Here is a 57,671-nt window from a genome sequence, read left to right as displayed (position 1 = left end):
TTGTAGATGTGGGCGGTGGAAGTACCGAATTCACCTTATTCTCTGATGGAAAAATGATTAATTCAAGATCGTTTAAAGCAGGAACAGTTCGTTTGTTAAATGATATGGTGTGCGATGTTGTTTGGGATGAAATCGAAAAGTGGATTAAAACCAATACCGCAGGTTACGAAGAAGTAACACTGATTGGCTCTGGTGGAAACATCAATAAATTGTTTAAGATGTCTGGAAAACAGCAGGAAAAACCGCTCTCCTACATTTATATCAATTCACAATACGCCTTTTTAAACTCATTGACATACGAACAAAGAATCGCAGAACTAGGTTTAAACTCTGACCGCGCCGACGTAATTATTCATGCAACAAGAATTTATCTGAATGCAATGAAATGGAGTGGGGCACGCCAGATTTATGTTCCAAAAATCGGTCTTTCTGATGGTATCGTCAAAGCAATGTATTACGGTAAAATTTAGTAAAAATAGTCACAGATTTCACAGATTCAAATATTGGAATCTGTGAAAATCTTTTAATCTGTGGCAAAAAATATGCACTCTAATTTACACAAGTTAATATGTTTCACTACGAATAAAAAAGTAGTGAAAATTAGTAAAATTCGTGGCAAACCTTTTAAATTAACATAGAATGAATAAAACCAGACTTGAAGCTTTTAGTGATGGAGTTTTGGCAATTATAATCACGATTATGATTTTGGAAATCAAAGTACCACACGGAGAAGAATTTTCCGATTTAAAACCCTTGATTCCAAAATTTCTAAGTTATATTCTGAGTTTTATTTACGTTGGAATTTATTGGAATAATCACCATTATTTAATTCATAGCTTAACCAAAATCAACGGAAAAATTCTGTGGGCAAATTTGCACTTGCTTTTTTGGTTGTCCTTAATTCCTGTTGCTACAGGTTGGATGGGTGAACACAATTTTGCAAAAGCGTCCATGACTTTGTATGGCGCTGTTTTACTGTTGTGTTCAATATCTTATTTTATCTTACAGCACGCCATTATTGTCAACGAAGGAGAAAACTCATTATTAGCAAAAGTTATTGGCAGGGATTTAAAAGGACATGCTTCTTCTATTTTATATGTAGTTGGAATATTTACTTCATTTTATAATGAATGGATTTCTGGTGCGGCTTATTTTATCGTGGCAATGTTATGGCTTATTCCGGATAAAAGGATCGAAAGGGTTTTTACTTCAAAAGATTAATTCATGAAAACTCTTTTTCAGTCAATTCAGGCTTTTTCAGTCGATGATTTAAATCAACTTGATAATTTTATTACTTTTCGAACTCTTAAAAAGGGAGAATTGTTATTGGCAGAAAATCAGGTTTGCAATGAAATTGTTTTTATAAAAAAAGGAATTTTGCGTTCGTATTTTTTCAATCATCAGGGCGATGAAATTACTAATTGTTTTGCTTTTGAGAACGAGTTTATGGCTTCATTTTCCAGTTTTATAACCCGTGAAATAGCTCAGGAAAATATTCAGGCTCTGGTCGATACAGAATTACAGGTATTAAATCGGGATAGCTTGGAAAAGCTTTATAAAACAGGAATTCATTGGCGGGAAATTGGACGTAAGTTGACAGAAATGGAATATGTAACGCTTCAAAAAAGAATGATTTCTTTTCAAAAATTATCTGGAAAACAACGTTATGAAGAATTGTATCAAAACCATCAAAAATACATTCAGTTGATTCCGCTTCAATATCTGGCTTCTTATTTAGGTGTTACTCCAAGACATTTAAGCAGAATTCGAAAAGCTATTTTATAGGACATTTGTCCAGTGTTCTTTTTCATGCTAATAGTATTTTTGTAAAAAATGTAAATATGAAAAAAGTACTGATTATAAACGGGCATCCAAATTCGGAAAGTTTCAATTTTGCTATCGCAGATTCTTATCAAAAAGGCGCGATTGCTTCTGGTGTAGAAGTAGATACTATTACAATTGCCAATTTAGATTTTAGTCCAAATTTGAAATTTGGTTACCAAAAAAGAACTGAATTAGAACCTGATTTATTAGCGTCCTGGGAGAAAATACAGAAAGCAGATCATTTAGTCTGGATTCATCCTGTATGGTGGGGAGGACTTCCGGCAATTACAAAAGGATTTATCGATCGTTTATTTTTACCGGGAATGGCATTTCAATATCGGGAGAATTCCGTTTGGTGGGATAAATTACTAAAAGGAAAAACAGCTCATATTATTACGACTCTAGATCAGCCAAGCTGGTATTACAGAATTTTTTATGCGAGGCCAAGCGTTAATCAATTAAAGAAATCAACTTTGGAATTCTGCGGAGTTAAGCCAGTAAAAGTTAGTTACATCGGGATTATCAAAGGATCTAATGACTCCCAAAGAAAAAAATGGCTTGATAAAGTTTATGATTTTGGATTAAGAAATAAATAAATGTTTGTCACGAATTAGACTAATTTGCTCGAATTATTTATTTTTTGACGAAGAGAAATTAGTGAGAATTAGTGGAATTCGTGAAATACAAAAACATTAAGTATGTAAATCCAATCCAAAGGTTGTACGTAAAAGTTCAATATTTGGGTTGATTTCTAATAAACGGTTATAACGATCCTGATCATTAAAACTTCTTTTGGTTTCTATCGCCTCATTCACAATAATTTCAATTGTAATATCGTGGTTGTGCAAATGTCCTCTCAAGTGTCCTAAAATACCATTAATCTGACCTTCAAAATCTAATTTAGAACCTTCGTTTGGTAATTCAAGAGTAATTGCGGTGCCGTTTAATTTTGGGTCGTTAATCAGTAATAACGATTCCATTATTTTGAAACCTTTTTCACCAAGACGTTGTGCATATTTATTCCATTGTACCAACATTTCTGTTTCTGTAAACTCTTCCGTAGGTAAAACAGAAGTAGGCTTTACATACGATTTATTGCTTTCTTCCATTTCTTTTTTCGCACGAATACTAGCGAGAGAAAAAGCAGAAACCTTTTTAGGTTGATTTTCAGTTGAAGAAGTTTGGTTTTCAACAGCAGGAGAAACAGGATTTTCAGCTTTTGGAGTTGAAACTATTTCTTCTTTTTGTTGATTTAAAGCTTCAGAAGAGTTATTTGAATTTTCAGTTTGACCTTCGACTTTCGGCTTTTGACTTTTGACTTCAACTATAGAATAACCTCCATTTTTAAAATAAGTAGGGGGAATTATGAATTGCTCAACTTTTTTTTTTCTCCATCAAAGTTGATAGAGGCTAATTGCATCAAACATAATTCAACCAAAAGACGTTGGTTTTGACTCAGTTTGTATTTTAAATCGCAATCATTGGCAATGTCGATTCCTTTCAATAAAAAGTCCTGAGAGCATTTTTGAGCCTGCACGCCGTACATTTGTTGTGCTTGTTCCCCAACTTCAAGTAAACTCAAAGTGGCAGGCGTTTTGCTTACCAATAAATCTCTAAAGTGCGAAGCCAGACCTGCAATAAAATGGTGCCCGTCAAAACCTTTTGCCAGAATATCATTGTAAGCTAATAAAAGCTCCGGAATCTTATTTTCTAAAAGTAAATCGGTAATGCTGATGTAAGTTTCGTAATCTAAAACGTTTAGGTTTTCAGTTACAGCCTGACGTGTTAAGTTAGTTCCGCAGTACGAAACAACACGGTCAAAAATAGATAAAGCATCACGCATCGCACCATCCGCTTTTTGAGCGATAATGTGCAAAGCATCGTCTTCAAAATTGATTCCCTGACTTGTAGCAACTTCAGCTAAATGTTCTTTAGCATCTTTTACCGTAATTCTTTTGAAATCAAATATCTGACAACGTGATAAAATCGTTGGAATAATTTTGTGTTTCTCTGTTGTTGCTAAAATAAAAATAGCATGTTTTGGCGGCTCTTCTAATGTCTTTAAAAAAGCATTAAAAGCTGCCGAAGACAACATATGAACCTCGTCAATAATATAGACTTTGTATTGCCCGGTTTGTGGCGGGATTCGAACCTGATCAATCAGACTTCGAATATCATCAACTGAGTTGTTAGAAGCCGCATCTAACTCAAAAACGTTAAAAGCAAAATCTTCATTTGGATCGTCATATCCTGGCTGGTTTATCTTACGGGCCAAAATACGCGCGCAAGTTGTTTTTCCAACACCACGCGGTCCGGTGAACAAAAGGGCAGAGGCAAGGTGATTGCTTTCAATAGCATTTAACAAAGTGTTTGTAATGGCTTTCTGACCTACAACATCCTTAAAGGTTTGTGGGCGATATTTACGAGCCGATACTACAAATTGTTCCATATTCTTTTTTATTCGATAGCAAATATAGGGTATAATTTAATGATTTGAAAATTTAAAAAATGAAAGATTTTAAGTGTTTTGAATATCAGAAAGTAAGGTCTTGTTATTTAAAATTTAAATTAAAAAATAACAATATTACTCTTGTCAAATGGATTTCAAATTACTTAGAAGCATCTTTTTTTTCTTTAAAATTATTCTTTCTAAGATTCATTCCGTAAGTATAATTAGTAGAAAGAATTACATCATTGCAGTCAAAATGTTTTATAACGCCATTTTCTTGCAGTGCTACTACCCAACACGTATTTTGATGCATTCCGTAATCAATAAGAAAAATTGCCTGACCGGTTCCTAGTGGTGTTTCCACTAATATAGAAGGTTTTAATTGATGTATCATGATTTCTAAATTTTTTATAAAAATAATTTGATTAGAAATCAGATAGTTATATCATTGTAGAAATAGTTTACAGAATTAAAGGAAAAAAGAGTTATGTGTTTTGTAATCAGAAAATTGAATAATTAAAATACCACATAAAAACGATTAAGAGGAAAGATTTGGAGGGTAATATTTTGCAATACAATTTTTGTAATAAAAAATGTACTATTTTTATGCGTACAAGACTGATTTATCTTCCTCGACTTTCTTTATGAAATACTTATAGGCAAAAGACCATTGAAATAGTAGAAAATAAAATCATTTATGAAGCCAATTATGGATGGTTTAAAGATGGAAAGAGAGAAATTGAAATTACGAATCCGAATTATTCATATAAATCAGTAGGTTATGAAGAAGAAAATGAAGGTGTATTGATTATTTCTTCTGAACAGTCTCAAATGGAATCTGTTGTAAAAATGCCAATGAATGATTTAGAATCATTGTTGTTTATTTTGGAGACTACCAAAATTTAAAAAATCTCTGTAAATGGATTAATCTTTATATTTTAATATTCTCTATTCATGAAAAACAAAATTAAATTTGAGCTCTTAACTTCTGAATTATTCATTTTAGGAATATTTACTGTATTAGTAAATGATTTTTACTTAAAGTACGAATTTTCAAATATCATTACCGGAAAATTAAGCGACTTTGGCGGACTCTTCATATTTCCGTTTTTTCTTGCGGTATTCTTTCCGAACCAAATTGTGAAAATTTATTTTTCAACGGGGTTCTTTTTTATTTTTTGGAAATTTCAAATTTCAGATGGATTTATTAACTGGATTTCACAAAGCCTGAATCTTGCTTTTTATAGAACAGTAGACAGTTCAGATTTAATAGCTTTATCTGTTTTGCCTTTATCTTATCAGTATTTTAAAAAGAAATATGAAGAAAATAAAAAATCATTCTTTTTAGTGAATTCCTTAATTGGGAGTTTATGCGTTTTTACAATTTTGGCAGACAGCCAACCCAGACAAGAAATTGCCGTTAAAATAAAATCAAAACAAATCTATCAAATGCCTATGAGCAAGGCAGATTTGTATAAAAAATTGAATATAAATAATATTGGGGGAGAAATTGAAGAATTAGAAGGTGCTATTAATTTTTCGTTTGACATACCAGAATATAATGCAATAGCAACTGCAATTACCAGAATAACTGAAGACTCAAAAGGAAATGTATTTATAAAAGTTGATAGCATAACAGATATTACAGTTAGGGGAAAGTTAATTCTTGGAATTAAAAATAGTGACTTGGAAGGTGCTAAAAAAATGACTAAAAATCGATTGGAATCATTATTTAAACAAAATTGTATTGATGAACTCTTGCGTAAAGGATTTTTAAAAAGTGATACGTTCTGGGCAGACACAAAATATTAATAACTTTTAATCGTCAGTTTTTATGAAAAAATATCTATTATTTATTACAATTGTTCTTTGCTCTTTTCAACTTCAAGCTCAAACATCTCAGGATTTGCTTGATATCAAACGTGTTGCTTTGGCTTATATCGAGTCACAACATACTCCAAATCCAAAATTGATGGAAAGTGCCTTGCACCCTCGTTTGGTAAAAAGATCAGTTTTTAGAAATAAGACTGCCCAAAAAGATTTTGTATCAGAATATTTTGCAGAGAATATGATTATTCTTGCGGAAACCTATAATGTAAAAGGTGATAAGTTTCCTAAAAATCCAAGAAAAGAAGTGAAATTATTGGATGTTTCTGCAAAAATAGCATCAGTTAAATTAATAGCAGATGCCTGGATCGATTATATGCATATTGTAAAGGAAAACGGAGAATGGAAAATAATAAATGTACTTTGGCAATATAATGATGTGAAGCAGCATGAATAGGATTTCTTTATAAATTTGTTGTAAAACAAAATAATTATTAAAATGAAAACTCCAAACCCAATCATAACCGTCAACGAAACCGAAGGCCAAAAACTTAAAATAGCCGGAGGCAATTACCGTATTATAATTTCAGGAAAACAAACCAATGGAGGATATGCCGTAATCGAAATGGCGGTTCCTCCGGGTGCGGGGCCTAATCCACATTCGCATGCTGATTTTACAGAAACCTTTTTTGTTTTGGAAGGCGAAGTTTCTTTTAAATCGGAATTAGGAAGTTATGTTGCGAAAAAAGGTTCTTTTGTGAATATTCCAAAAGGCGGAATTGTACACGGTTTTAAAAACCTTTCTAACGAACCGGCTAAACTCTTGTGCACCGTAACACCAGCCGGTTTAGATGATTTATTTGAAGAAATAGCAGAATACCTTGAAACTTCTTCAAACACAGAAAGTGAAACAAAAGAAAAATTAAATTCCCTCTTCGAAAAATACGGACAGCAAATGTTTCCTCCTGATTATTTAGACTAATATTTAGTTTACAGTCGCAGTCTCAGTCGCAGTATTCAGTCACAGTCACAGTTTACAGTATTCACAGTATTCGGTCTTTGTATTTAGCGTCGCGGAGTGAAAACTGTTAATGGCACCCCAACTGTAAACTGTGACTGAATACTGTGACTGAATACTGCGACTGAATACTGCCACTGAATACTGCCACTGAATACTTTAAAAAAACTGGAAATAATATAAATTTAGTAACATAATTATGTAAGATGTTGATTTTTAATTTTTTAACTTTAAGAGTTAATAAACTAAAAAGATATCATTATGAAAATTAAATCAATTTTATTAGGGATGAGCTTTGCTTTTCTGTTGGTTGCCTGTGGTCCAAAAGACGCAGATATTGAAAAAGAAATAGACGCAAAAATCAGTGGATTGGCGGGAGTCGATGTTACGGTTGTAAAAGGTGTTGCTACTATTTCGGGTACTTGTCAGGATGATGGTGTTAAACAAAACGCAGAAAGTATTGTAAAAGGAGTTAAAGGGGTAAAATCAGTGGTGAATAACTGCGAAATTATAGCTCCGGAACCTGTAGCGGCTGAAGCTGCGCCGGTTGAAATTAATCCGGATACTGTTTTAACCACTTCGGTAAATGAGGTAGTGAAAGCTTATAGTGGTGTTAGCGCTACTGTTGCTAGTGGTGTAGTTACACTTACAGGAGAAATTAAAAGAAGCCAATTAGCACCTTTAATTCAAAGTGTGCAGGAATTGAAACCTAAAAAAGTAGAAAACAAATTAACTATTAAATAATGATGTTATGAGTTTACAAGAGAAATATAAAGAGTTGACAGATTTAGCTTCTACTTTGGGTGTAGCAAATTTACAAGTTAGAGAACAGGATAATGTATTGTATATTGATGGTACAGCAAAATCTGCAGCTGATAAAGAGAAACTTTGGGATAGTTACGGAACATTAGACCCTGATTACAGATCGGCCGATGTGGTGATGAATATCGAAGTGGCGGAAGGAACAACTACTGAATACACAGTTAAAAGTGGCGATTCGTTATCCAAAATAGGGAAAGATCATGGCGTCTCCTGGCAAACTATTTTCGAAGCCAATAAAGATGTAATTAAAAATCCAGATCTGATTCAGCCGGGTTGGAAATTGAAGATACCAACGGCGTAATTTATTTGCGGGTTGTTTTGAAAGTCTGTCATTTTTATGATGGACTTTTTTTTGTTTTAACCATTTTATTTAACCGCAAAGAGCGCAAGGGGTTTATGCGAAGTTCGTTAAGTTTTTTCTCATTTTATGTCATTGCGAGGAACGAAGCAATCACATTTGCCAGAGCAAATTTGCTTTTTGAAGTGTGGTTGCTTCGTTCCTCGAAATGACAGGATTGTGGTTACTTTGTTAAAACAAAACTTATTTTGAAACTGAGTGCCCTAGCCCTGATAGGAGCGGTATCCTTTTATGGCGGGGTTCGCCATGAAAGATACAAGCAGATAGCAGGAAATAGCTCCTTCTAAACATCACCTTCCCTTTATGCTCAGATCAAATAAAAATTTTGCGGTTTCCTGATCGGAGTCGGCGGAGAAACCTGCTACATAAACGCCCTTTTTGCCCGAATTTGATTTAATACCGTATACAACTGCCTCATCGCCTGGATCTGAATCCCCTTCGTATCGATACACATGTACAATTTCAAATTTTTCAGGATTTTTTTTAATCGCGTCAGCATTCCGATTAAAATCACATGTAAATCCTTTTTCATGAAGTTGGTCCAAAGCTTTTGAAACAGTTGCGTAGTGATACATTCTTGTCATGATAATTGATTTAAAAATTAAGGATTTTAAAGGTAACCAATTTAAAATTAAATTGTTATGAAAAATTTGTAAAAATCGGAAATTTAAATGACTGATTCTTCGTTGATAAATCGCTACTTTTGCACCGCAGACCGCCTTATCGTCGCTCAATTCGTTGGGGGGAGGAAAGTCCGGACACCACAGAGAAGCATAGCGGGTAACACCCGTCGGTGTTAGCAATAACGCAAGGACAAGTGCAACAGAAAGTATGTACAGGTAATGCTGTAGTGAAACCAGGTAAACTCTATGCGGTGAAATACCAAGTATATCAGCATTTAAGGGCTTCTCGTCCGTTGTTGAAGGGTAGGTAGCTCGAGTCCAGTAGTAATGCTGGATCTAGATAAATGATAAGGCCCTGATTTATCAGGGACAGAATCCGGCTTATAGGTCTGCATTTTTTATATATTTGTGAAAGCGCTAAATCAAATTCATGAATATCCCTACTCCAAACTCTTCTCCGAAAACTAAGAAAAGCACTTTTCATTCTATAATTACCAATCTTACTTTTTGGGTTTTAATTGCCATTATTGCTGGTGTTTTGCTCGGACATTTTTCTCCTGAAAACGGTGTGAAAATGGAAATCGTTGGAAAAACATTTGTCGATATCATCAAACTATTTATTGGTCCAATTATATTCCTGACGATTGTCTTGGGAATTTCCGGAATGGGAAACCTGAAAAAAGTAGGCCGAATTGGAATAAAAGCTTTGTTTTATTTTGAAGTGGTTTCGACGATTTCACTGGCTATTGGAGTGGGCGTTGCCTATTTCTTTCAACCTGGTAAAATTGATAAATCAGGTTTGGCTCTGCAGGATGCGAGTAAGTATACAAATCACGCTGCAGAGAACTTTTCATGGCTGCAGTTTTTTCTTTCTAATTTTACATTGCAGGTTTTATTGGCTGCGATAGTTTGCGGAATTGCCTTGAACTTTTATCAAAAAAGAGAGCAGACCATTCTGGTTTTAGAACGTTTCTCAAAAGTAGTTTTTACGGGATTGAAATATGTTATGTATTTGGCTCCAATTGGTGCGTTTGGAGGAATGGCTTATACAATTGGTAAATTCGGATTAGAGACATTAATTCCATTAGGAAAATTGATGCTTTGCGTTTATCTGACTATGGCTTTGTTTGTGTTCATGGTTTTGGGAACTATTTTGAGGTATTATAAAATCAATATTCTATCCATTCTAAAATACATTAAAGAAGAACTTTTATTGGTTCTTGGAACATCTTCTTCTGAAGCCGCTTTGCCAAGTATTATGGTAAAATTAGAACAAATGGGTTGCAGTAAATCGGTAGTGGGTTTGGTGATTCCGACGGGTTATTCTTTTAATCTGGATGGAACTTCGATTTATTTGTCGATGTCGGTTATCTTTCTGGCTCAATTGTATGATGTGCATTTGAGTTTTGCTGAAATTCTGAGTGTTATCGGGATTCTGATGATTACTTCAAAAGGCGCAGCGGGCGTAACTGGAAGCGGATTTATTGTTTTGGCTTCAACGTTAACAGCCATTCATAAAATTCCGGTTGAAGGTTTAGCCTTCTTATTGGGCGTTGATAAATTTATGAGTGAAGCAAGAGCGATTACAAACTTAATTGGAAATTCAGTTGCAACAATTATAATTTCGAAAACAGAGCACGATTTTACGGAGTTGAATTTGGAACCTGTTGTTGAGGAATAATGTATATTTTGCCACGAAGGCACAAAGACGCTAAGTTTTTATTTCATTGCGAGGAACGAAACAATCACATTTGATGGATCAATTATTAGTGGGGTTGCTTAGTTCCTCGCAATGACATACATTGTGCGTAGGTCAGTTGGAATTTAGACCCGAGCGATAGCGAACGGGCGAAGCAATTTTTTTAATTGGAATTTTATGATAAGAATAGGAATTTTAGGACTTGGTGGAGTAGGCGGATATTTCGGTGGACTTTTGGCGAAAGCCTATTATAATTCAACAGAGATTGAAGTAGTTTTTATTGCCAGAGGAGCAACAAAAGAAGCCATTGCTGAGAGCGGTTTGAAAATTATTAATGATGATTCTGAAATCGTTGCCTATCCAAAATTAGTTTCAAATAATCCGGATGAAATAGGTGTTTTAGATTATTTAATTTGCGCTACCAAAACCTATGATATTGAAGAAAGTTTACTTTCATTTCAAAAAAGCATTACTTCAAAAACTGTAATTCTACCTTTATACAATGGTGTTGATGCCCCGGAACGTATCGAGAAAATATTTCCTGAAAATGATATTTTGCAAGGTTGTGTTTATATTGTTTCAATGATTGCTTCGCCGGGGACCATTCGCAGATTAGGTTTTTACGAAAAGCTATTTTTTGGTTCAAAAACAACTTCAATTGCTAAATTAGAGGCATTGCAAAACATTCTTCAAAAAGCTAAAATCGAAAGTTATTTGGTTGAAAATATTGAAGAAACGGTTTGGGAAAAATTTATTTTTATTTCAGCTCTGGCTTCGGCAACTTCTTATCTCAACGAGAATATTGGTGAAATTTTAAAGAAAAAGAAATCAATGAAAGTGTATGTGGAATTGCTCCACGAAATTGAAGTGGTTGCAAAAGCAAAAGGATTGCAATTGCCAAAAGATATTGTTAATCAAACCGTGATTAAGCTCGAAAAATCACCAAAGGAAGCGACTTCATCGATGCATAGAGATTTACTGGCAAATCGAAATACAGAAGTAACTTCGTTGACACAATTTGTAGTCAACGAAGGTTTAAAATATAGTGTTGCAACTCCTCTCTACGAAAAGATCGCAAATGCATTATCGTAAATTATACCGTCTATGATTCGTCTTTTGTAGTACGAACTAAACTTATTCCGGAAGTAAAGAAAACGATTCCAAGGATTCCGTAAATAATAAGTGATTTAACATCTCGGGTTTCGCCGGATGTACCAGCAAAAATGACTGCTGTGTAAATAAGGCCCACAATTCCAAGAATGGTAAGCAATCCTCCAAATAATCTTTTTAGGTTCATGATTTTGATTTTTAATGTTTATCAAATTTACCTTCTAAAAACTTTATGGCTGTTATACAATTACTTAGGAAGCTTATATGATTTGCAGTACGGTTTATTATGAATTTTATGTAAGAATTGTTTTTGTTTTTGATTGCTTGTATGGTTTAAATGCTATTTTTGTCACAACCATTTAAAAACCAACAATGAAAAAAAATTATCTGTTTCTATTTCTTTCCGTACTTTTTTTTAATGCTGTAAATGCACAAGATGATGCTCCGATTTCGGTAGTAAAAAATCAATTTAAAATCAATCCTTTATTATCGCCAGGTTTTGTTTATGAACATGGTTTTTCAGCTAAGAATACGCTTTACTCTGAAATAAGTACAATTATTGGTTATAGACATGATGGTTTTTACAACGAATCGACCTGGTTTTTTGTGCCAAGAATTAATGAGCAATTTCGTCATTATTATAATTTAGAAAAAAGAGCTGCTAAAGGAAAAAGAACAGCAAATAACTCGGGTAACTTTGTTGCGTTATCTGCTGAATATCAGTTTGAATCGATTTCGACAAACAAATTGTTTACTGAGTACGTGCCTTCATTTACTGTTGGACCAGTTTGGGGAATCCAAAGAACTTATAAAGGGAAATTTAATATTGATTTAAATATTGGCGCTGGCGTAAATATTGATAAATACGATACTGAATTTACTCCAATTGCTAATTTTAGCTTAGGTTGGGTAATCGGAAATTAATTTTTATAAATAAAATAGAAAAGCCTTGATAAATCAGGGCTTTTCTATTTTAAATTCCAAACCAATATTGCGAACACTTTCAATCTTGATTTTTGGATCTGAATTAAAATATTTTCTAAGCCTGCTGATAAAAACATCCATACTTCGGCCTGAGAAATAATCGTCTTTTTTCCAGACAGACATTAAAATTTGATCTCGCTTTAATAACTGGTTATGGTTTAGATATAGATATTCAATAAGAGAAGCTTCCATTTCTGTAAGTTGCTGGACGTGATTTTTATTGTTGAGAGTTAATCTTTCATTATCAAAAACATAAGATCCAATTTCGATTATATTATTTCCTTCCAGAGTTCTCTTTTGTTCGATTCTTTTAAGAATATTTTGCAAACGCAGGACGAGTTCATCGACTTCAAAAGGTTTTACGATATAGTCATCTGCACCTAATTTTAATCCAATGATTTTGTCTTCTTTTAACTTTCTTGCCGTCAGAAAAATAAACGGAATTTCAGGGTTGATTGTAATGATTTTTTCGGCCAATGAAAATCCGTCCATTTTAGGCATCATTACATCAAAAATACAAATATCAAAAGTTTGGGTTTTAAAATAGTCCAACGCTATTTCTCCATTTTCTGCCCAGATTACTTCGAATTGATGCAGTTCTAAATATTGTTTTAAAATGGCAGCAAAATCAAAATCGTCTTCAGCTAAAAGTAGTCTTTTCAAAATACGGTAATTAAACTTTTAATAAAATAGTAAACTCGGTTCCTTTTCCTAAATCACTAACAACTTTAACAGAGCCCTGATGCGCCTTTATAATTTGATCTACATAATATAGACCTAAACCTAAGCCTTTTGTGTTATGCAGGTTTCCTTGTTGTACGCGATAGAACTTGTCAAAAAGCAGAGATTGTTTGTTCTTTTCAATACCGATTCCGTCATCTTCGATACTGATCGAAAATTGATTTTCTACGATTCTGGTTTTTATGGTAATGGTTTTTGAACCATATTTTACAGCATTTTCCAGAACATTTAAAAAAGCAGTTGTCAAATGAAATTTATCTAAAATCAAAATGGTTTTCTGAGTTTGGAAATCGGTTTTAAGATTAATTTTTGGAAATGTAATTTTAAAATCATTTACAATGGAAAGCAGAAAATCTTCGGTTTCTATTTTTTCTTTCTGTAATTCAATTTCGTTTTCTGCCAATGAATTTGCCATTACCTGATCAATCAGATTCTGTAAACGATTGTTCTGACGCGAAATCGTATTCACAATCATATTGAAATTTTCATCGTTTTCACGAATGTTTTTCTGTTCTAAAATTTTGGTAGAAATACCTAGAGTTGCCAACGGTGTTTTAAGTTCGTGTGTAATATTATTGATGAAATCAGTTTTAACATCACTCACTTTTTTCTGTTTGATTAAAGCTTTAATGGCAATTACAAACAGTGTAATTAGCGTTAAGATAGAAAGTAAGGATAAAATCAGAATGAATGTCATTCTTCTTAAAATAATCATTTCCCAATCGATCACAGAAACATACATCGAATCTTCTGTCAATAATTTATAATCCTGATTTTCAAAAGTTCCGTTGGTTGTTCCAACATAATTCCGAACCAGAAAGGCATTATTTAAAGAGGCCAAATTGCCGTATAATTTGTTACTGATAAAAGGTTTTTCAGAGAAAATAGTATCTGCTTTTTTAGCGTTTTGATACAGAATATATTTGTTCAGCACGATGGCAAAATCGATTTTTAGATTGGGTAAATCTCTCTCCAGTTTTCGTTTGATTTTCTGCGTTAACGCATCGCTAAATTCACTTTCAAGAATGGCTCTCTTAATGTCAGTTTTATTCGTTTTTCCCTGAAGATAGTTTTCTGATAATGATTTGTATAGTGCTTCTTTTTTAGCTACAAGAACTGAGTCGATATCACTGTAATTATTAGAAATCTGAGCGATTTCATTTTTAATTTCCGTATGAAACTGGGCCACTTTATAATCATAAGTGGTTTTTACCAAATAGCATTGCACCGTCGACAAAACGATTAGCGCGACAACTGAAAATGCTATTAGTAAATTGATTCTTTGTTTCATTGTTTTATTAGCCCGTGGATGAAACGGATTATTTTATTTTTCGCGCAGATTTAAAAATGATTTTAGCAGATCAAAATTGATCTTTTTAAATCTGCTTCAATCTGCGTAATCTGCGTGAAATTAACACGCGCTGTCCACTAAAATCTGCGGGCAAATTTTCTCATCCCAAAAATAAAGCTTTTATGATACAATTTCAGCATTAACCCCGCATTAACCTTCAATTAACCTTCGCAATCTGTTTTTAGAAGCATTTTTGCATTCAATCTAAACCAAATCTTTTTAAAATGAATGTGTATTTGCCTCTAAAACTTTTTATAATCCTGTTGTTGTTTTGTTTTTCCCTGTTAGGAAACGCACAGAATAAAATACCAAAAGATAGTATTTCGAACAACCTAAACGAAGTTGTTGTCACTCAAAATAAAAAATCATTTTCAAACCAAAATGGGAATATTAAGTTGGATGTTTCTAATTCTATTTACAATTCAATTCCCAACACAGTCGATTTGTTGTCTAAAATACCAACGGTTCAGGTTAGTACTGACAGGGAAAGTATTTCGGTTGTGGGTAAAGGAAATCCACTGATTTATATTGACAATCAAAAAGTCGGTATGAACGATTTAAATGCTTTGGCTGTCGCCGATATTAAAACCATAGAAATCATTCAGAATCCGTCTTCGAAATACGAAGCTGAAGGTCGGGTCGTCATTTTGATTACCCGAAAGTTTAGCAAAAAAGACAGTTTTAGAACAGAGATTTCTGAGGTTGCTTCGTTTAAGAAAAATTACAATAATTATCTGGGTTTTAATTCGAATTTTAAAAAAAATAAACTGGAGCTGAAAGCTAACTTTAACTATAATTTGCTGAAGCCGTGGGAAGGCCATAGTATTGATTATCAAATAAAAAATGCTGATATTGCTTCTAAATATGATGTAACGGCTGACAGTAAACAAAAAAGACAATTTGTTTTTGGAAGCGGTTTGTTTTACAAAATAAATGAAGGCGATTATTTTTCATTTAATGTAAGTGGTAAGCTGCAGACGGACATTTTTCCTATCAATACCCTAACACAAAATAAAAACCAGGAGATTGTAAATAATGTTGTGACGTATAGTGATAATGACGGTAAAAAAGACTTTGTGAATTCTTCTTTAAATTATAATAAAAAGATAAGTTCAATTGATACACAGGTTTTTACTGGTTTGCAATATTCGAATTTTGATCAGACTTCATGGAGTGAGGTTCAGAATAATTTTAATGAAACTCAATTTGAATTGGCTCAGATTCGGGATCAAAGGTTTAAAGTCAATGTTTTTTCTGGCAGAATTGACATTGAGAAAAAGCTTAAAAATGAAATGAAATTTGAAATAGGTGGACTGTATTCAGCCGCTGATTCAAAATCTGATTTTGATATTTTTTATTATGAAACCCGTACAAATGAAATAAGTCATTATGATTTTAAAGAAAAGAATGTAGCCGGATACAGTCAGCTTTCCGGAAAAATTAAGAAGATGGATTTCTCAGTTGGAGTTCGGGTTGAAAATACGAATATAAACGGAAAGTTTAAAACAGATTTATTACCGTTGATTGCTAAAAATTATACTAATTTTTTTCCGAAAGCACAGTTTTCATTCCCTATTGACAGCACAAAAAGTGTGAGTTTTAATTATGCTAAAAGTATTTCGAGACCTAATTATTCGTCATTAAGTCAGGGTGCAACCTATATAAATCCCTATTTTTTGTATTCAAGAAACATTAATTTGGGGCCAACAATTATTGATGAAATTTCGACTACTTTCCAATATCATGATAAATCGGTTAAATTGAGTTTTACGCGCGCTAAAGATCCTGTTCACAATAGCTTTTCGTTTGATGATCAAAAAAATATAATGACTTTTCAGGATATAAATTTTGATAAAAGTTCTGGATTTGGTGCCGAATTTACATTGCCGTTTACCTATAAATTTTGGACAACTACCAATTCTTTGGTTTTTCTTTTAGAAAAAATTGAAGATCAATCTGCAGCGTTCCTGGCGTCAAAACCATATTGCTATTATAATTCCAATAACGAATTTAAACTTCCAAAAGACTATTCTTTTGTTTTGAATTTTTGGGGATTAACGAAACAATATACAGGAGTTTTTGAAACAGCTCCGATGTTTGTAGTAGATATGGCGGTTTCAAAAACCTTCTCTAAAAATTGGAATTGTACTTTAAGCTGTAATAATGTTTTTAAAAATAATATTCAGACAGAACAATTTACTATTAATAGTATTACTTCTAAGGCAAGATATGTCGTCGATAATCATGAGATTTCAATAGCAATACGATATTCTTTTGGAAAGGTAAAAGAAACGGAATTCAAAGAGAAAAATATCGATGAAAATTCAAATAGAATTAGATAAAAAGAAAAATCCCTTGAATTTCAAGGGATTTTTGATGTTTTAAAAGGAAATTATCCTTCGTCTTCTTCTGTTACTTTTTTTAATGAATCGTCTGGTAATTCTTCATCATCGTCTGTGGAGTTTAATTCGAAGAAACTAAAAAACGAACCGCCATAATTTTTCTGAAAAGAGAAATTACTCAAATGCTCCATTTTAGTATATTTCGAATGTTCGATAATCATCATGCCGTCTTCGTGCAATAAATCTCTTTCAAAAACCGTCAGCACAATTTTTTCAAATGCAGCCTGATCTAATCCGTAAGGCGGATCGGCAAAAATGATATCATACGAGGTTTTACAGTTTTCTAAAAATTTATAAACATCACTTTTGGTTGCAGCGATATCAAAATCATATTCTGATGAAACTTGTTTGATGAATTTAACGCAGCCAAAATCTCCATCAACAGAGGTGATTGGTGCGCTTCCGCGCGAAGCGAATTCAAAGCTAATGTTGCCAGTTCCAGAAAATAAATCTAAAACTTTTAAACTGTCAAAACTAAAATGATTGTTCAAAACATTAAATAATGCTTCTTTACTCATGTCAGTTGTAGGTCTTACAGGAAGGTTTTTTGGCGGAAAAATGCGGCGTCCTTTGTATTTTCCAGAAATGATTCTCATGATTGAAATAAGATATAATGTTTTTGATTTTGTGCAGTAGAAAAATTATTTTTCTCTTGTAATGTGCTTACATCTAAGAAGGAAACATTACGAATGTATTTATACGCAATGGCATAAAAAGGGTCGTTTTTTTCTATGGTACCTAACAATTCGAGCGGGAAAATCTCAGGATTTAAATTCGATTGTTCTGCCGTAAAAAGTAAATAATAGATAAAATCTTCGGGTGTTTGATATTCAAAAGAATTAAATAATAATAGTTTTTGATTCTGAACAACAATAATTTCAAAATGCTCCGGATTAAAATTAACGATTATTTTTTTGTCGTCATTATTTCTTGAAGCGTCAAGAATTTTTTCGACTAAAATACTGTTAACATGTTTGTAATCAAAAGATCCGACATTGTCAATCAGGAAATTATTGATGTTGATATACGGGATATAAACTGAATTCATTTCGTAATTTGAAATGGTGTCGAAAGTAAAAAAATCACTTTCAAAAACTTTTGTATTGTATTGTAAATAGCTGCCCAGATAATTTTCATCAAAAAGAGCAGTTGGAACAAAAGTGGAAAGATTGTTATTATGAATGACCATTATTTCATCATAAGTGTCTTTTAGCTCCGGATACTTTTTGAAAGCATCACTAAAGGACTGTTCAATTTTAGTCGCCTTTTGGGTAGGATCAAAATGAATTTCGTTAAACGAAGTAATGGTATTATTTAAGGTGTCAAAACAACAAAAAGAAAATCCGGTCAGGGAAACCTGAATAGAAAGTTTTTTATAATTTTTGGATGTAATATTAGTATTTTGAAATGTCATAATTTGATTTTCAATTCATTACCTGTTATAGTGTCAAGAAAGAATTTAATTCGAACACAAACTTACAAATAAAATAAATAACAATATCAATGTCAATCTCAATGTCAATGGGAAAATTCAAAACTCGATTTGAAAAAATGCTAAGTAAAGGAATTAATTTTAAGTTAATTAAACATTTTTAAATTGATATTATTTGTTTAACATTAATGTTAGCATTGTTTGTAGACTAGTGGATTGATATTTAAAGTGATTTTTGGAGATTGATATTGCCATTGATATTGTAATTGATTTTTGATATTGTCATTGAATTTGCCATTTAAAAAACCGTACTTTGTAGTTCAATTTTACCCTATGAATTCAGCATTGTTTTACGGCATTTTACAAAGAAAATTTCCTTTTGCACCAACTCAGAAACAGGATATATTTTTTCAAAAAATTGCCATCTTTTTAACCGAACCAACAAATGATACCATTTTTGTACTGAAAGGATATGCCGGAACGGGAAAAACAACAGTGATTTCAACTATTGTAAATAATCTGGGAGAAATTAATAAGAAGTATGTCTTGCTGGCACCAACGGGTCGTGCGGCAAAAGTAATTGCCAATTATTCGAATACGCCGGCTTTTACAATTCATAAAAAAATCTATTTTCCTAAAAAATCTTCTGGCGGCGGCGTGGCTTTCACCAAGCAGGTCAATAAACATAAAAACACGATTTTTATCGTCGATGAGGCCTCGATGATTTCAGACAGCAATTCCGATTCGAAATTGTACGATAACGGATCACTTCTGGATGATTTGATTCAGTATGTTTATTCCGGAACCAATTGCAAAATGATTCTTTTGGGAGATACTGCCCAGTTGCCTCCGGTGAATTTAGATATTAGTCCCGCGCTTGACACACATACTTTGGGTGCGCATTACGATAAAGAAATTGAACATATAGAATTGGACGAAGTAATGCGCCAGGAAGAAAATTCGGGAATTTTATACAACGCAACTGAATTACGTGAATTACTGAAAGATAGTTTTATTACCGAATTTAAATTCAACGTTAAAAAGTTCAAAGACATTGTTCGTTTAACGGATGGATATGATATTCAGGATGCCATAAATACAGCGTACAGTAATTATAGTATTGAAGATACTGCCTTTATTGTTCGTTCGAATAAAAGAGCCAATCAATACAACGAACAAATCAGAACCCGAATTTTGTTTAAAGAAAGCGAACTTTCGGTAGGTGATTTTTTAATGGTGGTAAAGAATAATTATTTCTGGCTAAAAGAAACCGATGAAGCCGGATTTATTGCCAATGGAGATATTATTGAAGTTTTGGAGATGTTTGGACTTAGAGAATTATACGGATTTACTTTTGCTAAGGTAAAAATCAGAATGGTCGATTATCCGAACCAAAAACCTTTTGAAACGGTTTTATTATTGGATACAATTAAAAGCGAATCTCCGTCATTAACCTACGAAGAATCGAACCGTTTGTATGAGGAAGTAATGAAAGATTATGAAGACGAAAGTACGAAATACAAAAAGTTCCAGAAAGTAAAAGAAAACGAATATTTTAATGGTTTGCAGGTAAAGTTTTCCTATGCTATAACCTGTCATAAATCGCAGGGAGGGCAGTGGGACACGGTTTTCATCGAACAGCCGTATTTACCAAACGGAATCGATCGCGATTATATTCGATGGTTGTACACCGCTATGACGCGTGCCAAAAATAAATTATATTTGATAGGATTTAAAGACGAGAGTTTTGTGGAATAAAACACTAATTTCACAGATTTTCACGAATTGTTTTAAGTTTAGAATTTGTGTAAATTAGTGCAATTCGTGTTTAATATTAATACTAAAATGACAACACTAAACGACTTACATTCGATTTCATCAACGTTTTCGAATACAGATAAAATGCCTGTTTTGTTTTTAGGACACGGTAGTCCAATGAACGCTATTGAAGAAAATCAGTTTGTGGCTGGTTTTCGCAATCTGGCTAAAACCTTGCCGCAGCCAAATGCGATTTTGTGTATTTCGGCGCATTGGTTTACGAATGGAACAAAAGTCACTTCGATGCAAATGCCAAGAACGATTCATGATTTTGGAGGTTTTCCGCAGGCACTTTTTGATGTTCAATATCCTGCAAAAGGAAGTCCGGAATTGGCTGTAGAAACTAAGAAAATATTAGAACCTGTACATGTTGATTTAGATGAACATTGGGGTTTAGATCACGGTGCCTGGAGCGTAATAAAACATTTATATCCAGAAGCAAATGTTCCCGTAATTCAGTTGAGTATTGATTATACAAAATCAGGACAATATCATTTTGAGTTGGCTCAGAAATTACAAGCATTACGCCATAAAGGTGTTTTGATCATTGGCAGCGGAAACATTGTTCATAATCTTCGTTTAGTTGATTTTAGAAATTTTGATAAAGACAATTATGGTTTCGATTGGGCTATTGAAGCCAGAGAAACAGTAAATAATTATTTATTGGATGGAAATTTCCAGCCTTTAATAGATTTCGAAAAAATGAGCAAAGCCGTGCAGATTGCAATTCCAACACCGGATCATTATTTGCCTTTGTTGTATACTCTGGGTTTAAAAGAAAAGTCAGAAGAATTGAACTTGTTTAATGATAAATTATTGGCGGGTTCGTTGAGTATGACATCGGTTAAAATTATGTAAGGCATTTTGTGAAAATATCATACTTTAAAGGAATTGATAAAATAAAATAAAATAATAACTAATTAAAATATTAATCTTGAGAATTGAACAATTAACCTTTACCAGATTCATAGCTGCTCTTTTTATTGTTATATTTCATTATGGCAGAGATTGTTTTTTATTTAATAATGATTATGTGTCATTTATATTTAGACAAGCAAATATTGGCGTTAGTTACTTCTTTATCTTATCTGGTTTTGTTATGATTGTAGCTTATCATAAGAATAGCAAAATAATATTTGCTAAGTATATAAAAAATAGATTAGCACGGATTTATCCAGTATATCTACTCGCTATTTTTCTTGTTTTGTTTAGTAAATTGTTTAAAGACATAAAATTTGCAGATTTTTTTTTAAATATTTTAATGATGCAGTCTTGGATTCATGAAAAAGCACTAACAATTAATTATCCGGGATGGTCATTATCAGTAGAACTTTTCTTTTACCTTTCTTTTCCTTTTTTATTTAATTTTATTTATAAAAAAAATACATTAAAAAGTATTGCGTTTTGGATTATATTATTTTGGTTATTAAGTCAGATTGTTTTTTATTTAATAGTAAATAAAGTTTTTATAACCACTCGAATATATAGTGTTCAGGATATATATTATAATCCGTTGATGCATCTTAACGAATTTTTAATTGGAAATTTAGCTGGTTTATATTTTATGTCTGACTTAAGTGAAAAAAGAAAAAATTATTCAGTACATATTTTATTTATGCTTTTGGTTTTAGTTTTAATTTTAAAATTTCCTTTAGGATTGAATTATCATAATGGACTGCTTGCATTAATATTTGTTCCGTTAATAGTTTTAATTTCATTAAGTACAGATAAGTTAACTTACTTATTTAGGAAAAATTTTTTTGTGTTTTTAGGAGAAATAAGTTTTAGTATATATATATTACAATATCCTGTTTGGAGTTTATGTTCAGATTATAGATTGAATAAGTATTTTGGAATAGATAAAGAATCTGATATTAGTTTATCATTTTTTCTTAGACTAGGAATTCTTATTATACTATCGTCTATAAGTTATTTATACTTTGAAAAACCAATTAGAAATAAAATTAGTAAGGGGATTAATAATTAAGATTTTAGTAATTTGGTCTTTTGTAAAATTATAAAAAATGAAAATAATAGCTGTAATTCCGGCGCGATATGCATCAACACGTTTTCCTGCAAAACTAATGCAGGATTTGGGTGGTAAAACTGTAATTCTACGAACATACGAAGCCTCTGTGGCAACAAATTTATTTGATGATGTATTTGTAGTAACTGATTCTGATTTGATCTTTAATGAAATTGTTTCGAATGGTGGAAAAGCCATTATGAGCATCAAAGAACACGAATCAGGAAGTGACCGAATTGCGGAAGCTATATTTAGTCTTGATGTTGATATTGTAGTGAATGTTCAGGGTGATGAGCCTTTTACTGAAGCTGGGCCTTTAGAGCAGGTTTTATCTGTTTTTAAGAATGATGAAGATCAAAAGATTGATTTAGCTTCTTTAATGCGTGAAATCACAGCTGAAGACGAAATTAATAATCCGAATAATGTGAAGGTTGTTGTAGATCAATCGCAGTTTGCGTTGTATTTTTCACGTTCTGTAATTCCGTATCCGAGAGATAAGGATGTTGGCGTTCGTTATTTCCAGCATATTGGAATTTATGCATTCAGAAAACAGGCTTTGTTAGACTTTTATAGCTTGCCAATGAAATCTTTGGAAGCTTCTGAGAAACTAGAGCAATTACGTTATTTAGAATTCGGAAAACGTATTAAAATGGTTGAAACAACTCATGTTGGAATTGGAATTGATACAGCTGAGGATTTAGAAAAGGCCAGAGCTATTTTGGCTTCGAAATAAATTGCGAAATGGCACGCGGATGAAACGGATTCGCTAAAGCGAAAGCGCGGATAAAAACGGATTTTTGTCATTGCGAAGAACGAATTGTATCGTTTCAGCAAGTGAGATTGCTTCGTTCCTCGCAATGACACAGATTATGAATAACAAAAAAGCTCCAAATATTGGAGCTTTTTTGTTATCTGAAAAAATCTAAAATCTAAAATCTAAAATTAGTATAAATCCGGGAATTTAGAAGGATTAACTTCATGCATCATAGTGTATACTTTCTCAAAAATATCTTCTGCAGAAGGTTTAGAGAAATAGTCGCCATCAGTTCCGTAAGCCGGTCTGTGGGCTTTTGCAGCCAATGTTTGTGGTTTGCTGTCTAAGTGAACATAAGCATCTTGTTCTTCCAAAATTTGTTGTAAAATAAAGGCAGAAGCTCCACCAGGAACATCTTCGTCGATTACTAACAAACGATTTGTTTTCGCGATACTTTTTACAATATCCTTATTAATGTCGAATGGAAGTAAAGACTGAATGTCAATAACCTCGCAATCAATTCCTAAATCTAATAATTCGGTTGCTGCTTGTTCTACTAATCTTAAAGTTGAACCGTATGAAACTAAAGTAATATCAGAACCTTCTTTTAATGTTTCAACGACACCAATTGGCGTTTTGAATTCACCAAAATTCAAAGGTGTTTTTTCTTTTAAGCGGTATCCATTCAAACATTCAATTACCAAAGCCGGTTCATCAGTCTCTAAAAGAGCGTTATAGAATCCTGCAGCCTGCGTCATGTTTCTTGGAACCAAAACGTGAATTCCGCGAATAGCGTTGATGATCATTCCCATTGGAGAACCAGAATGCCAGATACCTTCCAAACGGTGTCCACGGGTTCTGATGATTAATGGTGCTTTTTGTTTTCCAACCGTTCTGTATTGTAATGTCGCCAAATCATCGCTCATGATCTGGATCGCATATAATAAATAATCTAAATACTGAATTTCAGCAATTGGACGTAGACCTCTCAAAGCCATTCCGATACCCTGACCAATGATAGTTGCTTCGCGAATTCCAACATCGGCAACACGAAGTTCTCCGTATTTTTCCTGCATACCTTCTAAACCTTGGTTTACATCACCAATGTTTCCTACATCTTCACCAAAAATTAGTGTTTCAGGATATTTGGTAAACAAAGCGTCGAAGTTATCACGAAGGATCATTCGGCCATCTGAATCCGGTTTTGCATTATCTGCATATTCCGGAAGCACTTTTTCTACAGAGAATACATTCAAATCTGAATCAGAATGCAAATGACTGCTGAATCTTGGTTGTGTTTTTGAAATGTAATCCGTAATCCAATTCGATAATAAAACCTTACTGTTGGGTATTTCTACAAAACGTAATATTTTGCGCGCTATAACCAACATTTCCTTTTTTAAAGGCGATTTAATAGCGCTTAATTCTGAAATATATTTTCTAATTCTTTCTTTATGATTGATGCTTGCTTCTGCAATTTGCTCCAATAATGCCAAAAGATTTTTTTGATCTTCGATAATTGGGTTGATGAAAGAGTTCCAAGCCTCTTTTTTAGCTTCAAGAATTTCTTTTTTCAATTCAAAATCAATTTCTGAAAGTTCTTCAGGAGATGCAATATTGATGGCAATCATCCATAAACGCATCTGACGAATACAATCGAAATCTCTTTCCCAAGCAAGTCTTTCTCCATTTTTATAACGTTCGTGAGAACCTGAAGTCGAATGTCCTTGTGGTTGTGTTAATTCGTTTACGTGAATTAAAACCGGAATATGTTCTTCGCGGGCAATAGCACCGGCTCTTTCGTAAGTTGAAACCAGTTCAGCATAATCCCAGCCTTTTACTCTGAAAATTTCATAACCTTTAGAATCTTCATCGCGTTGATATCCTTTAAGAATTTCAGAGATGTTTTCTTTAGTTGTTTGATGTTTGGCGTGAACCGAAATTCCGTACTCATCATCCCAAACGCTCATTACCATCGGAACTTGTAAAACTCCGGCAGCGTTTATTGTTTCAAAAAATAAACCTTCAGAAGTACTGGCGTTACCAATAGTTCCCCAGGCTACTTCGTTTCCGTCTACAGAAAATTTGTCTTTGATTTTGATGCCATCAACATTTCTGTAAATTTTAGAAGCCTGAGCCAATCCCAATAGTCTTGGCATTTGTCCGGCTGTAGGTGATATATCTGCGCTTGAATTTTTTTGTTTTGTTAGGTCTTTCCAGGATCCGTCTTCGTTTAAACTGTGCGTTACAAAGTGTCCGCCCATTTGTCTTCCGGCTGACATCGGATCAAAATCTAAATCGGTATGTCCGTATAAACCTGCGAAAAACTGTTTTGGAGTTAATTCGCCAATTGCCATCATAAAAGTCTGATCGCGGTAATATCCTGAACGGAAATCCCCATTTTTGAAGGCTTTTGCCATCGCAAGCTGTGGAACTTCTTTTCCGTCGCCAAATATTCCAAATTTGGCTTTTCCGGTTAATACTTCTTTACGACCTAAAAGGCTACATTCACGGCTGGTTACTGCAATTCTGTAGTCGTTTAATACCTCAGTTTTGAAATCCTCAAATGTTAATGTAGTATTGTTTTTTTCTGTAATCATAATCTGGAATGGTCATGTTGAGATTGCGAAATTACTTAAAAACAATCAATAATCATAATTCTTTAAAATAAATATAATTTAATTATTTGTATTTAAAATCAAAAAACTACGTATTTTATTTATGTTATTTTAAATAAAAAACATAATTTAATAATAATAATGCATCTTTTTGATTAAAATTTATTCAATTAAAACCATTTTCGAGTAAAAAGATTGACTAATGTTTTAGGGGATAATGTTATAACAAATCTTATTTTTTCGTTATATTTTGTTTGAGCGATTTCCCATCCATTATTTGAATAAACCGGAAAATAAAGTTCAAAATAGTCAGGAACCAGATTTAATCGGACTCCGGTATCGTAAACAAAATCGGCACTTTGATGTTTGCTTTTCATAAAACCAATATCACCATACATTTCAATCCAGTTCCAAACAGCGTAACTCGCGTTTAAAGTCGTCATCCATTGATTGGCAAACGATGGCTCAATTTTGGATTTAAAACCACCTTCGGCCATCACAAATTGCTGACTAAAAAAACCGGTACTTTCAGATCGTCCGTAAAAATTATAATCAAACATATAATCCGTTGGCCGGTCTAAACCAAAGCTGAAATAATCTGAATTTGAGGTGTTATAAAGGAAAGTTCCCGCGTATAATCTCAAATTTAATTTATGATTGTTTTCAAATAGTCTCCTGTATTCTACTTCTCCTGAAAGTTTTCCAAAGTCTCCGGAAAACTGAATGTCATTCATAAAACTAAAATGATTGATTAATTCGGTTTTCGTATTCGAATAACGGGCATTGAAAATAGCATAATTGGGTTTTGAATTATCTGTAATATATTCGCTTGCCTCACGATTTACAATTACTTCACGCAACAAAAAAAGTTGCTTTCTGTTGTCTCTGAAGTTTTTCTCGCGAATTCGGAACTGAACCATCGGATTCAATTTCAAATAAGTCGCATCAGGGGCATAATGAAAATAATTCTGACTAATTGAATAACGTATATTATAGAGTGTACTGTTGCGGTAATATTCACTCCATGAAAATGCCGAAGAGCCGGAAATTGTTCCTGCATTAATAGAATATGCCGGATTAATATCAAACGTAAATGGTTTATCTAATATCGTTTTGTTATTAAAACGAATCCCGGGCGTTAAACCGTCATATAGGTTATACGTTAAAGTCGGAATATATAAGATCTGGTTGTAATACGGATCTTCAAGATCTTTTGCAAAATTGAATTTAATAGGGCGATTGGTTATTACAACATTTTTTAACGATTTCCAGTTGTTTCTCTGATTGTATTCCGGTACTTCATTATCATAATTGATGACAATTTTGTCCGCATTTTTTCGATCAAAATTATAAATCGAATCGTTCTTTTTTGGTTCAATCCATGTTTTAAAAACGACTTCATTTTTCCTGATTCCGTAAATCGGAATTGGAGCATAAATTCCTGTTTTGTTTTTTATCTGAAATTGAACACTGTCTTTGGTTCTCGAAACATTGGTGAATTTATAGTCGATAATTTGGCGTGAATCAATAATAGTTTCAAAAAACCAATTTATTTTTTTTGGACTGTTTTTAGTTAATATATCTTCAAAATCATAGCGGTTTGTCTGCTCTTTTTTATTCAGATTATAAAATTCCTGAACACTTTCGGGTACAATATTGTGATTCAGATAGTCATCCAAATAACTCAAACTTAAACCCGCACGGTATTTACTGGCAATTTGCTCATTGAATTTAATCAAGGTATTTTTAGGATCACCCAATGGCTGATCAAGGTTTTTTCTTGCCATCAGCATATAATAATAGCTGTATTGCTCGTTGAAAGTTAGATTGGTAATGTTATAACTTTTAAAGAGTTTCATATCTGAAAGTTTCCCTAACATTTTTTGATCCAAATGATGTTCTTCCATGTATTTCATCATGGCGTAAATCTGAATGCCATCATAAACCCAATTATCTCTTCGCGGATCAAGACGTAAGCTATTCTTCAGATAATTGTTTAGATACGTTTTTAAAAAAGTAATCTCAAATATAAAATCATCTGTAAACGGACTAATAAACGACGGCAACTGATTTAATCCATAAAAAGGATTTCGATCATAATCAGCCTGAGAGACCGTGATTTTTTTGTGTGGATATTTTCCAATAAATTCATTCGCAAAACCTGCAACTCTATTGATGATAATCGCTCTCTGAATTTCGTTGAGTTTTTTCGTTTTTAAATCTGAAAGCACTTCGATTTCGCCATTACTATAACTTCTAAAACTATTTTGTCTTTCAATAAATAGATTAAAATCGGTTCTGTTATTTCCCGAAAAGGAGTAAGTGATGTAAGATGAGTTAGAATTATCTTTTGAAACCGAATCCAAATCGGTGGTAATCGAGTAATTATTTGGAATTCTTATTTCAACTTCATAATCTGTAGCGGCATTAGCAATATCATCAAGATTAAAATTATTGTTTTTTACAAAATGATGGCTTTCAAATCGGGCAGGAGCGATAAACCAATTTTTCAGGTTCATCCCGCCATTTTGATCAAAGCCGTAATGCGTAAATTTAGCACTTGGAATCTTCGAAATATAAGTCAGATGCAAATCGATTTTCTCACCTGGATATAATTTTTTGTTCAGTTTGATAACAACAAAATCGGGATTTTTATCCGTTCTCTGCCATTCCAAAGCTAAATTGTCTGAATCAGTCAAATTCAAAATGGTCGTATTTCCTCTTTCTTCAGGTTTAGCGACATGAAACCCTCTGTAAAATTCGTCTGAAAAACGTTTGGCTAAAGGTGTATTTTTATCTGAAAAAGCATTGTTCCAATCATTCAGAACGATTGAAGTCAAAGAATCATTTGAGGTATTGTAAAAAGTAATATCCTGTCTTACGTTCAGTGTTTTAAGTTCGAGATTAACTGCCACATCCATCTTAGACTGATGTTGTGCGTATTGTTTTAACGAACTGAATAAAACAAAAAGGAGGAATATAAATTTATTAAATGATTTCAAGGATGGCTTAGAAATTAAGAGATATACTTAAGTTACGAGCTTAAAGTTGTTTTGGTTTTTGTAAAAATAGCATAAAAAAAGCTGTTTAAAAAACAGCTTTCAATTTTTATAAAAAGTTACGGAAATTTAACCATATAAGTGATATAAGTAATTATAAGTTTGAGTTTAAATCGCACCCAACTTATATGAGCTCATATAAGTTTAATCAAGTCTGAATTAAGACTAAAAGATATTAAATGACTTATGTTACTTAAATGTTGGAAAATAAATTAAAAATTTGGACTCAAATCGTATTTTTTGTAGAATTTATCCAAAACATCAACTACTTCATCTTCAGTATCAACTACTTTAAATAAGTTTAAATCGTCTGGGCTTACAGTATGCATTTTTTCAACCAAAACCGTTTTAACCCATTCGATTAAGCCTGACCAGAATTCAACTCCTACTAATATGATTGGGAATTTTCCAATTTTCTTAGTCTGAATTAAAGTAATCGCTTCAAACATTTCGTCCAAAGTTCCAAAACCTCCAGGCATAACAACGAATCCCTGAGAGTATTTTACAAACATTACTTTTCTGACAAAGAAATAGTCAAAATTCAGGTTTTTATCGTGGTCGATATAAGGGTTAAAATGCTGTTCAAAAGGCAATTCAATATTCAAACCAACCGAAGTTCCGCCACCTAAGTGTGCACCTTTATTTCCGGCTTCCATAATCCCGGGTCCACCACCTGTAATCACGCCATATCCGGCCTTACTAATTTTATAAGCAATTTTCTCTGCCAATAAATAGTATTTATCATCTGGTTTTGTTCTCGCCGATCCAAAAATTGATACACACGGACCAATACGTCCCATGCTTTCGTAACCGTTTACAAATTCGGACATGATTTTAAAAATCGCCCAGCTGTCATTAGTTCTAATTTCATTCCACGTTTTTTGTTTCAAACGGTCCTGAATTACTTTATCCTCATCATTATCAAAATCTTCTAATCTCATTTTAGGTATTTTAATTATTTATACTTTTATTTTTAGCTGTGTGGTTTTAAATGTAGTCAGAAGAAGGAGCTGTTTCCTGCTGTCCACTATATCTTTTATGGTGAACCCCACCATAAAAGGATGCCGTTCCCATCAGGGCTAGGACACTCGTGTTCATAAGAACTTTTGGTTTTATAAAAAGAAAAATTCGTTACTAATACGTTTGTTCTTCAATTGATTTAGTAATATGGCTTTTAACTTTTCCAGTATGTTCTGTTGTCTTAGATTCTATAAGCATAATTAGACATTCCTCAACAGATGAAACTCTGTGATTTATTCCTTTTTTTACAACGAATAATTCGCCTTTCTTCATAATGAATGATGGCTCGTTTTCAATTTCCATTAAAAGTTCACCTTCGACTATATAAAATAATTCGTCTTCATTTTCGTGATTATGCCACGGTATTTCCTGACCTTTTATTTTAGCCACCTTAATATATTGATCGTTTACTTCATCAATTATTTTTGGTGAAAAATATTGGTCTACGTTACTGAACTTGTCTTTTAGATTCATAGATCCTATGATTTAGTCTTCACCGAAATGGAAAATTTTTTCAAAAACGGCTAGCTAAATTAAGTCTTTTTTTCAGAATTGTCACAAGAATGTGTATTTATTAATTTAAATGTAACATTTGTAAGTAGATTGGTTTTAGTTTGTGATTCATTATCAAATACTTGAATCCTAATCCTGAAAAGAAGCAATAGTTGATTTTAGAAATTTAAGTTATTTAATATCTTGAATTACAAACAAGCGATAAGTATCACAATAAGTAATTTTAGGAATATTGTTTCTTTTTCCAGGAATCAGCACCTGATCGTAAGATAATATAATTCTGTCGATCTCGTCTTTAATTATTTTATTTGGAGCGATTGAGTTTGCTTTAAATATTTTGCCAGTAGCATCTATGGAGAATCGGGGTCTAATGTGTATTTCTCCTTTTAAATCTTGTTCAGAAATAGTTTTAAGCGAAATATTAGCTAAAATATATTTAAACAATTGATCATATAGACATTTGTTTAATTCCCAATTGTATTGCGTATTTTCACAACCTTTCAAAATTGGAAGTTGATCCACTACGGCAAATTCACTAGCCTTAATTATGGTAGTTTTATTTTCTCTGGCAAACAATTGAAGACTAATTTTTCCAGTTTTTGCATTTTCGCCAAGTGATAATTTTTCTAAAGGATATTTTTTAAAAAGCCTTATAACTTCTTTATCTAACTCTTTATTTCCGGTATTCAAACGAAAATTAGTGGCTTTATTTTTTTTGTTTATTTCGAAAGTCAATCGAATAGTGTGATTGTAAACTTTATTTGAGATATGGCTATAATAAGGAGAAGATTTAATTTCGCTGAAATCAATTTTTCTAAGCAATCCTTTTTCTAAATAAATTTTAAAATAATTAGATAAATCGCTATTTTCATTAGGTTTTGATAAAGATTGAAATATATTGTTTTCGGCTACGTATTCGTCTTCAATTTCTTGTTTAGTATAATACGGATTATCAATTTCGTCCTGATTTATATCTTTAATTCTCTCATGAACCACCTTATTTAAACTGTCTCTTTGGTTTTGTGCATAACTGGTAAATGAGAATAATAATATTGTAAGGAATAAAAAAATAGACTTCATATTTTATATTTTTAAGACTAAAATATAAAATAATTAGTATTAAAATCTAACAATAATATAAATCTTTGTCAAAGTTTCAACTTCGACAAAGATGGTTTTATTCCAATTCCTTTTTCAAAAACTTAGCCGTATAGCTTTTTTTATTTTTCGCCACTTCTTCAGGAGTTCCTTTAGCTATCAATTGACCACCGCCTTTTCCGCCTTCAGGGCCAATGTCTATAATATAATCGGCTAGTTTGATAACGTCCATATTGTGTTCGATAACCAGAATTGTATTTCCTTTATCAACTAGTTTATTGATCACGTCCATTAAAACACGGATGTCTTCAAAATGCAATCCTGTCGTTGGTTCATCTAGTATATAAAACGTATTTCCGGTATCTTTTTTAGACAATTCTCCAGCTAGTTTAATGCGCTGTGCTTCACCACCAGAAAGCGTTGTACTCTGTTGTCCAAGTGTAATATAGCCTAAACCAACATCCTGAATTGTTTTTACTTTTCTGTAAATCTTCGGGATATTTTCAAAAAACGGAACGGCTTCATCGACCGTCATATTCAAAACATCCGAAATTGATTTTCCTTTGTATCGAATTTCAAGAGTTTCTCTGTTAAAGCGTTTTCCCTGACAAGTTTCACATTCTACATAAACATCTGGTAAAAAGTTCATTTCGATTGTTCTAACTCCTGAACCTTCACAGGTTTCGCAACGTCCGCCTTTTACATTAAAACTAAAACGTCCGGCTTTATAACCACGAATCATACTTTCAGAAGTCATTGTAAACAGGTTTCTGATTTCAGTAAAGACCTCCGTATAAGTCGCCGGATTCGAACGCGGTGTTCTTCCAATTGGACTTTGATCGATATCAATTACTTTGTCAATATGTTCTAAACCTTCTATTTTTTTGTAAGGTTGTGGTTTTTTCACACCATTAAAATAATAGGCATTCAAAATAGGGTAAAGCGTCTCGTTTATTAAAGTCGATTTTCCACTTCCTGAAACTCCCGTCACACAAATCAATTGTCCTAAAGGTAATTCGATTGAAACATTTTTTAGGTTGTTTCCTGTCGCTCCGGTTAGTTTTAAAAACTTACCATTTCCTTTACGACGCTCTTTCGGAATCTCCAGTTTCATGGTACCGTTCAAATATTGAGCGGTAATCGTATTTGATTTTAAAGTTTCAGCCGGTGTTCCGATACTGATAATTTCTCCACCATATTTTCCAGCTTTCGGACCTATATCTATAACGTAATCGGCACGTTCGATCATGTCTTTGTCGTGTTCAACGACAATAACAGAATTTCCAATGTCACGCAGTTGTTCTAAAGAGTGAATCAGTTTTTCATTGTCTCTCTGGTGCAAACCAATACTTGGCTCATCCAAAATATATAAAACTCCAACCAACTGCGAACCAATTTGGGTTGCCAAACGAATACGTTGTGCCTCTCCGCCTGAAAGTGATTTTGAACTTCGGCTTAAAGCCAAATAATCTAAACCAACATTCATTAAAAAGTTCAGACGATCTTTGATTTCTTTAACGACTTCAGAAGCGATCAAAAGTTGTTTGTCTGATAAATGCTGATTTAAATCCTGAAACCAAATGGTTAAATCAGAAATATCCATATCACACAATTCCACTATATTTTTTCCGTTTATTTTAAAAAATAAAGCTTCTTTTTTCAATCGGGAACCATCGCAAACAGGACAATTTACTTCGTCCATAAAATCTTTTGCCCAACGTTTTATAGTCGTTGAAGAAGTTTCATCAAATTGATTTTTGATGAAATGAGATATCCCTTCAAAATCAATTTTATAATCGCGGGTAACGCCCAAATCTTTTGAATTGACAACAAATTTATCTTTTCCGCCATGTAAAATCATGGTCATGGCTTCTTCAGGAATCTTCTCAATCGGATCTGTTATTTTGAATCCAAATTTTTCTCCAATAACTTCCAGTTGTTTAAAAATCCATGACGATTTATATTCGCCAAGCGGAGCAAACCCGCCACTTTTGATAGACAATTTAGGATTTGGAATTATCTTTTTGATATTAATTTCATGAACTGTTCCCAGTCCGTTACAATGCGGACAGGCCCCTTTTGGAGAGTTGAAAGAAAATAAATTCGGCTCCGGATTTTGATAGGATATTCCCGTTGAAGGGCACATTAAATTTCTACTGAAATAACGCACCTCATTAGTGTCCTGATCTAAAATCATTAAGACATTTTCTCCATGATGCATGGCAGTATTAATGCTTTCAGACAACCGTTTTTGATTGTCTTCTGTATCTTCAATCAACATTCTGTCGACAACAATTTCGATGTCGTGTGTTTTATAACGATCCAGTTTCATACCTGAAACCAAATCCTGAACTTCGCCATTTACACGAACTTTTAGGAAACCTTGCTTTGTGATTTGTTGGAATAATTCGGCATAATGTCCTTTACGGGCTTTAATTACAGGAGCCAAAATATTGATGCGTTTTCCATTAAAATCCTGAATAATCAAATTTTTAATTTGTTCATCAGAATAGGAAACCATTTTCTCGCCGGTGTTGTAACTGTAAGCGTCTGCACCACGGGCATATAAAAGTCGAAGGAAATCATATATTTCAGTAATAGTTCCAACAGTCGAGCGTGGACTTTTACTAGTTGTTTTTTGTTCAATTGCAATAACTGGCGAAAGGCCATCGATTTTATCAACATCCGGACGTTCTAAACCGCCAAGAAACTGTCTGGCATAGGCCGAAAAAGTTTCTACATAGCGACGTTGTCCTTCGGCATAAATGGTATCGAAAGCTAAAGATGATTTTCCCGACCCTGATAAACCGGTAATTACAACCAATTTTTCACGCGGAATTGAAATGTCTATATTTTTTAGATTATGAACTCTTGCACCAAGAACTTCAATAGTATTGTCTTTTTCTAACATAATTTTGAGCAAAACGCAAAGTTACCACTTTGATTTATTCTTTTTATACTAGAGTACAAAACTTTATGTTACAATTAGTAACAAAAAACGCTGACTAAAATGGTCAGCGTTTTGATAATTATCTTGAAAACAATTTCATTTAGAATTTTTTACTCTATAAGATTTACAATTAATTATTATTTAATATCTGCAGAAGAATTAAATGTATTGTATGCTGAAGCATATAGCATAAGATGGTGTAGATTCTGCGTCATCTTTTGACTTGGTTCGATTTTTTTGTTGAATATGAAATTGTAAAATGACTTTCTCGTAGAATATAAATTCAGTTCGCTTAGAACTGATTCAAATTTTTCTGAAAATATTTGATTATGTTTATTTAAAACTCTTGTTATTTCAATAATTCTGAAACCTTCGGCATTGACCTCTGGAGCCGTGTCTTTCATTTTTTTTATTGCGTTATTAATTTGTTTTGAAGCCTTGGTAATTTTCTTCCTATTTTCATTTACTTCAATATTTAAATCTATAAGTGCTGAAACACTGGCTATTACAGTTTCAATTGCAACAATTCCTAATTCAGCATAAAGATCTCCTTTTGTTACTTTTTTATTATTTTTATATCTTTTTTCCAATCGTATGAAAGAATTATCGATTGAAGTTAAAATATTCATGCCTGCCTCATCAATTTTTCCTTGAAAATTTACAGAAAATTCCTGAGGGTTTGAACTAAAAGAATTATAGTCAAAATGAGAAATATAATCATTTTTCCCGTGCATCTTTTTATCGTTGGATATTTCTTTTATTTTGGATAATAGATTTTTAAAAACGGCTAAATTTTTTATGACTTCTTCTCGTTCTTCTTGTAATAAATGAAAAGCAGCTTCTCGATCTTTGATTAAGATGTAATAATTAGACTCTATTTCTCTAAAAAAATTTTCTAAACTTTTTAAGTCTCTTTCATCTTGTTGGAGTCGGTTGTAATTTCCTAAAGTAACTATATTTTTGACCCAGCTCATGATACTAATTCTTTAACTATGTTAGTATTTCTTGTTAATTCGTCTTGCACATTTTCAATACTGTAACTTCGTTGTTTAACATTTTTAGAATTTACTAATGTTAAAAATTTTTCATTTTTATTAAAAACAACAAATGGCAATGCAAAAAAATCAATAATTATGAGAGAACATATAAAGTAAAAGACTTTTAAGCCTAAGTTGTTTTCTAAAATAGTAATGAGCCACAAATCAAAATTATTGTAATGAAAGCGGAAAGCAAATGAATTAATTATCATAAATATAAATACAGCAACGCTATATATAATATACATAAAGTTCCTTCCTGTAAACAAGTATTGTCCGCCAAAGAAACCTCCAAAAAATAAACTTTGATAAGCATGTGATAATTTTCTATTTCTGTATCTTTTCTCTTTTTTTCTAGTGAAAAGATTTCCTGCAAAAAAGTATAAAAAACCAAATAATACTAACCAGCTATATTTAGAAAAAAAGCCTGCTTCTTCATTTCTTAAAATTGCGATTTTACGGTAATCATTGTTTGCATTTGCCAAATTCTTTACGATAAGGTATGTTTCAGCACGTTTCTCGATTATTGAAATATTGTTTGGATTCTGGAGTAAATATTTGGTGTAATATCTTATTGCTTTATTGTACTCTTTTAAATTTAAATTGCAATCCCCAATAAAAGTTAAAATTTCAGGGTTTTTAATTTTGTTCTCTAATGAAGAAAAATTGTCTAAAGCTTTTTTATAATTTTTAATTTCAAAATAAATTTTGGCCTTTTGGTAAGTAACATTAGATTTATTCGTTTTAGAATCCAATTTTGAGTACTTTTCATAATCATTTACGCTTAAATTTAAATCCGCATTTAAAGCATAAGTATTAGCTCTTTTAAAATAATACTCAGATTTTTTTGGAAATTTTTTTATGCAAACAGTGTAATCTTCAATTGCTTGATTGAAATTTGCTTCTTTTAAATTATAATCTCCTCTAACATTTCGCGCCACAACATCTCTCGAATAGTTTTCTAAGTATTTATCAATATCATCTTTAAAATCGCTCATTTCATTCAAACCCTGATTAGCAATTGCACGGCCAAAATACGCTTTAGATTTATCTCCTTCTAATTCAATTACTTCATCAAAATCTTCGTACGCATTTTTATGTTTATTCAATTTTAAATATGAATTTCCTCTTAACATTAATGCTGTACTTAATGTATCTGTAATTTTTATGGCTTCGGACGAAACATTTACTGCATTTTGAAATCTACTATTTTTGAATTCATTCGAGGCTTGAAAAATTAGATTATTGTAATTTTTTATCTGTTCTTGATAACTAATTTTTTCTTTGCATCCTGTTAATGAAAGAATTGTGGCTATAATTATTATATGTTTTTTCATAACTAAAAATCCAACTCAAGCGGCGTGTTTTTATCGGTCAAAACTTTCTTAAAGAGATCAAAATTTTCCAATGGATTTTTCGAAACAAAATCGCTCACCCCTTTTAATCCTTCTAAAATTAATTTTTCATTATTTTCCTTTAAACCCTTATCAATAATTTCAAAATGTTTATCTATAATTTGGCTTCTTTCAGCAAACACATTATTTATGATACTTTGTTTTAGCTTAAATTCTGATAAAATTGTTGTTAATTCATTTTTTAATTTTAAATTTTCATTATCTAATCTTTTCGACTCTACATATATATTACCCATGTCATTTGCTAACCTCGATATTTTTTGAATATTATCGCTTAAGTCTTGCGTTTTCTGCAAATATTTGTCAGATGCTTGCTCTATTTTGTCGTATAAAATTTCGACCTCTTGAACTTGTATATTTGTGTTTTTTTCCATTTTAGAATAGTTTTATAAAGTTTTAACTATTAGATTAATATTTAAGAAAAAACTACAACGCAGGCGCATGTTTCCCTTTTCCATTTCCATTTGGATGTCTGGAACATGAGTTTCCGGTTAAAGTTGAAATTGATGCAGATGAAGTACCGCAGTATTTGCAATTGTACTTTGCTTTTTCTGATCCTTCGTAAAGTTTGTGTTTTCCTTTATTTGGACCAAGAGGATGACGAGAACATGAATTTGCAGTCAGACTTGAAATACTTGAACTTTTTGTTCCGCAACATTCGCAGTAAAAATTAGACATATTTTAAATTTTGAGAGGTTATTTTCCAAAAATAAACCATCACTGAATCCTCAATGATTTTACCTTATAAACACCAATAAATTTTACATGAAACCATCTTTTTGGCTTATAGACAGAAAAAGCACTTGTCAAATGTTAACAAGTGCTTTTTAATAAAGATTAAAAGATATTAAACCAGTAGCAAAATAGTTACTGTTGTGCCCTGGTTTTCAGTAAATGCAATTTCGATAGAATTGTTTTTTGAATCTTGCAATAAGGATAGTCGCTCTTTGGTAAGTTGAATACCTTTCGATTGGTGTAGTTTGCTTTTTTTAGTAGCATTTAAACTCATGCCGTTGTCTATGATTTTACATTCTAAAATAGTTTCGGAAATCATTTTAAATGAAATTATCAATTTTGGAGAAATGCTAGAATCATTAAAAGCATGAACAAATACATTCTCTACAAAAGGCTGTAAAAGCATGGTTGGGATTTTTGTAAAACAAGTGTCGACTTCGTCTGAGATTTGAATTTCAAAATCTATCCGATTATCAAAACGCATATTTTCAATCGTGATGTACGCCTCAAGATATTCTATTTCTTCATCAATCGTAATCTTTTGTTTTGACGAATTTTCTAATGTTTTTCGAATTAATTTTGAAAATTCGCTAATGTAGAGTAATGAATTATCTATGTCGTTGCTTATAATAAAATCCTGAATGGCATTCATTGCATTAAAGGTAAAATGTGGATTCATTTGACTCAATAAGGCTTCAAGTTTGGTTTCGGCAATACGACGCTGAATAATGATCCTTTCGTTGGATTTTCTTTTTATTCGAAGAAAACTATAAATTATTATTCCTGATAAGCCGATAACAGTTATCGTAATAAACCACCAGCTTAACCAAAATGGGGGCAAAATTTTAATTTGGAGAATTGTAAAAAATCTTGATTTTCCGGCATTCATATCGAAAACTTCAATGTCTAAATTGTAGTTTCCGGAAGGAAGATAAGGTAGAAATAAATTTGTCTTTTCGCTATAGGGACTCCAACGATTATTTTGGTTTAAACGATATCTGAATTTTAATTTGTTGGGGAAAGAATGTCCTTTTGGAACAAAATCAATTGAAAAAGAATTGTGTTTATAGTCTGAAATTAGTTGTTTTGAATTGTATCTAAACCATTTGTATTTTAAAGGTTTTAACGGAATATTATTTATGGCAATAGAACTTATTCCTATTTCAGAAACGGTTAATTGAGCCGCAATCAAACGATTTAAATCTATGGTATAAAAACCTTTTTGGGTTCCGAGCCATAATGTGTTATTGAAAATTTGAGAAGTTGTTATTCGGCAGTCTTTCAAACCTTGCTCTTTGTCAATTAGTCTGACAATACCATCTTTGTAAATGTTAATACCTTTTTCGGTACCTATTAAAATGTAATCTTTATAAGATTCCAAAAATAAAATCGTATTCCCAATAATCTGTTTTTTTGAAATTGTTTTTAGGATTTTAAAAGATTTTGAATCGTCAATAACGAAAACATCACCAAATTCAGCTGCTAAAATAAGCTGTCCTTTATTGTTTTTTGTAATGTGTTTAAACTTTTTCTCTTTCCAGATTCCATCAGCCAGATACGATTGAAATTGGCCATTTTTATAGACATACAAACCATTAAAAACAGATAAAAGATAGGTTTTATTTTTGTTCGTTAAAATTTTTACAATGTATTGCGGTGTATTTTTTTTGAACTTGGAATAGTGTGTGTGTTCTAAAGTTTTCAAGTTTTCATAAACACGAACTCCTGCATATGTTATGGTTTCAATCAGTTTATTATCATAACCAAAACCAATCTTTAAACTGTGTTTGGGTAAATAATTGATTAATTTATAATTTTTGTCAATTTCAAAAATTCCGATGTTACTATTAATCCAGAAAGAATTTTGGTTTTTTACTATTTCGTAAAACTCAATTTCATTTGTTGGAATGTTAAAATTTAATTCAAAATCTCTGGATTCCGCTGATTGTTTAGTAAAAATGTTTTTTCCTTTTTTGTAAAAAAACATTTCAGTATTCTTAAAATCTTCAATTGAAATTGATTTTATAATTTGCTGTTTTGAATTTAGAATTTTTACTCCTTTGTTTTCTAAAATTAATTTATGATTATTGAAATTTTCAAAATCTATAATGGACGAACTATCAAATGAATTATAATCAACAATTTTATCCAGTCTAACCTGATAAATTCCATTGTTATTAGAACCAACATAAAGGATATCATTAAACTGGTCATAAACAACATTTAATAAAATTTTAGAATCAATTCCGTATGCACTTGAAACATCCGTCATTTTATTTTCTGCAATAGTATAAAGTCCGCCATCAGGAGTGTATACACCCCAGGCTGCTGCAAAAATGATATTTCTTTTGTCTTTTGCAAATTGCCATACAAATGATTTTCCAAAATTTACAGATGATTTGTCTCCTTTTGAAATTTTATTAAAGTCAAATTCGTTAATATGGCCTTCGTTACCACTGTAAAGTGTCGACCCAAAAAGACCTAACGAATAAGAATTTTTGTGTAGTATAATGGGTATTATTTGAGGAATTGAAGTTGATTCATCAATTTTAAATAAACCTTCAAAAGTAGAAGTGAAATATACTTCGCTATTATATTCAACAAAGGCTAAAGAAATAAAATCTTCTTTGTGCTCTGGAACTTTAGGGGTAATGAGCTTGTTTGTTTTTATGTCAATTATGGAAACGCCCTGTTCTGTACCAACGTATACTTTGCCTTTGAATGGGAAAACTTTCCTTGTTTTGTTAGCAAGAAGTCCATTTTTCGTCGTGAAAACAGTAAAATTTTTACCGTCAAATTTACTTACGCCACCACCATAACTGGCAAACCACATATTTCCATCTGAATCTTCTGTAATATCCCAACAACTGTTATGACCTAAACCATGGCTTTCGTCAATAGTTGTAAATATTCCATTTTCCATTCGTGAAACACCATTTTCAGTTCCAATCCATAAAACATTTTTAGAATCTAAAAATAAGGAACGAACTGCATTGTTAGGGAGACCATCTGAAGTGGTAAAGTTTCTGGATGGAAAATATTGACCAAATATTGAAGATGTAATTAAAAGAAAAAAGAGTTGTAAAAAGATCTTATTTGGTAATTGCATCAATAAGTTCTTTTTTGTTAAATGATTTATCTGAAACGGGAATTTTATCGCCCGACGACATTTCGAGAACAAATTCATCTGTTTTAAAATTCTCAACATATTGTCTATTGATGAGATAACTTCGTTGCACTTTTAGAAAATTTGGAGCAGATTGTAATAATTCACAAGTTTCTTTAAACGATTTTGAAGTATGATGTTTTTTGTCTGTAGTATGAATAAGAGTATATGAACCGTCTGATTGGCAAAAAATGATTTTACCCACCTGAATCACATCAAAACCCGCTTTTGTTGGAAAAGCAATTTGTTGTTTTTCCGTAGATGGATTAGCTATGTTTTCAGAAAGTAGTTGATAGCGATTTAAATTATCTTTTTTTTCTAAAACCAGATCAAGTCTGCCAATGGCAGATTTTAAATCTTTTGCATTAATTGGCTTTAGTAAATAATCCAATGCACTATTGCGAATAGCTTCAATAGCATATTGTTTATGAGCAGTTGTAAAGATAATTTCGAATGAAATAGTATCAAAGTATGAAAGTAAATCAAAGCCGTTCTCGTCAGGCATTTGTATGTCCAGAAAAACAAGATCGGGTCTGTTTTTTTTAATTGAAATTAAAGCGTTTGATACTGAATTACATTCGTCAACAATTTCAATTTTATCGTCATAAAGATGATTGCATAATTTTTTTAAGAAACTGCGTGCATGTGATTCGTCATCAACAATAATAGCTTTAATTTTCATGTTTGAAGTTTTAATTTATTATCCTTCCAAATTTTGAATCTGAAAGGATAAAGGTTAGCGTTTTCTTTTTCTCGTTGCCATGTATTCTTCAATGGCTTCTTTGGTAGTATACCAATTTCTACCTTCTTTATAAGCGTCTATTTTACCGGTTCTGGCCAATAAACTAATATATTCATGACCATAAGGAGTCTCTGGCTCACTTACAATATTTTGAATCGATTGATAATCATAATTGCTTCCGGGCATGGCACTTAAATAAATATTAAGTGTGCGCTCTAAAGCCTGGCACATCAAAAGGGTTAGTTTCTGATAATTTCCATTATTAGCCTGATTGAGTGCTTCGTAATATTTTTTTCGATCATTCTTTAAGATAATTGCTGGTGGAAAGCCACAACGCATTAATAGCAGATTCATACTCAAACGAACGGTTCTCCCATTTCCATCAAAGAATGGATGAATCCAGATCAGTTTATGATGATAAATGGTTGCCAGTTCAATATCGTTTAAGCCTAATGGATTTGTATTGATACAATCAATTAATTCATCCAGATAATCTGAAACTTTATTGGCGTTTGGAGGCATAAAATTAGCTCCTGAAATTCGAACACCACCATTGCGTAATCGTCCTGCAAAATCATCTTCTATAGAACGCAAAACCAATCCGTGTATAGATAGGATATCTATACTTCGAAGTTTGTAAGTATCGCCTACAATCGAGTATAAATAGTCAATCGCTTTGTCGTGATTGTGCGTTTCAAAATGTTCCCGAAGTGATTTTCCTTTAATGGTAATTCCTTCCTGAATGACCATTTGAGTTTCTCTTAAACTCATAGTATTTCCTTCAATACTATTTGAATTGTAAGTCCATTCAAGGGATAAACTTTCGCGAATTTTATGCAAAGCGATATTGGGCAATGGTCTGCTGTTTTGCAAATCAAGCCTTTTTTGGTACAATCGATCAAATGTTAATTGAAATTCTTCTCTGTATGTTAAGTCAATATTCCACATAATCCTACAAAGATATTTCTTAATATCGGATAAAGCAAATTTTTAACCTATCCGATATTAAGCTTACTCAATCGTCATAGAACGCAACTTCATTCGATACGCTTCAAGTGCTATAGATTTGGAAATGAAGCCATAATATTTTTCATTTCGCAAAACAGGAAGAAAGGCTGTTTTTGATTTTTCGAATTTGCTCATCACAATTTCCATACTATCAAAAGAAGAAATTGTAGCCGCTGGCGTTTTCATGACATCTTTAACCAAAGTATATTTTACGCGATAACTATTAAAAATAATTTCGCGGATATCATTAAAATGAACGACACCAACTAATTCTTTTTCGTGTGTTACAACCGCAAAAACAACCTGATTAGAATGCGAAATAAGATCAACTAATTTAGTAAGGTTTTCTTCTGGATGAACAGTAAGGTAGTCACATTGAATAATGCTGTCTATATCTAAAGTTGATAAGATGTTAGAGTCTTTATTACTTGTAAAAGCATGACCTTTTTTTGCCAGGCCTTTTACATCAAGTGAATATTTTTCAAAACGTTTTGAAATCGCAAAACTTATAGAAGACACAATCATTAACGGAATCATTAAACTGTAACCACCAGTTATTTCAGCAATTAAGAATATTGCAGTTAAAGGAGCGTGAAATAATCCGCTCAAAATACCCGCCATTCCAACCATTGTAAAATTACTGATTGGCAATTTTGACAAACCGATCATGGTTACGAATTTTGAAAAAAAGAAACCTAAGTAAGAACCTAAAAATAGGGAAGGAGCAAAATTTCCTCCATTTCCTCCGCTTCCAATAGTTAACCCTGAAGCGAAAACTTTTACCATCATAGTGCATCCAACAAAAAGAAGCAATATCCACTGGTTATTTCTAAAATCGCCAAATAAAGTATTATCTAAAATTTTTCCCGGATCTGCTTCAGATAAGGTTTTAATACTTTCATAACCCTCACCAAAAAGTGTTGGAAAAACAAAAATAAGTAAGGCTAATAATGAAGAGCCAATTAAAGCCTTTTTATAAGCACCCATTTTTAATTGAGCAAAATAATGTTCTACTCTTTGGAAATTTCGGGCGTAATAAACAGCAATAAAACCGGTTAATATCCCAAGAATAACATAAAACGGAATATTATGATAATTGAAGGCCTCTTGTTTTTTGAAAGACAATAAAATCGTTTCATCTAAAACAATAGCTGACACCAAGGCACCAGTTGCTGCAGAAATCATAATTGGGGTAAAGGCTGAAATACTCACATCGACTAATAGAACCTCGATAGCAAATAAAACTCCTGCAATGGGAGCATTAAAGGCTGCCGAAATACCTGCTGCAACACCACAACCAATAAGCAGTGTACGGTCTTTGTAAGCTAATTTGTAATTTTGTGCAAAGTTTGATCCGAAAGCGGCACCTGTAACCACAATAGGGCTTTCAAGACCTGCGGAACCTCCTAAACCAACTGTTAACGAGCTGGTTATAATTTGAGCATACATCTGCTTTTTCGGAATAATACTGGCTTTTTTAGCAACAGCATATAAAATTTGAGAAGTTCCTTTTTCTATGGTTCCGTTAAGAACTCTTTTTATAACAAAAACAGTTAATACAATACCAATAATTGGCAATATACTGTTGATGAAACTCAATTTCAAAATAGCATTAATATAAGTCGCAAACGAAAAAACGCTGTGCGCAAAAGTTTTTAAAACGATTACGGCCAAAGAGCACGAGATACCAATTAAAACACTTGATAAAAAAATAAACTGCTTTGGTGTCATTAACGACTGCGCCAAGGCAATAATGCTTTCTAGTTTTCTGAAATATTTTTTTAGCATTCTGTTCGTAAAAAATTAGGGGAATAGTGCAAATTTAGTTTATAACATTCAAAACTGGACGATTTTTTAGTAAAAATCTATTTTAATTTAAAACCCAACTGCGGCATCATCACCTCTAAAATCGGCACCACCTTCAAGATCTTTATTTGGCAGGATCAAAATAGCATCAACTTTTCCTATTATTGGAGTTGGATTCTCGTTAATTAAATACCCTTTTGCTTTAAGTTTATTAATTGTGTTATTATCAAAAGTGCTAGGTTCAAAAGTAATGAGATCCGGTAACCATTGATGATGAAATCTCGGTGCGTTTACTGCCTCTTGCATACTCAATTTATATTCGTAAACATTTAAGATGGTTTGCAGAACAGATGTTATAATTGTGGAACCTCCGGGCGTTCCGACAACCATAAAGAGTTTTCCATCTTTCTCAACAATTGTGGGTGTCATAGAGCTTAACATACGCTTTTGTGGCGCAATACTATTCGCCTCGTTTCCAACTAAGCCAAACATATTTGGAGATCCTGGTTTGGCACTAAAATCGTCCATTTCGTTATTTAAAAAGAAACCTAATTCGTCACAATAGTATTTAGAGCCATATCCGTCATTTAAGGTTGTTGTTGCTGCTATTGCATTTCCGAATTTATCAACTATAGAATAATGCGTGGTTTCTGTACTTTCATTGTAAGTTACTTTTCCTTCTTTTATTTCTGACGATAAACTGGCTTTGTCAACATTAAAAGTCGATATTCTATCTTTTAAATAAGCATCAGAAAGCAATGCTTTTACCGGAATTTTTACAAAATCAGGATCACCCAGAAACTGACTTCTGTCTGCATAAGCTCTCCTTTCTGCTTCAACAATTATTTGAATCGCTTCAGGTGAATTATGTCCCATTTTAGCCAAATCGTAAGGAGCAATCATTTTTAGAATTTGAGCCAGACAAATTCCACCGCTGCTTGGTGGAGACATTGAAGTAATTTTTAAATCTTTATAGGTAAATTGAAGTGGTTTTCTCCACTTGGCTTCATATTTGGATAAATCTTCCAAAGTGATGATACCGCCTTTTTTCTGAAGATAATCAACTAAAATTTTTGCTGTTTCACCTTTGTAAAATTCATTTCTTCCATTCTTTGAAATACGTTTTAAGGTCTTGGCAAGTGCTGGATATTTAATAGTGTCTTTTTCTTTAAAATTAGTCGCTAAAAGTGTAGTCGGTCCATTTATTTTTACGATCGATTCACGATAACTGTTCATGCTTTTTTCCTGTTTTTGGGTTACAGCAACGCCTCTTTCAGCAAGAGCAATAACAGGTTTTAAGATTTCGGACATTGGCATAGAACCAAACTTTTTATGAACAGCAAAAACACCGGCTATCGTTCCCGGAACACCAATTGCCAGAGCAGTTTCGGTGCTTTTTCCTTTGATTACATTTCCATCCTTGTCCAAAAACATATCTTTTGATGCTGCTAAAGGGGCTTTTTCTCGATAGTCTAATGACCCGACTTCTCCGTTTGCTTTTCGGTAAACCATAAAACCGCCACCGCCAATATTTCCCGCAAAAGGAAAAGAAACAGCAAGAGCTAATTCAGTTCCAACCATTGCATCAAAAGCATTTCCTCCTTTTTTCATGATTTCAGCGCCAATTTTAGAAGCTTCTTCTCTTGCCGAAACAACCATGGCTTTTGAAGTTACTAATCCGGTTGGATTTTGTTGCGCAAAACTAAAAACGGAAATAAATGAGAATAAGAATGTAATTTTTTTCATAAAGGAGAAAATATTAGTTTTTATAGAATCAATTGACTTTATAAGGAAAGTAATTTTTGCTTAGCCTGATGTTGCATTTCTTCAAAGAAAGTAGTGAATTCCTGTTCAAATTCGTCGTAGAATTCTTTTAACTCTTCGCTGGCAAATTGCATTTTGGATAAGTTTTTCGACCTTCGGTCCATTTGCGTTAAAATCTGATGAATACCTTCTACAGTTCTGTAACTTAAGAGCCAGTTTCTTTCAATCATATAAGGCATTAAACCTTGAGTTTTTTCGGTTAGGATATCATAATTTGTATGAAGTGAATTGTAGAAGCGATTGATAAAATCTTCTAGTTTTTCATCAGAATAATTGCTCCAGTTTTTAGCTAAAAAATGATCATAAACAATGTCTACAATCACGCCGGCATAATGATGATATTTTTCATGTAACCGCTTGGTACTTTGTCTAAAAACATCATGTGAATCGGTATAAGTGTCTATAAAACGGTGTAAAATGATTCCCTTTTGTACATCTTCAGGAAAATGTTCAAACTGTTTTCCACGAATACCATCCGCCATAAAATTGCCGATTTTGATATGATCATTATCACCTGAAAGATATATGTGGGCTAGGAAATTCATTTTTTTGAGTTGCTAAGGTTCTGAGATACTAAGATTCTAAGTTCTCTCTTGTAAATGTATAAAAACTTTTTTAAATCGGTTTTGTAATGGTCTTAGCAACTTAGAACCTTAGTCCCTTAGCAACTTTTTTTTAAAATCTTAGCAGCTTAGAGCCTTAGCATCTCAGCAACTTTTCTATATTTGTAACTCATAACCATATCTCAAAAAAATGACTTTAATAAAATCGATATCCGGAATTCGCGGGACTATAGGAGGAAAAGTAGGGGATAACCTGACTCCGGTTGACGCTGTGAAATTTGCATCAGCTTATGGAACTTTTCTGAAAAACAATACTTCAAAAGAAAAATTAACGGTTGTGATTGGTCGCGATGCCAGAATTTCTGGTCCGATGATTCATAATCTTGTTGTAAATACTTTAATTGGTTTAGGAATTAATGTAATTGATCTTGGGCTTTCGACAACGCCAACTGTAGAAATTGCTGTTCCATTAGAAAAAGCCGACGGTGGAATTATTTTAACGGCTTCTCATAATCCAAAACAATGGAATGCCTTAAAATTATTAAATGCTAAAGGAGAATTTTTAAGTGGAGCTGAAGGCGCAAAAATTCTTGAAATTGCCGAAGCAGAAGCTTTCGATTTCTCAGATGTAGATAACTTAGGTGAAATCACGATTAATGACGCTTATATGGATATTCATATTGACGAGGTTTTAAACTTGCCTTTGGTTGATGTTGAAGCTGTAAAAGAGGCAAAATTTAAAGTTGTCGTTGACGGTGTGAATTCTTCTGGCGGAATTATTATTCCAAGATTATTAGAATTAATGGGCGTTGAAGTTGTAAAATTATATTGCGAACCAAACGGACATTTTCCTCATAATCCGGAACCTTTAAAAGAACATTTGACTGATATTTCAGAATTGGTTGTAAAAGAAGGCGCAGATTTAGGAGTTGTAGTAGATCCGGATGTTGATCGTTTGGCTTTCATTAGCGAAGACGGAGAAATGTTTGGTGAAGAATACACATTAGTGGCTTGCGCCGATTATGTTTTGAGTAAAACTCCGGGAAATACGGTTTCAAATATGTCTTCATCGCGTGCGTTACGTGACGTAACAAATGCACATAAAGGAACCTACGAAGCAAGTGCTGTAGGTGAAGTAAACGTAGTAGAATTAATGAAGAAAAATAATGCTATTATTGGTGGTGAAGGAAATGGCGGAATTATTTATCCTGAATCGCACTACGGACGTGATAGTTTAGTTGGAGTGGCGCTGTTTTTAACGCATTTGGCAAACAAAAAAATGTCAGTTTCTGCATTGCGTGCTTCTTATCCTGAATATTACATGAGCAAAAATAAAATTGAATTAACACCACAAATTGATGTTGATGCAATTTTAGTGGCAATGACAGAAAAATACAAAAACGAAGATATTACCACAATTGACGGTGTGAAAATTGATTTTGCTACAGAATGGGTGCATTTAAGAAAATCGAATACAGAACCTATTATCCGTATTTACACTGAAGCACCCTCTCAGGAAAAAGCTGATGTTTTGGCACTTCGAATTATTGATGAAATAAAAGCAATTGCCGGAATTTAGTTAGAAAAGATACTAAGGTTCTAAGTTGCTAAGATTTTTAAATCTGTTTCGAACAAAAAACTCTTTCATTAATTTGAAAGAGTTTTTTTTTTACAACTATTTTGGAGAAATCGGGTATTAATTTTTGATAATTTTTATTGATCTTCGTACGCTTCCATAAGCGGCATTGACAATGTAAACACCACTAGAGAGTTTATCTCCAATTTTGATATCTTCATTCGTAAAATGATCATTTGAAGAATAGCAAACAATTCCTTTCATATCAATAATTCTGAAACGTAATGGTTCTGTCACATCTGATTTAATATGAAGTGTTGATTGTGTTTTAATTGGATTAGGATAAACCGTAAAAAAATCTTTTTCAGAAATTGGATCATTTACGCCTAAGTTAGCAGCAGTAACATCGATAAAGTTAAAACTCACATCATTTGATTTGAATTTGATTTTAAGATAGACTTCTCCTTTTGGTAATGCAACTCCGCTTACAAGTTTGTCAGCATACGTTTGGTATCCGCCAGTGGCTGGAAAAGTTTCATCTGTTTTTAGTAGAATATTATTAACTAAAATGTCAAACTTCCCTGGGATTGTTGGCGATGCAACTCTAAATGTTAGGTTATAAGTTCCGGCATCTGCAACATTTAGTATAAATTCATTCCAATCTCCGGTTTCGATAAAACAAACATTCTGGCCAGTTTCAGAATCAGCGGTATTTTGCAAACCGGTACCTTTTCTTCTATAATGTTTGTTGGCTGTTATTCGGCCTGGTACATTCATTTTTTTAGAAGTGTAAGTCGTATTTATATATTCAGTACCAATTGGTCTTAAAACGCCACTTTGGGGTGCAAGCAAACCATTTTCAGCCATATCTAACCATGCAGGATCAGGTCTTCCTGTAAACCATGAATATCGATAAATGTCCGGATCATTTTCAAAACTGGTAATTACTTCTTTCATGAAGGCTGTTTTCTCTGCCGCAGTTTGAATCACTCTGTTCGAAAATTCAGTGACCCATACCGGACGATTGAATTTTTTTAGATTTCCTGTAACGCCAATAACAGAGCCTGCGGTATTATCGTAGGTGTGAAACGCAATATAATCGACTTTACAACTTGGGCATAATTGAAAAAACTGATTATGCCAGGCTACAGGATCGGTAAAACCTCCATAATTATTTGGTCCGTTATAGGCAGGTGAAGCGCTCACAATTTCAAGATTCTTTGCAGCAGCAATTTTCTCTACATTCGCCCAGGCACTTACAGCTTCCTGAGGTGTTAATCTTGCACCATCGTTAAAATTAGGTTCGTTAAATGCTAATAAATATTTTGCTCCGGGTTTGATTCTGTTAATAAAAGCCTGTACTTCAGCATCGCTAATTTTTCCCCAGGCCATTGGTACGTATTCAACTCCAATAGATTCGTAGTTGGCATTAGTGTCATTTTCTGGTAACGAGCCCCAATTATACCACCAGGAAATTCCTGGTTTTAACGCCAATAAATCTGCAGTAGAATTGTTTCCATAAGCAATACCTCTTTTTGGACTTTGAGCAAAAGTGCTTATGTACATGACCGATATCAATAATGTAAAAAGTAATTTTTTAAACATGGTAATAATTTTAATGTGGTTTTTTGGATAGATTTTAATCAACTCCAAATGTATACCGTTTATCCAAATTACCTTTTGTTCAAATTCAGAAAAAATCATTACAAAAACCCATCAAAATTTACTTTAGAGATCTTAAAAGAATAGTTTTTCGTTTTTAGCTGACTTACATAAAAGAAAAAGTCCAAAAGGAAATAATCGCTTTTGGACTTTTAAGTATTTTTATAAAGAATATTATGCAACGCGATGTTTCCATCTTTTATGCGTCCACAAATAATATTCAGGCGCTTCATATATTTGTTTTTCTACTTCTCTTAAATATTTCTCCGTGACTTCAAAATTTTCATATTCTTTAGGGTTATCGGCAATTGGTACAATTGTAGCTTCATAATAACCTCTTCCCACTTTTTTTACTTTAATAAAAATAACGCTTAAGTCGTATTTTTTAGCCAACATTTCTGCTCCGGTGTGTACCGGAACTTCAATTCCCATAAATTTCATGGAATGAAAAATCCTGTCCAGTTTTGGTGATTGATCACTGGCCAAACCATAAAGACTTAGAATTCCTTTGCGTTGATTTTGTGCCATTAATGGAATTGCTTTCTTAGTTTCAACTAATTCAGCATCATATTTTCCTCTGATTTTTCGAACCAATTTATCAAAATACGGATTGGCAATTTTTTTATAAACGCCAACTCCATTAAAAAGCATTCTTTTATTAAGTGTCAAAAGCCATTCCCAGCTCGCGTAGTGCGAAGCTACTAAAACGACACTTTTGCCTTTATTTTCATATTCATGAAAAAGATCCATATTGGTAATGGTAAATCTTTTCTCCATTTCCTCAGGTGTAATACTCATTGTTTTGATCATCTCAAGAAACATATCACACATATGCTGATAAAATTTCTTTTCGATTTCTTTTCTTTTAGCGTTACTTAAATGTGGTAAAGTAAGTGCCAGATTTTCGCGCACTACTTTTCTGCGATATCCAATAACATGATATACAAGGAAATAAACGAAATCAGAAAACCAATAAAATATACGAAATGGAAGTATAGAAATAAGCCAAAGAAAAGGGTAGGCTACTATATAAGCGAGAAACTGCATCTATTTTTTTTTACAAAGATAAATTAAAAATGAATAACCATGGATGTTTTGGTTTCTTGTAAAGTTATGTTTGAGAATGATTATATTTACCACTCACATTAAATATTTTTTATGAATACCGTTAATACCGTTTTGGTTGGGATTATAGTTGCCAATGCCTTGATTAGTTACAAAGGTTTTAATGATCTTGCTTTTTTTAGAAAATACGAATTTCATGTCGGGAGTATTCGTTCCGGGGAACAAATCAGAATGTTATCATCTGGTTTCTTGCATGTTGATATGATGCATTTAATATTTAATATGTTGACACTTTGGTTTTTTGCTCCGGTTGTCATCGAATGGCTTGGATCAATTTCTTTTATTCTTATTTATTTTGGAAGTTTGATTTTTGGAAGTTTGCTAACAATGCTGTTTCATAAAAATGACTATAGTTATCGTGCGGTTGGCGCTTCGGGTGCTGTCACCGGAATTTTATATTCTGCCATATTATTACAGCCGGATATGATGTTGGGAATCTTTTTTGTCATTCCTATGCCGGCATATCTCTTCGGAATTTTATATTTATTGTATTCGATATACGGAATGAAAGCCAAAAATGATAATATAGGGCATACAGCACATTTTGGAGGTGCCATTGGTGGTTATTTGATTACCTTGATAAAAGAACCTTCTTTAATTGTAGATCATAGTTTGATGGTTATCTTATTAGCAATTCCGATTTTAATACTTTTTGCGATGGCTAAATTAGGAAAATTGTAAGCTTGGCATAACTTTTGAAATGCCCTTATCGATAATTTTAAAATATAACAAAAATGAAGAAAGTAGTATTATTTTTAACAATCATGTTTATGACTATGTCTTACGGCCAGGAAACCAAACAAATTCCGCAGATCAATGTAAATGGAGAAGGAAAAGTAAAAGTAGCTCCTGATCAGGTTTCTATTTCAGCTACAGTTGAAACAAAAGGAAATAATGCTAAAGACGTCAAAAAGCAAAATGACGAAAAAATGGATGCTGTTTTAAAATTCATTAAAAAAATGAATATTCCAGCAACAGATTTCAGAACAAAACAGGTTGCCCTTAATCCGCAATACGATTACGAAAAAAAGAAAACAAGTTATAATGCTGTTCAGACAGTTGAAATTTTAGTAAAAGATTTATCTAAATACGATGAATTGATGGAAGGTTTAGTTCAGCAAGGAATTAACCGTTTGGACAAAGTTTCTTTTGAATCATCAAAATTAGCGCAATATCAGTCTGAGGCAAGAAAAATTGCAATGAAAGACGCTAAAGCAAAAGCAGAAGATTATGTTTCTGTTTTAGGTCAAAAAGTTGGTAAAGCCTTTGTTATTTCTGATAACTCACAAGTTTATCACCCACAACCAATGTATGCGATGAAATCTATGGCAATGGATAATGTTGAAGGTGCTTCAAACGAAACATTAGCCATTGGAGAAATTGAAATTACTGCAAATGTAAGTGTGAGTTTTATTTTAGACTAACCGATAATAAATTCCAATATTTAAATCCCAAATTCCAATGTTATAATTGGAATTTGGGATTTTTTATTTATAGTTGCTTTGCAAAATTTGAGCTTTGGAATTTGAAATTTGAAATTTGAATTTAAATTATTAAACTGGCAGATTTTTTTCAAACGCAGCACCAAAAGAAAAAAACGAATCCGTGCTTCCAACGCCTTCAATCTGGTGAATTTGCTCGTATAAAATTTTGCGAAGCTCTTCATTATTAAAAGAAACAATTTTAATAAATAAGGCATATTTTCCCGAAACCCAGTGGCATTCTATCACTTCGGGGATTTCTTTGAGTTTTTCAGCTATAGAATAAGAATAACGAGCTTCCTTTGTAACAATTCCAGTATAGGTAATGGTTTCAAAACCAAGTTCTTTAGCATTTAATTTTACAGAGAAGCCTGTAATTACTCCTGCTTCCTGTAATTTCTTAACTCTTAAATGTACCAAAGAATTGGATATATTTAATTCCTTCGCAAGATCTGAAAATGGTGTTCTTCCATTCTCACTAAGTTTTCGCATGATTTCTCTATCTAAATAGTCCGTATTTTCATTCTTCTTAGTACTCGGCATAGCTCGTAATTGTTAAGGATTCTATTGTTTTGACAATTCTTATGTTAAAACTGGATTTTAAAATGTCAAAATTACAAAAAAAAGCAACTGAAATGTATATGTATCAATAATCGTACATATTGAATGTTATATTTACATCTTTATGTATAGATTTGTGTCATAATAACAGTATTTTAATATAACATAAATGAATAAAGATCAATTACTTACAAAACTATGGGAGCAATATGCTGCTATTACTCCATCTGCAAAAAAAATACATGAATTGTTAGAAGACAGAGGCGAGGAAATTCAGAATGACCATATCGCGATTCGTACATTCAATGATAAACGCGTTAATATAGCGGTTTTAGAAAAACCTTTTTTAAATGTTGGTTACGAGGCAAGAGGAGAGTATAATTTTGAAACCAAAAAATTATATGCCAAACACTATGAACATGTTACTGATAAGAGTGCTCCAAGAATTTTTATTTCTGAATTAGAATTAGAAAAGTGTTCGGCTGAATTGCAAGAAACAGTACAAGATATCTTAAACAGTTGTGATCAAAATGTATTCAATAATCCTGAATTGGTTTTAAGCGGTTCTGTTTGGAAAGGAAATTCACAAAAGATTTACAAATCATTATTAGAGGAATCTGAATATGCTGCCTGGATGTACGTGTACGGTTTTAGAGCCAATCACTTCACTATAAATACCAATGCTTTAAAAGAGTTTAAAACATTAGAAGAATTAAATAGCTTTTTAGAAACCAGCGGATGGAAACTAAATGCATCAGGAGGAAAAATCAAAGGTACACCGGAACAATTGCTGGAACAATCAAGCACATTAGCTGATTTATTTATGGTAGATTTTGAAGAAGGTGCTTTAGAGATTCCATCTTGTTATTACGAATTTGCCCTTCGTTATCCAATGGCAAATGGAGAATTATACCAGGGATTTGTTGCATCATCTGCCGATAAAATATTTGAGAGTACTGATGTAAAGTTGCAGGAAACTAAATAATAACATCAATTTTTTTATAAAAAAAAAACAGAACAATGAAAAAGTTTTTCTGGGTGTAAAATGTTTTTGCTATTTTTTATAAATGCAGCATAGTACATTAATAAAAGGTGCAAGAAAAATATCGTGTTTAGGCTTTGCGGCTTTAAGTCTCTGTGAGATTTATATAATAAAGTATTAAAATGAATGACAATAATATCCTTTCAAAGAGTTCTATTGATCTTGAAGGTTTAGAAAAACAATTAGAAGGTAAATTATTTTACGATCATACCATGCGTTTGGTCTATGCAACAGATGCAAGTGTTTATAAAGAAATGCCTTTGGCAGTTGCGATTCCGAAAACGAAAGAAGATATTCAGAAAATTATTGCTTTTGCGAGAGAAAATAATAGTAGTGTAATTCCGCGTGCTGCCGGAACGTCGCTTGCGGGTCAGGTTGTTGGAAACGGAATTATAGTTGATATTTCGCAGGAATTCACCAAAATTATCTCGGTAGATCAGGCTAGTAAATCGGCTTGGGTAGAACCGGGAGTTATTCGTGATGAACTGAATCTTCATTTAAAATCGTATAAATTATTTTTTGGCCCTGAAACTTCTACCAGTAATCGTTGCATGATTGGCGGAATGGTAGGGAACAATGCCTGTGGCGCAAGATCAGTTATCTACGGATCCACACGCGAACATTTACTCGAAATAAAAGGTTTTTTGGCTGACGGTAATGAAGTTATATTTGGTTCTTTGACCAATGCTGAGTTTGAAGATAAATGCAACGGAGTTAATGTTGCGAGTCCTTTAGAACAAGCAATTTATGTTCAGGCAAAAGAAATATTATCCTCTCAAACGAACAGAGCTTTATTCGAAGAAAATTTTCCTAAAAAATCAATTCCAAGAAGAAATACAGGTTACGCTTTAGATTTACTGGCAGATGCTATGCCTTTTGGAGCTTTTGATGAAAAGTTCAATTTCTGTAAATTAATTGCAGGATCTGAGGGAACATTATTCTTTTCGACAGCCATAAAACTGAATTTGGTCGATGCATTAAAGCCTTATGCGGCTTTGGTTTGTGTACATTTTGACAGTATCAATGAATCCTTAAAAGCAAATATAGAAGCTTTAAAATTCAAGCCGGATAGTGTGGAGTTAATAGACCATTATATTTTAGAATGTACTAAAGAAAACATCGAACAAAGTAAGAATCGTTTTTTTGTAAAAGGAGATCCTCAGGCCATTTTAGCAGTTGAATTTTTAAGAGATTCACAAGAAGAAATTGATGTTATTGCAAAAGAGATGGAAGCTTTGATGCGTTCTAAAAATTTAGGCTATCATTTTCCGATTGTTTATGGCGATGATACCAATAAAGTCTGGGCATTACGAAAGGCAGGATTGGGTTTATTGTCTAATATTCCGGGCGATGCAAAAGCTGTTGCCGTAATTGAAGACACTGCTGTAGATGTTAATGATTTGCCTGAATTTATCGAAGATTTTAATGCAATTTTAAAAGAGCGAAACCTTAACTGTGTGCATTATGCGCATGCAGCAACGGGAGAATTGCACCTTCGTCCCATTATCGATTTAAAAACAAAAGAAGGCACAGCGATTTTTAGAACCATAGCAACAGACATAGCGCATTTGGTAAAAAAATATAAAGGTTCCTTGAGCGGAGAACATGGAGACGGAAGACTTCGAGGAGAATTTATTCCGTTGATGTTGGGCGAAGAAATCTATCAATTGTTTATTCAGATAAAAGAAGTTTGGGATCCCTGGGGAGTTTTTAATCCGGGTAAAATTGTGAATACGCCTCCAATGGATTCCAGTTTAAGATACACAGCGGGTCAGGACACGCCGATGCCGGAAACGTATTTTGATTTCTCTGAAAATAACGGAATCCTGCGTGCGGCCGAAATGTGTAATGGATCGGGAGATTGTAGAAAAACAGAGAAAAGCGGCGGTACAATGTGCCCGAGTTATATGGCGACACGCGACGAAAAACATACTACTCGTGCAAGAGCAAACATTTTAAGAGAAACCATTACAACCTCTACAAAAGAGAATAAGTTTGATGATAAAAATCTGCTTGATGTTTTAGATTTGTGTCTGAGTTGTAAAGGATGTAAATCGGAATGCCCGTCGAATGTAGATATGGCAAAACTAAAAGCCGAAACTCTACAACAATATCATGACAAGAATGGTGTAAAATTCCGTTCGAGATTAATTGGAAATACGCCGAAGATAAATCAATTATTTGCTTCAATTCCTTGGATGTACAATTTAGCTACAAAAGATTTTCTGGGAAATATGATCAAAAGAGCAACTGGTTTTACGACAGAGAGAAAATTACCTTTAATGTACAAAACTACTTTTGCCAAATGGATGAAGAAGCATAAGCAGGAAGGAGATTTTGTAAATGGTAAAGTGTACTTATATAATGACGAGTTTCTAAATTATTATGATGTAGAAATTGGTCAGACAACTGTTAAGCTTCTGAATCGTTTAGGGTATCAGGTTGAAATTCCTAAAATCGGTATAAGTGGAAGAACCTTTCTTTCAAAAGGAATGCTTAAGGAAGCAAGAGCAATTGCCGAAGAAAATATTAAGGATTTTGAAAAAGTTATTTCTAAAGATGCTGTTTTAATCGGAATAGAACCTTCTGCAATATTAACTTTCCGTGATGAATACCCTGATTTATGTCGAGGTGACCTAAAAACGAAAGCAAAATCATTTGGATCTAAAACTTTTTTAATTGAAGAGTTCTTAGCCAGGGAGTTTGATGCAGGACGAATTGCATCAGCCAGTTTTACAGACAAGGAGGAACGTGTTCGTATGCATGGACATTGTTTTCAAAAGGCGCTATCATCATTGGTCCCACTAAAGAAAATCCTAACGTTACCAAAAAATTATACTGTTCTGAATATTCCGAGTGGTTGCTGCGGTATGGCAGGATCTTTTGGTTACGAGAAAGAGCATTATGAGATATCGATGAAAATAGGAGAACTGGTTTTGTTTCCAACCATTCGCTCTGAAGAACAGGCAACACTGATTTCTGCATCAGGAACAAGTTGCAGGCATCAAATTGCAGATGGTACAGGACGAAAAGCGCATCATCCGGTAGAGATACTATATAACGCGTTAAAATAGTTTTTTTGCTGGTTTAAGTTTTTAAGACTAAAGTTGTCTATATATAGATACATCATATAAATAAAGTATTATTTTGGGGCATAGCATCAGTAAAAACGCCTTATTACAGAGACCAATTTAAGGTAGAACCTTATAAAGTAGGAAAAATCCCTTAATGTTTTAAAAAAAGTTGTAGACTAAGTTTTTTGTTATCAGAAAGTTAAGAAAAAAAACAAAAAAAGACTTTAAGAAACTTTGTGAAAAGGCTTGCGAATGTAAATAAGTTTTCTACTTTTGCACCCCGCAAACGAAGTACACGGAACACTTTTTAAATAAGAGTTAAATGAAGTGGAACACGGAAAGTTCATTGATAGATTGG

The 57,671-nt window shown here is 32.7% G+C and carries 50 protein-coding genes and 1 other RNA gene (1 of these 51 running past the window's edge); 23 read left to right on the top strand and 28 right to left on the bottom strand.

The window, feature by feature from the left end; genetic code table 11:
* The 4 genes from B0A65_RS15070 to B0A65_RS15055 form a co-directional block, all read left to right on the top strand.
* Nucleotides 1-470, top strand: partial view of a Ppx/GppA phosphatase family protein gene (locus B0A65_RS15070; RefSeq protein ID WP_074663553.1) — the 3' portion only. It extends 421 nt beyond the left edge of the window; only the last 470 of its 891 coding nucleotides appear in the window; its start codon lies beyond the left edge, outside the window; its stop codon occupies nucleotides 468-470.
* A 169-nt stretch (nucleotides 471-639) separates the two neighbouring features.
* A complete protein-coding gene (locus tag B0A65_RS15065; RefSeq protein WP_074663556.1) occupies nucleotides 640-1,221 on the top strand; it encodes a TMEM175 family protein in 582 nt (193 codons plus the stop codon).
* 3 nt (nucleotides 1,222-1,224) lie between these two features.
* On the top strand, nucleotides 1,225-1,785 hold the full coding sequence (locus tag B0A65_RS15060; protein WP_074663558.1) for a Crp/Fnr family transcriptional regulator: 561 nt from the start codon (nucleotides 1,225-1,227) through the stop codon (nucleotides 1,783-1,785).
* Between the two features lie 56 nt (nucleotides 1,786-1,841).
* Nucleotides 1,842-2,420, top strand: a complete 579-nt coding sequence (locus tag B0A65_RS15055) for an NAD(P)H-dependent oxidoreductase (RefSeq protein WP_074663561.1) — start codon at nucleotides 1,842-1,844, stop codon at nucleotides 2,418-2,420.
* 96 nt (nucleotides 2,421-2,516) lie between these two features.
* Here the strand turns inward: B0A65_RS15055 and B0A65_RS15050 are convergent, their stop codons facing one another.
* The 3 genes from B0A65_RS15050 to B0A65_RS15040 form a co-directional block, all read right to left on the bottom strand.
* The gene (locus tag B0A65_RS15050; protein WP_074663564.1) at nucleotides 2,517-2,933 is read right to left on the bottom strand and encodes a DNA polymerase III subunit gamma/tau; all 417 of its coding nucleotides are present in this window, start codon (nucleotides 2,931-2,933) and stop codon (nucleotides 2,517-2,519) included.
* 254 nt (nucleotides 2,934-3,187) lie between these two features.
* A complete protein-coding gene (gene dnaX, locus B0A65_RS15045; protein WP_074663565.1) occupies nucleotides 3,188-4,273 on the bottom strand; it encodes a DNA polymerase III subunit gamma/tau in 1,086 nt (361 codons plus the stop codon).
* A gap of 160 nt (nucleotides 4,274-4,433) precedes the next feature.
* On the bottom strand, nucleotides 4,434-4,667 hold the full coding sequence (locus tag B0A65_RS15040; RefSeq protein ID WP_072976083.1) for a hypothetical protein: 234 nt from the start codon (nucleotides 4,665-4,667) through the stop codon (nucleotides 4,434-4,436).
* A gap of 746 nt (nucleotides 4,668-5,413) precedes the next feature.
* Between B0A65_RS15040 and B0A65_RS15035 the strand changes: the two genes are divergently transcribed.
* The 5 genes from B0A65_RS15035 (at nucleotide 5,414) to B0A65_RS15015 (ending at nucleotide 8,241) form a co-directional block, all read left to right on the top strand.
* On the top strand, nucleotides 5,414-6,085 hold the full coding sequence (locus B0A65_RS15035; RefSeq protein ID WP_123890362.1) for a hypothetical protein: 672 nt from the start codon (nucleotides 5,414-5,416) through the stop codon (nucleotides 6,083-6,085).
* Nucleotides 6,086-6,107: 22 nt separating this feature from the next.
* The gene (locus tag B0A65_RS15030) at nucleotides 6,108-6,557 is read left to right on the top strand and encodes a nuclear transport factor 2 family protein (RefSeq protein WP_074663571.1); all 450 of its coding nucleotides are present in this window, start codon (nucleotides 6,108-6,110) and stop codon (nucleotides 6,555-6,557) included.
* Between the two features lie 42 nt (nucleotides 6,558-6,599).
* Entirely contained in the window at nucleotides 6,600-7,082 is a 483-nt protein-coding gene (locus B0A65_RS15025; RefSeq protein WP_074663575.1) for a cupin domain-containing protein, read from the top strand.
* A gap of 297 nt (nucleotides 7,083-7,379) precedes the next feature.
* Nucleotides 7,380-7,862 (top strand): BON domain-containing protein, encoded by a 483-nt coding sequence (locus tag B0A65_RS15020; protein ID WP_074663577.1) that lies wholly within the window; start codon nucleotides 7,380-7,382, stop codon nucleotides 7,860-7,862.
* A 7-nt stretch (nucleotides 7,863-7,869) separates the two neighbouring features.
* The gene (locus B0A65_RS15015; protein WP_074663580.1) at nucleotides 7,870-8,241 is read left to right on the top strand and encodes a LysM peptidoglycan-binding domain-containing protein; all 372 of its coding nucleotides are present in this window, start codon (nucleotides 7,870-7,872) and stop codon (nucleotides 8,239-8,241) included.
* A gap of 347 nt (nucleotides 8,242-8,588) precedes the next feature.
* Here B0A65_RS15015 and B0A65_RS15010 read toward each other — a convergent pair whose 3' ends face one another.
* A complete protein-coding gene (locus tag B0A65_RS15010) occupies nucleotides 8,589-8,882 on the bottom strand; it encodes an SH3 domain-containing protein (protein WP_074663681.1) in 294 nt (97 codons plus the stop codon).
* Between the two features lie 123 nt (nucleotides 8,883-9,005).
* On the opposite strand from B0A65_RS15010, the gene rnpB reads away from it, so the two are divergent.
* The 3 genes from rnpB to B0A65_RS14995 all read left to right on the top strand — a co-directional run bounded on the left by rnpB (nucleotide 9,006) and on the right by B0A65_RS14995 (nucleotide 11,712).
* An RNA gene (gene rnpB, locus B0A65_RS15005) (RNase P RNA component class A) lies at nucleotides 9,006-9,321 on the top strand.
* A gap of 30 nt (nucleotides 9,322-9,351) precedes the next feature.
* Complete coding sequence (locus tag B0A65_RS15000) at nucleotides 9,352-10,602, top strand: cation:dicarboxylate symporter family transporter (RefSeq protein WP_074663583.1); 1,251 nt, start codon at nucleotides 9,352-9,354, stop codon at nucleotides 10,600-10,602.
* A gap of 195 nt (nucleotides 10,603-10,797) precedes the next feature.
* Complete coding sequence (locus tag B0A65_RS14995; RefSeq protein WP_074663586.1) at nucleotides 10,798-11,712, top strand: ketopantoate reductase family protein; 915 nt, start codon at nucleotides 10,798-10,800, stop codon at nucleotides 11,710-11,712.
* A gap of 10 nt (nucleotides 11,713-11,722) precedes the next feature.
* Here B0A65_RS14995 and B0A65_RS14990 read toward each other — a convergent pair whose 3' ends face one another.
* Nucleotides 11,723-11,917, bottom strand: coding sequence for a hypothetical protein (locus tag B0A65_RS14990; protein ID WP_074663588.1), 195 nt, complete (start codon nucleotides 11,915-11,917; stop codon nucleotides 11,723-11,725).
* A 185-nt stretch (nucleotides 11,918-12,102) separates the two neighbouring features.
* On the opposite strand from B0A65_RS14990, the gene B0A65_RS14985 reads away from it, so the two are divergent.
* Nucleotides 12,103-12,654 (top strand): hypothetical protein, encoded by a 552-nt coding sequence (locus tag B0A65_RS14985; RefSeq protein WP_074663591.1) that lies wholly within the window; start codon nucleotides 12,103-12,105, stop codon nucleotides 12,652-12,654.
* Between the two features lie 33 nt (nucleotides 12,655-12,687).
* Here the strand turns inward: B0A65_RS14985 and B0A65_RS14980 are convergent, their stop codons facing one another.
* Nucleotides 12,688-13,377 carry a response regulator transcription factor gene (locus B0A65_RS14980; RefSeq protein ID WP_074663594.1) on the bottom strand — a complete coding sequence of 230 codons (690 nt, stop codon included), beginning with the start codon at nucleotides 13,375-13,377 and terminating at the stop codon, nucleotides 12,688-12,690.
* A 10-nt stretch (nucleotides 13,378-13,387) separates the two neighbouring features.
* Complete coding sequence (locus tag B0A65_RS14975) at nucleotides 13,388-14,746, bottom strand: sensor histidine kinase (RefSeq protein ID WP_074663597.1); 1,359 nt, start codon at nucleotides 14,744-14,746, stop codon at nucleotides 13,388-13,390.
* Nucleotides 14,747-15,030: 284 nt separating this feature from the next.
* Here B0A65_RS14975 and B0A65_RS14970 point away from each other — a divergent pair, with 284 nt between their 5' ends.
* Nucleotides 15,031-17,148 (top strand): outer membrane beta-barrel family protein, encoded by a 2,118-nt coding sequence (locus B0A65_RS14970; protein ID WP_074663599.1) that lies wholly within the window; start codon nucleotides 15,031-15,033, stop codon nucleotides 17,146-17,148.
* A gap of 50 nt (nucleotides 17,149-17,198) precedes the next feature.
* Here the strand turns inward: B0A65_RS14970 and B0A65_RS14965 are convergent, their stop codons facing one another.
* Nucleotides 17,199-17,804: an RsmD family RNA methyltransferase gene (locus B0A65_RS14965; protein ID WP_074663602.1), complete on the bottom strand. Its 606-nt coding sequence runs from the start codon at nucleotides 17,802-17,804 to the stop codon at nucleotides 17,199-17,201.
* On the bottom strand, nucleotides 17,801-18,622 hold the full coding sequence (locus B0A65_RS14960) for a DUF3822 family protein (RefSeq protein ID WP_074663604.1): 822 nt from the start codon (nucleotides 18,620-18,622) through the stop codon (nucleotides 17,801-17,803). The genes B0A65_RS14965 and B0A65_RS14960 overlap by 4 nt, the downstream gene beginning before the upstream one ends.
* 351 nt (nucleotides 18,623-18,973) lie before the next feature.
* On the opposite strand from B0A65_RS14960, the gene B0A65_RS14955 reads away from it, so the two are divergent.
* The 4 genes from B0A65_RS14955 (at nucleotide 18,974) to kdsB (ending at nucleotide 23,217) form a co-directional block, all read left to right on the top strand.
* Entirely contained in the window at nucleotides 18,974-20,398 is a 1,425-nt protein-coding gene (locus B0A65_RS14955; RefSeq protein WP_074663606.1) for an ATP-dependent DNA helicase, read from the top strand.
* An 87-nt stretch (nucleotides 20,399-20,485) separates the two neighbouring features.
* Complete coding sequence (gene ygiD / locus B0A65_RS14950; RefSeq protein ID WP_074663609.1) at nucleotides 20,486-21,316, top strand: 4,5-DOPA-extradiol-dioxygenase; 831 nt, start codon at nucleotides 20,486-20,488, stop codon at nucleotides 21,314-21,316.
* A 76-nt stretch (nucleotides 21,317-21,392) separates the two neighbouring features.
* Entirely contained in the window at nucleotides 21,393-22,445 is a 1,053-nt protein-coding gene (locus tag B0A65_RS14945) for an acyltransferase family protein (protein ID WP_074663612.1), read from the top strand.
* 37 nt (nucleotides 22,446-22,482) lie between these two features.
* The gene (kdsB, locus tag B0A65_RS14940) at nucleotides 22,483-23,217 is read left to right on the top strand and encodes a 3-deoxy-manno-octulosonate cytidylyltransferase (protein ID WP_074663614.1); all 735 of its coding nucleotides are present in this window, start codon (nucleotides 22,483-22,485) and stop codon (nucleotides 23,215-23,217) included.
* A gap of 209 nt (nucleotides 23,218-23,426) precedes the next feature.
* On the opposite strand, the gene B0A65_RS14935 is transcribed toward kdsB, so the two are convergent.
* The 16 genes from B0A65_RS14935 to B0A65_RS14860 all read right to left on the bottom strand — a co-directional run bounded on the left by B0A65_RS14935 (nucleotide 23,427) and on the right by B0A65_RS14860 (nucleotide 46,774).
* Nucleotides 23,427-25,838 (bottom strand): alpha-ketoacid dehydrogenase subunit alpha/beta, encoded by a 2,412-nt coding sequence (locus tag B0A65_RS14935; RefSeq protein ID WP_074663617.1) that lies wholly within the window; start codon nucleotides 25,836-25,838, stop codon nucleotides 23,427-23,429.
* 188 nt (nucleotides 25,839-26,026) lie between these two features.
* A complete protein-coding gene (locus B0A65_RS14930) occupies nucleotides 26,027-28,777 on the bottom strand; it encodes a gluzincin family metallopeptidase (protein ID WP_074663619.1) in 2,751 nt (916 codons plus the stop codon).
* 350 nt (nucleotides 28,778-29,127) lie between these two features.
* Entirely contained in the window at nucleotides 29,128-29,856 is a 729-nt protein-coding gene (locus tag B0A65_RS14925) for an LOG family protein (RefSeq protein ID WP_074663622.1), read from the bottom strand.
* A 193-nt stretch (nucleotides 29,857-30,049) separates the two neighbouring features.
* Nucleotides 30,050-30,409: a cupin domain-containing protein gene (locus tag B0A65_RS14920; protein WP_083370531.1), complete on the bottom strand. Its 360-nt coding sequence runs from the start codon at nucleotides 30,407-30,409 to the stop codon at nucleotides 30,050-30,052.
* 210 nt (nucleotides 30,410-30,619) lie between these two features.
* A complete protein-coding gene (locus B0A65_RS14915; RefSeq protein ID WP_074663627.1) occupies nucleotides 30,620-31,528 on the bottom strand; it encodes a hypothetical protein in 909 nt (302 codons plus the stop codon).
* 97 nt (nucleotides 31,529-31,625) lie between these two features.
* Nucleotides 31,626-34,457 carry an excinuclease ABC subunit UvrA gene (gene uvrA, locus B0A65_RS14910; protein WP_074663630.1) on the bottom strand — a complete coding sequence of 944 codons (2,832 nt, stop codon included), beginning with the start codon at nucleotides 34,455-34,457 and terminating at the stop codon, nucleotides 31,626-31,628.
* Between the two features lie 176 nt (nucleotides 34,458-34,633).
* Nucleotides 34,634-35,470, bottom strand: coding sequence for a hypothetical protein (locus B0A65_RS14905; protein ID WP_074663632.1), 837 nt, complete (start codon nucleotides 35,468-35,470; stop codon nucleotides 34,634-34,636).
* On the bottom strand, nucleotides 35,467-36,870 hold the full coding sequence (locus tag B0A65_RS14900) for a tetratricopeptide repeat protein (protein WP_074663635.1): 1,404 nt from the start codon (nucleotides 36,868-36,870) through the stop codon (nucleotides 35,467-35,469). The genes B0A65_RS14905 and B0A65_RS14900 overlap by 4 nt, the downstream gene beginning before the upstream one ends.
* Before the next feature lie 2 nt (nucleotides 36,871-36,872).
* The gene (locus B0A65_RS14895) at nucleotides 36,873-37,322 is read right to left on the bottom strand and encodes a hypothetical protein (RefSeq protein ID WP_074663637.1); all 450 of its coding nucleotides are present in this window, start codon (nucleotides 37,320-37,322) and stop codon (nucleotides 36,873-36,875) included.
* A gap of 52 nt (nucleotides 37,323-37,374) precedes the next feature.
* Entirely contained in the window at nucleotides 37,375-37,626 is a 252-nt protein-coding gene (locus B0A65_RS14890; protein ID WP_074663640.1) for a hypothetical protein, read from the bottom strand.
* 169 nt (nucleotides 37,627-37,795) lie between these two features.
* The gene (locus tag B0A65_RS14885) at nucleotides 37,796-40,792 is read right to left on the bottom strand and encodes a sensor histidine kinase (protein ID WP_074663643.1); all 2,997 of its coding nucleotides are present in this window, start codon (nucleotides 40,790-40,792) and stop codon (nucleotides 37,796-37,798) included.
* Nucleotides 40,776-41,531 carry a LytR/AlgR family response regulator transcription factor gene (locus B0A65_RS14880; protein WP_074663646.1) on the bottom strand — a complete coding sequence of 252 codons (756 nt, stop codon included), beginning with the start codon at nucleotides 41,529-41,531 and terminating at the stop codon, nucleotides 40,776-40,778. Before B0A65_RS14880 ends, B0A65_RS14885 begins: the two co-directional genes overlap by 17 nt.
* Before the next feature lie 54 nt (nucleotides 41,532-41,585).
* On the bottom strand, nucleotides 41,586-42,539 hold the full coding sequence (locus B0A65_RS14875) for a Fic family protein (RefSeq protein WP_074663648.1): 954 nt from the start codon (nucleotides 42,537-42,539) through the stop codon (nucleotides 41,586-41,588).
* A 63-nt stretch (nucleotides 42,540-42,602) separates the two neighbouring features.
* Nucleotides 42,603-44,387, bottom strand: a complete 1,785-nt coding sequence (locus B0A65_RS14870; protein ID WP_074663650.1) for a chloride channel protein — start codon at nucleotides 44,385-44,387, stop codon at nucleotides 42,603-42,605.
* Nucleotides 44,388-44,474: 87 nt separating this feature from the next.
* Nucleotides 44,475-46,151 carry a gamma-glutamyltransferase gene (gene ggt / locus B0A65_RS14865; protein WP_074663652.1) on the bottom strand — a complete coding sequence of 559 codons (1,677 nt, stop codon included), beginning with the start codon at nucleotides 46,149-46,151 and terminating at the stop codon, nucleotides 44,475-44,477.
* A 38-nt stretch (nucleotides 46,152-46,189) separates the two neighbouring features.
* Nucleotides 46,190-46,774 (bottom strand): acyl carrier protein phosphodiesterase, encoded by a 585-nt coding sequence (locus tag B0A65_RS14860; protein WP_074663655.1) that lies wholly within the window; start codon nucleotides 46,772-46,774, stop codon nucleotides 46,190-46,192.
* A 208-nt stretch (nucleotides 46,775-46,982) separates the two neighbouring features.
* Here B0A65_RS14860 and glmM point away from each other — a divergent pair, with 208 nt between their 5' ends.
* A complete protein-coding gene (gene glmM / locus B0A65_RS14855; RefSeq protein WP_074663658.1) occupies nucleotides 46,983-48,371 on the top strand; it encodes a phosphoglucosamine mutase in 1,389 nt (462 codons plus the stop codon).
* 117 nt (nucleotides 48,372-48,488) lie between these two features.
* On the opposite strand, the gene B0A65_RS14850 is transcribed toward glmM, so the two are convergent.
* Together B0A65_RS14850 and B0A65_RS14845 are read right to left on the bottom strand one after the other, a co-directional pair.
* The gene (locus B0A65_RS14850; RefSeq protein WP_207556443.1) at nucleotides 48,489-49,973 is read right to left on the bottom strand and encodes a glycosyl hydrolase; all 1,485 of its coding nucleotides are present in this window, start codon (nucleotides 49,971-49,973) and stop codon (nucleotides 48,489-48,491) included.
* 231 nt (nucleotides 49,974-50,204) lie between these two features.
* The gene (locus B0A65_RS14845; protein WP_074663663.1) at nucleotides 50,205-51,077 is read right to left on the bottom strand and encodes a lysophospholipid acyltransferase family protein; all 873 of its coding nucleotides are present in this window, start codon (nucleotides 51,075-51,077) and stop codon (nucleotides 50,205-50,207) included.
* A 111-nt stretch (nucleotides 51,078-51,188) separates the two neighbouring features.
* On the opposite strand from B0A65_RS14845, the gene B0A65_RS14840 reads away from it, so the two are divergent.
* The gene (locus tag B0A65_RS14840; RefSeq protein ID WP_074663664.1) at nucleotides 51,189-51,836 is read left to right on the top strand and encodes a rhomboid family intramembrane serine protease; all 648 of its coding nucleotides are present in this window, start codon (nucleotides 51,189-51,191) and stop codon (nucleotides 51,834-51,836) included.
* A gap of 53 nt (nucleotides 51,837-51,889) precedes the next feature.
* On the top strand, nucleotides 51,890-52,579 hold the full coding sequence (locus tag B0A65_RS14835) for an SIMPL domain-containing protein (protein ID WP_074663667.1): 690 nt from the start codon (nucleotides 51,890-51,892) through the stop codon (nucleotides 52,577-52,579).
* Between the two features lie 129 nt (nucleotides 52,580-52,708).
* Here the strand turns inward: B0A65_RS14835 and B0A65_RS14830 are convergent, their stop codons facing one another.
* Nucleotides 52,709-53,179 carry an Lrp/AsnC family transcriptional regulator gene (locus B0A65_RS14830; RefSeq protein WP_074663670.1) on the bottom strand — a complete coding sequence of 157 codons (471 nt, stop codon included), beginning with the start codon at nucleotides 53,177-53,179 and terminating at the stop codon, nucleotides 52,709-52,711.
* 187 nt (nucleotides 53,180-53,366) lie between these two features.
* Here B0A65_RS14830 and B0A65_RS14825 point away from each other — a divergent pair, with 187 nt between their 5' ends.
* Both B0A65_RS14825 and B0A65_RS14820 read left to right on the top strand, forming a co-directional pair.
* Nucleotides 53,367-54,182, top strand: coding sequence for a DUF1338 domain-containing protein (locus tag B0A65_RS14825; RefSeq protein WP_074663674.1), 816 nt, complete (start codon nucleotides 53,367-53,369; stop codon nucleotides 54,180-54,182).
* 179 nt (nucleotides 54,183-54,361) lie between these two features.
* Nucleotides 54,362-57,313: an FAD-binding and (Fe-S)-binding domain-containing protein gene (locus tag B0A65_RS14820; RefSeq protein WP_074663679.1), complete on the top strand. Its 2,952-nt coding sequence runs from the start codon at nucleotides 54,362-54,364 to the stop codon at nucleotides 57,311-57,313.
* Nucleotides 57,314-57,671 lie beyond the last annotated feature (358 nt).

It is taken from the genome of Flavobacterium frigidimaris (assembly GCF_002217275.1).
GTDB lineage: Bacteria > Bacteroidota > Bacteroidia > Flavobacteriales > Flavobacteriaceae > Flavobacterium > Flavobacterium aquidurense.
The sequence above is the reverse complement of the archived record's forward strand: the minus strand, read 5'-3'. Positions and strand labels throughout refer to the sequence as shown.

Coding starts and splice junctions, on each gene's coding strand:
- B0A65_RS14915 (WP_074663627.1), bottom strand. CDS start 31,528: ATGAAGTCTATTTTTTTATTCCTTACAATATTATTATTCTCATTTACC.
- B0A65_RS15040 (WP_072976083.1), bottom strand. CDS start 4,667: ATGATACATCAATTAAAACCTTCTATATTAGTGGAAACACCACTAGGA.
- uvrA (WP_074663630.1), bottom strand. CDS start 34,457: ATGTTAGAAAAAGACAATACTATTGAAGTTCTTGGTGCAAGAGTTCAT.
- dnaX (WP_074663565.1), bottom strand. CDS start 4,273: ATGGAACAATTTGTAGTATCGGCTCGTAAATATCGCCCACAAACCTTT.
- B0A65_RS14995 (WP_074663586.1), top strand. CDS start 10,798: ATGATAAGAATAGGAATTTTAGGACTTGGTGGAGTAGGCGGATATTTC.
- B0A65_RS14960 (WP_074663604.1), bottom strand. CDS start 18,622: ATGACATTTCAAAATACTAATATTACATCCAAAAATTATAAAAAACTT.
- B0A65_RS14825 (WP_074663674.1), top strand. CDS start 53,367: ATGAATAAAGATCAATTACTTACAAAACTATGGGAGCAATATGCTGCT.
- B0A65_RS14970 (WP_074663599.1), top strand. CDS start 15,031: ATGAATGTGTATTTGCCTCTAAAACTTTTTATAATCCTGTTGTTGTTT.
- B0A65_RS14875 (WP_074663648.1), bottom strand. CDS start 42,539: ATGTGGAATATTGACTTAACATACAGAGAAGAATTTCAATTAACATTT.
- B0A65_RS15065 (WP_074663556.1), top strand. CDS start 640: ATGAATAAAACCAGACTTGAAGCTTTTAGTGATGGAGTTTTGGCAATT.
- B0A65_RS14900 (WP_074663635.1), bottom strand. CDS start 36,870: ATGAAAAAACATATAATAATTATAGCCACAATTCTTTCATTAACAGGA.
- B0A65_RS14860 (WP_074663655.1), bottom strand. CDS start 46,774: ATGAATTTCCTAGCCCACATATATCTTTCAGGTGATAATGATCATATC.
- B0A65_RS14925 (WP_074663622.1), bottom strand. CDS start 29,856: ATGAGATTAGAAGATTTTGATAATGATGAGGATAAAGTAATTCAGGAC.
- kdsB (WP_074663614.1), top strand. CDS start 22,483: ATGAAAATAATAGCTGTAATTCCGGCGCGATATGCATCAACACGTTTT.
- ggt (WP_074663652.1), bottom strand. CDS start 46,151: ATGAAAAAAATTACATTCTTATTCTCATTTATTTCCGTTTTTAGTTTT.
- B0A65_RS14920 (WP_083370531.1), bottom strand. CDS start 30,409: ATGAATCTAAAAGACAAGTTCAGTAACGTAGACCAATATTTTTCACCA.
- B0A65_RS15060 (WP_074663558.1), top strand. CDS start 1,225: ATGAAAACTCTTTTTCAGTCAATTCAGGCTTTTTCAGTCGATGATTTA.
- B0A65_RS14955 (WP_074663606.1), top strand. CDS start 18,974: ATGAATTCAGCATTGTTTTACGGCATTTTACAAAGAAAATTTCCTTTT.
- B0A65_RS14830 (WP_074663670.1), bottom strand. CDS start 53,179: ATGCCGAGTACTAAGAAGAATGAAAATACGGACTATTTAGATAGAGAA.
- B0A65_RS14990 (WP_074663588.1), bottom strand. CDS start 11,917: ATGAACCTAAAAAGATTATTTGGAGGATTGCTTACCATTCTTGGAATT.
- B0A65_RS14935 (WP_074663617.1), bottom strand. CDS start 25,838: ATGATTACAGAAAAAAACAATACTACATTAACATTTGAGGATTTCAAA.
- B0A65_RS14850 (WP_207556443.1), bottom strand. CDS start 49,973: ATGTTTAAAAAATTACTTTTTACATTATTGATATCGGTCATGTACATA.
- B0A65_RS14985 (WP_074663591.1), top strand. CDS start 12,103: ATGAAAAAAAATTATCTGTTTCTATTTCTTTCCGTACTTTTTTTTAAT.
- B0A65_RS15015 (WP_074663580.1), top strand. CDS start 7,870: ATGAGTTTACAAGAGAAATATAAAGAGTTGACAGATTTAGCTTCTACT.
- B0A65_RS15055 (WP_074663561.1), top strand. CDS start 1,842: ATGAAAAAAGTACTGATTATAAACGGGCATCCAAATTCGGAAAGTTTC.
- B0A65_RS14880 (WP_074663646.1), bottom strand. CDS start 41,531: ATGAAAATTAAAGCTATTATTGTTGATGACGAATCACATGCACGCAGT.
- B0A65_RS15025 (WP_074663575.1), top strand. CDS start 6,600: ATGAAAACTCCAAACCCAATCATAACCGTCAACGAAACCGAAGGCCAA.
- glmM (WP_074663658.1), top strand. CDS start 46,983: ATGACTTTAATAAAATCGATATCCGGAATTCGCGGGACTATAGGAGGA.
- B0A65_RS15030 (WP_074663571.1), top strand. CDS start 6,108: ATGAAAAAATATCTATTATTTATTACAATTGTTCTTTGCTCTTTTCAA.
- B0A65_RS14885 (WP_074663643.1), bottom strand. CDS start 40,792: ATGCAATTACCAAATAAGATCTTTTTACAACTCTTTTTTCTTTTAATT.
- B0A65_RS15000 (WP_074663583.1), top strand. CDS start 9,352: ATGAATATCCCTACTCCAAACTCTTCTCCGAAAACTAAGAAAAGCACT.
- B0A65_RS14840 (WP_074663664.1), top strand. CDS start 51,189: ATGAATACCGTTAATACCGTTTTGGTTGGGATTATAGTTGCCAATGCC.
- B0A65_RS15010 (WP_074663681.1), bottom strand. CDS start 8,882: ATGACAAGAATGTATCACTACGCAACTGTTTCAAAAGCTTTGGACCAA.
- B0A65_RS15050 (WP_074663564.1), bottom strand. CDS start 2,933: ATGGAAGAAAGCAATAAATCGTATGTAAAGCCTACTTCTGTTTTACCT.
- B0A65_RS15020 (WP_074663577.1), top strand. CDS start 7,380: ATGAAAATTAAATCAATTTTATTAGGGATGAGCTTTGCTTTTCTGTTG.
- B0A65_RS14820 (WP_074663679.1), top strand. CDS start 54,362: ATGAATGACAATAATATCCTTTCAAAGAGTTCTATTGATCTTGAAGGT.
- B0A65_RS14845 (WP_074663663.1), bottom strand. CDS start 51,077: ATGCAGTTTCTCGCTTATATAGTAGCCTACCCTTTTCTTTGGCTTATT.
- B0A65_RS14890 (WP_074663640.1), bottom strand. CDS start 37,626: ATGTCTAATTTTTACTGCGAATGTTGCGGAACAAAAAGTTCAAGTATT.
- B0A65_RS14975 (WP_074663597.1), bottom strand. CDS start 14,746: ATGAAACAAAGAATCAATTTACTAATAGCATTTTCAGTTGTCGCGCTA.
- B0A65_RS14905 (WP_074663632.1), bottom strand. CDS start 35,470: ATGAGCTGGGTCAAAAATATAGTTACTTTAGGAAATTACAACCGACTC.
- B0A65_RS14965 (WP_074663602.1), bottom strand. CDS start 17,804: ATGAGAATCATTTCTGGAAAATACAAAGGACGCCGCATTTTTCCGCCA.
- B0A65_RS14895 (WP_074663637.1), bottom strand. CDS start 37,322: ATGGAAAAAAACACAAATATACAAGTTCAAGAGGTCGAAATTTTATAC.
- B0A65_RS14870 (WP_074663650.1), bottom strand. CDS start 44,387: ATGCTAAAAAAATATTTCAGAAAACTAGAAAGCATTATTGCCTTGGCG.
- ygiD (WP_074663609.1), top strand. CDS start 20,486: ATGACAACACTAAACGACTTACATTCGATTTCATCAACGTTTTCGAAT.
- B0A65_RS14930 (WP_074663619.1), bottom strand. CDS start 28,777: ATGGATGTGGCAGTTAATCTCGAACTTAAAACACTGAACGTAAGACAG.
- B0A65_RS14835 (WP_074663667.1), top strand. CDS start 51,890: ATGAAGAAAGTAGTATTATTTTTAACAATCATGTTTATGACTATGTCT.